The sequence below is a fragment of the Streptomyces sp. NPDC002935 genome, assembly GCF_040611295.1.
Taxonomy (GTDB): Bacteria; Actinomycetota; Actinomycetes; order Streptomycetales; family Streptomycetaceae; genus Streptomyces.
Window position 1 is genome coordinate 401887 of sequence record NZ_JBEXNW010000001.1, and the last position, 57671, is coordinate 459557.

Annotated in this window: 48 protein-coding genes and 1 pseudogene (2 of these 49 only partly in view); 29 read left to right on the top strand and 20 right to left on the bottom strand. The window is 71.3% G+C overall.

The features are described 5' to 3' along the window. The 4 genes from ABZX90_RS01710 to ABZX90_RS01725 all read left to right on the top strand — a co-directional run. On the top strand, window positions 1-241 hold the 3' end of the coding sequence (locus ABZX90_RS01710; protein WP_355200768.1) for a DUF2264 domain-containing protein. It extends 1496 nt beyond the left edge of the window; the window shows 241 of its 1737 coding nt (coding positions 1497-1737); its start codon lies beyond the left edge, outside the window; its stop codon occupies window positions 239-241. A gap of 102 nt (window positions 242-343) precedes the next feature. After that, window positions 344-1078: a rhomboid family intramembrane serine protease gene (locus tag ABZX90_RS01715; protein ID WP_355200770.1), complete on the top strand. Its 735-nt coding sequence runs from the start codon at window positions 344-346 to the stop codon at window positions 1076-1078. 393 nt (window positions 1079-1471) lie between these two features. Continuing rightward, window positions 1472-2671: a glycosyltransferase family 2 protein gene (locus tag ABZX90_RS01720; RefSeq protein ID WP_355200772.1), complete on the top strand. Its 1200-nt coding sequence runs from the start codon at window positions 1472-1474 to the stop codon at window positions 2669-2671. 114 nt (window positions 2672-2785) lie between these two features. Next, a complete protein-coding gene (locus tag ABZX90_RS01725) occupies window positions 2786-2971 on the top strand; it encodes a hypothetical protein (RefSeq protein WP_351126722.1) in 186 nt (61 codons plus the stop codon). Between the two features lie 95 nt (window positions 2972-3066). Here ABZX90_RS01725 and ABZX90_RS01730 read toward each other — a convergent pair whose 3' ends face one another. Then, a complete protein-coding gene (locus tag ABZX90_RS01730; protein ID WP_355200774.1) occupies window positions 3067-3492 on the bottom strand; it encodes an ankyrin repeat domain-containing protein in 426 nt (141 codons plus the stop codon). 135 nt (window positions 3493-3627) lie between these two features. On the opposite strand from ABZX90_RS01730, the gene ABZX90_RS01735 reads away from it, so the two are divergent. From ABZX90_RS01735 to ABZX90_RS01750, 4 genes are all read left to right on the top strand, one after another. After that, window positions 3628-4236, top strand: coding sequence for a DJ-1/PfpI family protein (locus ABZX90_RS01735; protein ID WP_351126726.1), 609 nt, complete (start codon window positions 3628-3630; stop codon window positions 4234-4236). 164 nt (window positions 4237-4400) lie between these two features. Then, a complete protein-coding gene (locus ABZX90_RS01740) occupies window positions 4401-5240 on the top strand; it encodes an enoyl-CoA hydratase/isomerase family protein (protein WP_355200777.1) in 840 nt (279 codons plus the stop codon). A 77-nt stretch (window positions 5241-5317) separates the two neighbouring features. Beyond that, window positions 5318-6085, top strand: coding sequence for an isocitrate lyase/phosphoenolpyruvate mutase family protein (locus ABZX90_RS01745; RefSeq protein ID WP_355200779.1), 768 nt, complete (start codon window positions 5318-5320; stop codon window positions 6083-6085). Between the two features lie 164 nt (window positions 6086-6249). Further along, window positions 6250-6720, top strand: coding sequence for an Lrp/AsnC family transcriptional regulator (locus ABZX90_RS01750; RefSeq protein WP_351126732.1), 471 nt, complete (start codon window positions 6250-6252; stop codon window positions 6718-6720). A 10-nt stretch (window positions 6721-6730) separates the two neighbouring features. Here the strand turns inward: ABZX90_RS01750 and ABZX90_RS01755 are convergent, their stop codons facing one another. Beyond that, entirely contained in the window at window positions 6731-7318 is a 588-nt protein-coding gene (locus tag ABZX90_RS01755; RefSeq protein WP_351126734.1) for a WHG domain-containing protein, read from the bottom strand. A gap of 247 nt (window positions 7319-7565) precedes the next feature. Here ABZX90_RS01755 and ABZX90_RS01760 point away from each other — a divergent pair, with 247 nt between their 5' ends. Beyond that, window positions 7566-9275 carry a PHP domain-containing protein gene (locus ABZX90_RS01760; protein ID WP_351126736.1) on the top strand — a complete coding sequence of 570 codons (1710 nt, stop codon included), beginning with the start codon at window positions 7566-7568 and terminating at the stop codon, window positions 9273-9275. After that, window positions 9272-9943, top strand: a complete 672-nt coding sequence (locus ABZX90_RS01765) for a hypothetical protein (protein ID WP_355200781.1) — start codon at window positions 9272-9274, stop codon at window positions 9941-9943. Before ABZX90_RS01760 ends, ABZX90_RS01765 begins: the two co-directional genes overlap by 4 nt. 63 nt (window positions 9944-10006) lie before the next feature. Here ABZX90_RS01765 and ABZX90_RS01770 read toward each other — a convergent pair whose 3' ends face one another. From ABZX90_RS01770 to ABZX90_RS01795, 6 genes are all read right to left on the bottom strand, one after another. Beyond that, window positions 10007-12943 (bottom strand): glycoside hydrolase family 2 TIM barrel-domain containing protein, encoded by a 2937-nt coding sequence (locus ABZX90_RS01770; protein ID WP_355200783.1) that lies wholly within the window; start codon window positions 12941-12943, stop codon window positions 10007-10009. A gap of 12 nt (window positions 12944-12955) precedes the next feature. Next, a complete protein-coding gene (locus ABZX90_RS01775; RefSeq protein ID WP_351126883.1) occupies window positions 12956-13834 on the bottom strand; it encodes a carbohydrate ABC transporter permease in 879 nt (292 codons plus the stop codon). An 8-nt stretch (window positions 13835-13842) separates the two neighbouring features. Further along, entirely contained in the window at window positions 13843-14808 is a 966-nt protein-coding gene (locus tag ABZX90_RS01780) for a sugar ABC transporter permease (RefSeq protein ID WP_351126741.1), read from the bottom strand. A 20-nt stretch (window positions 14809-14828) separates the two neighbouring features. Continuing rightward, entirely contained in the window at window positions 14829-16091 is a 1263-nt protein-coding gene (locus ABZX90_RS01785) for a sugar ABC transporter substrate-binding protein (RefSeq protein ID WP_351126743.1), read from the bottom strand. Window positions 16092-16341: 250 nt separating this feature from the next. Continuing rightward, entirely contained in the window at window positions 16342-17589 is a 1248-nt protein-coding gene (locus ABZX90_RS01790) for an ROK family transcriptional regulator (protein WP_355200785.1), read from the bottom strand. Window positions 17590-17777: 188 nt separating this feature from the next. Then, window positions 17778-19028 carry an FAD-binding protein gene (locus ABZX90_RS01795; RefSeq protein ID WP_355200787.1) on the bottom strand — a complete coding sequence of 417 codons (1251 nt, stop codon included), beginning with the start codon at window positions 19026-19028 and terminating at the stop codon, window positions 17778-17780. 176 nt (window positions 19029-19204) lie between these two features. Between ABZX90_RS01795 and ABZX90_RS01800 the strand changes: the two genes are divergently transcribed. Next, window positions 19205-20212, top strand: a complete 1008-nt coding sequence (locus ABZX90_RS01800; RefSeq protein WP_355200788.1) for a hydroxyacid dehydrogenase — start codon at window positions 19205-19207, stop codon at window positions 20210-20212. A gap of 180 nt (window positions 20213-20392) precedes the next feature. On the opposite strand, the gene ABZX90_RS01805 is transcribed toward ABZX90_RS01800, so the two are convergent. Next, window positions 20393-21277, bottom strand: a complete 885-nt coding sequence (locus ABZX90_RS01805) for an alpha/beta hydrolase (protein ID WP_351126750.1) — start codon at window positions 21275-21277, stop codon at window positions 20393-20395. 110 nt (window positions 21278-21387) lie between these two features. Here ABZX90_RS01805 and ABZX90_RS01810 point away from each other — a divergent pair. From ABZX90_RS01810 to ABZX90_RS01835, 6 genes and pseudogenes are all read left to right on the top strand, one after another. Further along, a pseudogene (locus ABZX90_RS01810) lies at window positions 21388-21573 on the top strand (pyridoxamine 5'-phosphate oxidase family protein); the annotation flags it as partial. A gap of 71 nt (window positions 21574-21644) precedes the next feature. Next, the gene (locus ABZX90_RS01815; protein ID WP_355200791.1) at window positions 21645-22967 is read left to right on the top strand and encodes a radical SAM protein; all 1323 of its coding nucleotides are present in this window, start codon (window positions 21645-21647) and stop codon (window positions 22965-22967) included. A gap of 10 nt (window positions 22968-22977) precedes the next feature. Continuing rightward, window positions 22978-23121 carry a hypothetical protein gene (locus tag ABZX90_RS01820; protein ID WP_351126753.1) on the top strand — a complete coding sequence of 48 codons (144 nt, stop codon included), beginning with the start codon at window positions 22978-22980 and terminating at the stop codon, window positions 23119-23121. Between the two features lie 241 nt (window positions 23122-23362). Beyond that, complete coding sequence (locus ABZX90_RS01825; RefSeq protein ID WP_355200793.1) at window positions 23363-24871, top strand: cellulose-binding domain-containing protein; 1509 nt, start codon at window positions 23363-23365, stop codon at window positions 24869-24871. 233 nt (window positions 24872-25104) lie between these two features. Next, window positions 25105-26217 carry a ribosome small subunit-dependent GTPase A gene (gene rsgA / locus ABZX90_RS01830; RefSeq protein ID WP_351126757.1) on the top strand — a complete coding sequence of 371 codons (1113 nt, stop codon included), beginning with the start codon at window positions 25105-25107 and terminating at the stop codon, window positions 26215-26217. Window positions 26218-26403: 186 nt separating this feature from the next. Then, on the top strand, window positions 26404-27864 hold the full coding sequence (locus ABZX90_RS01835) for an AlkA N-terminal domain-containing protein (protein WP_351126759.1): 1461 nt from the start codon (window positions 26404-26406) through the stop codon (window positions 27862-27864). Window positions 27865-27989: 125 nt separating this feature from the next. On the opposite strand, the gene ABZX90_RS01840 is transcribed toward ABZX90_RS01835, so the two are convergent. Together ABZX90_RS01840 and ABZX90_RS01845 are read right to left on the bottom strand one after the other, a co-directional pair. Next, window positions 27990-28754: a peptidase E gene (locus ABZX90_RS01840; RefSeq protein ID WP_355200795.1), complete on the bottom strand. Its 765-nt coding sequence runs from the start codon at window positions 28752-28754 to the stop codon at window positions 27990-27992. Window positions 28755-28860: 106 nt separating this feature from the next. Beyond that, a complete protein-coding gene (locus ABZX90_RS01845; RefSeq protein WP_351126762.1) occupies window positions 28861-29229 on the bottom strand; it encodes a PPOX class F420-dependent oxidoreductase in 369 nt (122 codons plus the stop codon). Window positions 29230-29423: 194 nt separating this feature from the next. On the opposite strand from ABZX90_RS01845, the gene ABZX90_RS01850 reads away from it, so the two are divergent. Beyond that, a complete protein-coding gene (locus ABZX90_RS01850) occupies window positions 29424-30671 on the top strand; it encodes an SGNH/GDSL hydrolase family protein (RefSeq protein WP_351126764.1) in 1248 nt (415 codons plus the stop codon). Window positions 30672-30895: 224 nt separating this feature from the next. On the opposite strand, the gene ABZX90_RS01855 is transcribed toward ABZX90_RS01850, so the two are convergent. Continuing rightward, the gene (locus tag ABZX90_RS01855; protein ID WP_351126765.1) at window positions 30896-31378 is read right to left on the bottom strand and encodes a DUF456 domain-containing protein; all 483 of its coding nucleotides are present in this window, start codon (window positions 31376-31378) and stop codon (window positions 30896-30898) included. Between the two features lie 36 nt (window positions 31379-31414). Next, on the bottom strand, window positions 31415-32395 hold the full coding sequence (locus ABZX90_RS01860; RefSeq protein WP_351126767.1) for a winged helix-turn-helix transcriptional regulator: 981 nt from the start codon (window positions 32393-32395) through the stop codon (window positions 31415-31417). 420 nt (window positions 32396-32815) lie between these two features. On the opposite strand from ABZX90_RS01860, the gene ABZX90_RS01865 reads away from it, so the two are divergent. Both ABZX90_RS01865 and ABZX90_RS01870 read left to right on the top strand, forming a co-directional pair. Continuing rightward, entirely contained in the window at window positions 32816-34744 is a 1929-nt protein-coding gene (locus ABZX90_RS01865) for a protein phosphatase 2C domain-containing protein (protein ID WP_351126769.1), read from the top strand. Between the two features lie 111 nt (window positions 34745-34855). Then, on the top strand, window positions 34856-36598 hold the full coding sequence (locus ABZX90_RS01870) for a pyruvate dehydrogenase (protein WP_351126771.1): 1743 nt from the start codon (window positions 34856-34858) through the stop codon (window positions 36596-36598). Window positions 36599-36636: 38 nt separating this feature from the next. Here ABZX90_RS01870 and ABZX90_RS01875 read toward each other — a convergent pair whose 3' ends face one another. Continuing rightward, window positions 36637-37308: a DUF4097 family beta strand repeat-containing protein gene (locus ABZX90_RS01875; protein WP_351126773.1), complete on the bottom strand. Its 672-nt coding sequence runs from the start codon at window positions 37306-37308 to the stop codon at window positions 36637-36639. A gap of 73 nt (window positions 37309-37381) precedes the next feature. Here ABZX90_RS01875 and ABZX90_RS01880 point away from each other — a divergent pair, with 73 nt between their 5' ends. Beyond that, window positions 37382-37504, top strand: coding sequence for a hypothetical protein (locus ABZX90_RS01880; protein WP_355200798.1), 123 nt, complete (start codon window positions 37382-37384; stop codon window positions 37502-37504). A 71-nt stretch (window positions 37505-37575) separates the two neighbouring features. On the opposite strand, the gene ABZX90_RS01885 is transcribed toward ABZX90_RS01880, so the two are convergent. Continuing rightward, complete coding sequence (locus ABZX90_RS01885) at window positions 37576-39129, bottom strand: helix-turn-helix transcriptional regulator (RefSeq protein WP_351126775.1); 1554 nt, start codon at window positions 39127-39129, stop codon at window positions 37576-37578. Between the two features lie 137 nt (window positions 39130-39266). Beyond that, entirely contained in the window at window positions 39267-42281 is a 3015-nt protein-coding gene (locus tag ABZX90_RS01890; protein ID WP_351126777.1) for a glycoside hydrolase family 38 C-terminal domain-containing protein, read from the bottom strand. Between the two features lie 244 nt (window positions 42282-42525). Here ABZX90_RS01890 and ABZX90_RS01895 point away from each other — a divergent pair, with 244 nt between their 5' ends. Then, window positions 42526-42948 carry an ATP-binding protein gene (locus ABZX90_RS01895; RefSeq protein ID WP_351126885.1) on the top strand — a complete coding sequence of 141 codons (423 nt, stop codon included), beginning with the start codon at window positions 42526-42528 and terminating at the stop codon, window positions 42946-42948. A gap of 91 nt (window positions 42949-43039) precedes the next feature. On the opposite strand, the gene ABZX90_RS01900 is transcribed toward ABZX90_RS01895, so the two are convergent. Next, entirely contained in the window at window positions 43040-44080 is a 1041-nt protein-coding gene (locus ABZX90_RS01900) for a DUF2637 domain-containing protein (RefSeq protein WP_351126779.1), read from the bottom strand. Between the two features lie 313 nt (window positions 44081-44393). Next, entirely contained in the window at window positions 44394-45287 is an 894-nt protein-coding gene (locus tag ABZX90_RS01905) for a (2Fe-2S)-binding protein (RefSeq protein ID WP_355200879.1), read from the bottom strand. Window positions 45288-45627: 340 nt separating this feature from the next. Between ABZX90_RS01905 and ABZX90_RS01910 the strand changes: the two genes are divergently transcribed. Beyond that, window positions 45628-46530 carry a GntR family transcriptional regulator gene (locus tag ABZX90_RS01910; RefSeq protein WP_355200882.1) on the top strand — a complete coding sequence of 301 codons (903 nt, stop codon included), beginning with the start codon at window positions 45628-45630 and terminating at the stop codon, window positions 46528-46530. Between the two features lie 52 nt (window positions 46531-46582). Here ABZX90_RS01910 and ABZX90_RS01915 read toward each other — a convergent pair whose 3' ends face one another. After that, window positions 46583-47356, bottom strand: coding sequence for a hypothetical protein (locus tag ABZX90_RS01915; RefSeq protein WP_351126781.1), 774 nt, complete (start codon window positions 47354-47356; stop codon window positions 46583-46585). 134 nt (window positions 47357-47490) lie between these two features. Next, window positions 47491-49164 (bottom strand): PucR family transcriptional regulator ligand-binding domain-containing protein, encoded by a 1674-nt coding sequence (locus ABZX90_RS01920; RefSeq protein WP_355200801.1) that lies wholly within the window; start codon window positions 49162-49164, stop codon window positions 47491-47493. A 453-nt stretch (window positions 49165-49617) separates the two neighbouring features. On the opposite strand from ABZX90_RS01920, the gene ABZX90_RS01925 reads away from it, so the two are divergent. The 6 genes from ABZX90_RS01925 to ABZX90_RS01950 form a co-directional block, all read left to right on the top strand. After that, a complete protein-coding gene (locus ABZX90_RS01925; RefSeq protein WP_351126785.1) occupies window positions 49618-50517 on the top strand; it encodes a xanthine dehydrogenase family protein subunit M in 900 nt (299 codons plus the stop codon). Further along, window positions 50517-51119, top strand: coding sequence for a (2Fe-2S)-binding protein (locus ABZX90_RS01930; RefSeq protein ID WP_355200803.1), 603 nt, complete (start codon window positions 50517-50519; stop codon window positions 51117-51119). Before ABZX90_RS01925 ends, ABZX90_RS01930 begins: the two co-directional genes overlap by 1 nt. 2 nt (window positions 51120-51121) lie before the next feature. Beyond that, entirely contained in the window at window positions 51122-53509 is a 2388-nt protein-coding gene (locus tag ABZX90_RS01935) for a molybdopterin cofactor-binding domain-containing protein (RefSeq protein WP_351126789.1), read from the top strand. Window positions 53510-53809: 300 nt separating this feature from the next. Next, window positions 53810-55267 carry an NCS2 family permease gene (locus tag ABZX90_RS01940; protein WP_351126791.1) on the top strand — a complete coding sequence of 486 codons (1458 nt, stop codon included), beginning with the start codon at window positions 53810-53812 and terminating at the stop codon, window positions 55265-55267. Window positions 55268-55311: 44 nt separating this feature from the next. Next, a complete protein-coding gene (locus tag ABZX90_RS01945; protein ID WP_355200805.1) occupies window positions 55312-56466 on the top strand; it encodes an XdhC/CoxI family protein in 1155 nt (384 codons plus the stop codon). Between the two features lie 243 nt (window positions 56467-56709). Next, window positions 56710-57671 carry the 5' portion of a glycoside hydrolase family 6 protein gene (locus ABZX90_RS01950; RefSeq protein ID WP_355200807.1) on the top strand. Its footprint extends 232 nt past the window's final position, so the window shows 962 of its 1194 coding nt (coding positions 1-962); the start codon lies at window positions 56710-56712; its stop codon lies off the right edge, out of view.

The window sequence follows — 57671 nt, forward strand, 5'->3', positions numbered from 1 at the left end:
CACCGGAGACCACGCCTCCCTCTTCGTCGCCCTGGTCCGCCTCACCGCCGAGCCGGAACCCCTCCCGCTCGCGGAGCTGGTGTCCGTACGAGTGGCGGCGGCCGAGGACGGCGCCCGGGGAGCTTACGACGTGACGGTGAGCTGGTCCGAGGGGGACAAGGCGAGCTTCCGGTTCGACGGTTCCGCCGGCTCGGCCGACCGGGAAGGTACGTCTTCGGGGCCGTCGGTGGTGGCCCGGTAGCCGCTCGTGGGAGAGGGGCCCTGAGCGCCGCCGACGCCACCGGCATTCCCTAGAGTTCGAGGTGAGGCGGAAACGGATCCGCCGGGGGAGGGGGAGCGTGTCATGGGTGGGGCGGAACAGGACCGGGCCGGCAGGGGCCCGGTCGATGCGGAGCGGATGATCGCGGAGGCGCGGAAGGCGTTCTTCGTGATGTTCGGATTCCTCGTGATGGTCTGGCTGGTGCAACTGGCCAACTACGCCGACCACTACGCCCTCTCGCGGGACTACGGGGTGGTGTCCGGCGACTTCGGCACATTGCCCGACATCCTCAGCGCGCCCTTCCTGCACTGGAGTTGGGCACACATCGAGAGCAACTCGGGACCGCTGTTCGTCTTCGGATTCCTTGCCGCCTACCGAGGCGTGGTCCGCTTCCTCGGGCTGAGTCTCCTCGTGGCGGTGACCAGCGGACTCATGGTGTGGTTCTTCGAACGAGGCAGCGTGGAGACGGTCGGCGCCAGTGGTCTGATCTTCGGGTACTTCGGCTATGTCGTCGTCCGCGGGATCTTCGACCGCCACCTGATCGACACGCTGATCGGTGTCGTCATGGCGGCCTCCTTCGCCTATCTGCTCACCGTCGCCGTGCCCGGGACGCCGGGGGTGAGCTGGCTCGGACACCTCGGAGGGCTGATCGGCGGCCTGATCGGCGCCTGGCTCTTCCGGGACCGCCGCTCACGGACCCTCCCGGCGGCTCGCTCCGACGCCGGCACGGGGGTCACCCCTCCCCGCGCCCCGGGAGCGGCCGCCGACAACCCGCGCGCGGACCTGCACAAGGAACTGGGCGATCTGGGGCTCCTCTAGCCCTCCGCGGTTCGAACCGCCTGCCGATGCGTGTCCTCGGGATGCCAGGGCCAAGGACGTGCGCGGGGGCGTGTGCCGGGGCGTGCGAAATAGCTCCGCTCCTCACCTTCACCCCCCGATCTCCCGTGCGCCATCTGGCTCCCCACCAGGCTTCTTCACGCCCTTCTGTCACTCTTCCGAACCCGTGACCGGCCCCGCGACAATGGCTGTTCATGCCGTCGCTGCACGCAGCGGTGGCTGCGTTCGCTCCGCGCCGGGGGAAGGCGGCGGGCAGGCGCACGGCAAGAGGGCGGCCCGACGGCCGTCGAGGCAAGAAGCGGCAGTGAGCCGCCGGGGGGCAACAAGACCATGTCCGATCACGGGAGTGCCGCCACCGATTTTCCGATCTCAGGGGTGAGGGCCTCGACAGGCTCCGCCCGCAGCGACGGAAGCCGCCGCCGGGGCAGACCCGACAACGCTGGGCGACGTGCGCGCGGCGTCCACCGACGACGCCTGGTCTCGCAGGGAGCGGCCCCGCTTCTGGAGACAGCCGTCATTCTGCCCGCTCGCAACGAGGAGGCCGGCGTACTGCCGGCACTGGAATCACTGGCCGCGCAAAGCACACCACCGGACCTGATCATCGTCGTGGTCAACAACTCGTCCGACCGGACCGAGGAAATCGCCCGCGAGTTCGCCGAGCGCCCCGGAGTGCCGCGCACCGTCGTCTTCGATCTGCCGGACAACCCGCACAAGAAGGCGGGCGCCCTCAACCACGGCATCAGCTGGCTGCACCGTGCGTCGGGCGGACTCGCCGCGGCGGCGAAGTACCTGATGGTCATGGACGCGGACACCAGCCTGCACCCGAAGTTCCTGGAGCGGGCACGCAACGTCATGAATTCCGACCGGCGCGTGGGCGGACTCAGCGCCACCTGCCTGGGCCGCACCGGGCTGTGGAAGAACCTCTGGCAGCGCTACCTGCTGGGAATGCAGATCATGGAGTACGGCCGCTACGCACGAGGCCGCTACCGCTTCGGGATCCACAGCATGTCGGGCGCCGGCTCCTTCTACCGCACCGAAGCGCTGTTGAGCATTCTGCGCTGGCGCGGCGAGGTGTTCTGGGAGGACCACGCCAACCTCGTGGAGGACTACGAGACGACGCTCGCGCTGAAGGAGGCGGGCTGGAAGGTGACAGCCAACCAGCACTGCATCGCCTACACCGACCTCATGCCCACCCTGCGCGAGTTGATCGGCCAGCGGGAGCGCTGGGGGCGTGGCACGGTCGACACCCTGCGCCGCCGCGGCTGGACCAAGTACACATGGTTCTCCATCACCAACATGGTGCTCGGTTTCGCCGGATTCCTTTACACACTGTGTTGGCTGGCCACTTGGACCGGCGTGGTCGCGAGCACGGGCTTCGCCCTGGATCCGGTCTGGCTGTGCCTGGTCGCCTTCTGGATCGTCTACGCCGCCTTCCGCACCCGGCACCTCGGCTGGAAGGGAGTCCTGGTCGACGTACTGATGCTGCCGGGCCTCGTGTTCTCCATCGTGCGCGCCTACTGGTTCCTCTCCTCGGTCGTGAAGTCGTACGCAACGCGCGTCTCCGCCTGGAAGTGACCTCGGTCGTCACTCAGCACGAACTCAACAATCCACCCGACCCACTTGACCCATCCGAACGGCCTGAACCACCAGATCCGATGTGGCCGGAAGGCCACCGAGAGGAAATTGATCGTGAACTACCTCAGCGGTACCGGAGTCGGAATCGTCGCCGGGAGCGCGTCCCTCGCGGCCACCGGGGCCTCCTCCACCGCTCACCTGATCATCGCAGCGAGTCTGACCCTGGTCCTGGGCGGATTGACGACCTACGGTGCAGCGGCCCGCCGTCGACGGCGCGATGCCAGCGCGGCCGGCAACTGAGCAACTCATCCGTGCTACTGGTGGAGGGGCGGACCATCAGCGCTCCACCCCTCCACCCCACCATCCCTGTCGTGGGGAACGGCGGTGCCGCGCGGCTACCTCGTGAGGGTTGCTCCCGCTGTGACGAGGAGAGCGGCGGTTTCGGGGTGGGGGCCGTTGTTCGCCCAGTCCAAAGGGGACCAGCCCGTGCCGTGGTCTTCACGAAGATTCGGATCGGCGCCGTGCGCCAGCAGTTCGCGCACCGCTTCGGTGTGCCCCCAGCACGCGGCTGCGCACAACGGCGTGCCCTCCGCCCCGATGCCGCTGCTCTCGGTGTCAGGGGAGGCTCCGGCCGCCAGGAGCAGGCGGGCGATCTCGGCCCTCCCGTTCACGGATGCCTCGTAGAGAGGGGTGGTCCCTTCGCTGTTCCCTCGCTCCGGGTCGGTTCCCGCGCGCAGCAGCGCAGTCACGCGGGCGGTGTCACCCCGCAGAATCGCGCTGAAGAGATTCCGGGAGAGCTTCTTCCGCCGCCGCTGGTTCATGGCTGCCGAGGTTAGCGACCGGGTGCGCGACGGGGCCATTCATATCCGGACGAGCCACCGATCGCCCATTGGCCTGGGATCCGGGCGCGGCGTCCTGGGAGACTGCACTCCAGTGCCGTGCTTCGAGGAGATGTCATGCAGGTAGCAGTGGTCACCTTCGACGGGTTCAACGAGCTCGACAGCTTCATCGCCTCCGCCCTGATCAACCGGTGCCGAAAGGACGGCTTGGAGGCCTTCATCACGACACCGACGCCGGTGGTCACATCCATGAACGGTGTCGAGGTCACCGGGCAGCGCCCGATGGAGTTCGTGACCGAGGCCGATGTCGTGCTGATCGGCAGCGGGGTGAAGGCGCGAGAGGTGGTCGCCGACGACCGGCTGATCTCCAGGCTGCCGCTCGACCCTTCGCGACAGCTGATCGGTGCGCAGTGCTCCGGCGCGCTGGTGCTCGCCCGGCTCGGGTTGCTGGATGGCATGCCCGCCTGCACGGACATCAAGAGCCGGCCCTTCGTGGAAGCCCGCAACGTCACCGTGCTGGACGCGCCGTTCCACGCCGAGGGGAACATCGCCACGGCGGGCGGCTGCCTGGCCTCGCAGTATCTCGCCACGTGGGTGATCACCCGAACGCTCGGGGAGGACGCCGCGCGTGACGTCATCGGCTACGTGGCTCCGGTCGGCGAGAACCAGGAGACCGTCGAGCGTGCCCTGGGAGCCGTCCGCGCGGGCGACGTCGTACGGCGCTGACGCCCCGCGACAGACAGCGGTCGCACGGCGAAGCCTTGCCGACCTGTCGGGCATCCGCCGGGCAGGTTCGCTTCCAGCTCGCTCCTGACCACTCAGGGCGCCCACCGGCGCGGCTCGGCATAGCATGGCAAACCCGGGCGAAAGGCTCGGACAGGAAGGCCGAGATGACCGCCTCGTACGAAACCATCAGGACCAGGCTGGACGGCGCCGTCCTGTGCGCCACGTTCGACGCGCCACCGATGAACCTCATCGGTCCCGAGGTCGTGCGGGACCTGGTCGCACTGATCGAGGAACTGTCGCGACCGACCGCCCCCCGCGTGGTCATCTTCGACAGCGCGGACGCCGACTTCTTCTTCCCGCACGTCGACATGACGAGAGTCGCCGAGTACACCGCTGAGGCCGCGAAGGCCGGAGGCCCCGGCGACGCCTCCCTGGGCATGCTGTTTCGCAGGCTGAGCCGGCTCCCGGCCGTCACCGTCGCCAAGCTGCGCGGCCGTGCCCGGGGAGCGGGCAGTGAGTTCCTCCTCGCCTGCGACATGCGCTTCGCCTCCCGGGAGAACGCCATCCTGGGCCAGCCCGAAGTGGGCATCGGAGCACCCCCCGGCGCGGGCGCGATCCAGCACCTCACCCGGCTGATGGGGAGGGGCCGCGCACTCGAAGCCGTCCTGACGTCGTCGGACTTCGACGCCGACCTCGCCGAACGCTATGGATGGATCAACCGTGCGGTCCCCGACGCCGAACTGGACGATTTCGTGGCAGGTGTCGCCGCGCGTGTGAGCGGTTTCCCCCGCGATGCGCTGATCGCGGCCAAGTCGGCCGTCAACGCCGTGAGCCTGCCGACTCCCGCCGAAGTACGCGCCGACGCCGCGCTGTTCCAGCAACTCGTCCGGGGCGAGAAGGTACAGCAGCGCACCGCCGAGCTGTTCGAGCAGGGCTTCCAGACCCGTGGTGCCACCGAACTCGACCTCGGAGACGCCCTGGGCCATTTGAAGGCCGTCGACTGATGAAGCCCGGCTGAGCGGGGTAGCGCGTCGCGACGGTTCGGCCGGCGCCGAACTGTCGCGCCGTTAGCGTTTCCCGTATGACCGATGCTCCGTTCGCCGCGCTACATCACGGCGACGCCCCGCTCCTCCTGCCCAACGCCTGGGACAACGCCTCCGCGCTGGCCCTCGCGCGGCAGGGCTTCGAGGCCGTCGGCACCACGAGCCTCGGCGTCGCCGCTGCCGCCGGACTGCCCGACGGCGCGGCGGCGACCCGCGACCTGACGCTCCGGCTCACCCGGCAACTCGGCGGCAGGGGCCTCCTGTTGTCGGTGGACGCCGAGGACGGCTTCGGCCAGGACCCGGACGATGTCGCCGGGTTGGCGCGCGAGCTGGCCGACGCCGGGGCGGTCGGCATCAACCTGGAGGACGGCCTCGGGCCCGTGAGCCTGCACGCGGCGAAGATCGCGGCCGTCAAGGCCGCGGTGCCCGAGCTCTTCGTCAACGCGCGGACCGACACGTACTGGCTCGGCGACGGCGGCCACGCCGAGACCTGCCGCCGCCTCGACGCCTACCGGCAGGCGGGAGCGGACGGTGTGTTCGTCCCCGGGCTGAGCGACCCGGACCGTATCACCGACCTGGTGAACACGTTCGACGCGCCGCTCAACATCCTCTACTCATCCCTGGGCCCCACGCTCCCCCAACTCGGCGATCTCGGCGTACGCCGGGTCAGCCTCGGGTCCCTGCTGTACCGGCGAGCGCTCGGCGCGGCCCTGGAAACGGCCCTGGACATCAGGGCCGGACAGACCCCGCGGGGCGCCGCCCCGGACTACGCGGAAGTGCAGGCGCTCAGCGCTCAGCGCGGCTAGGACGTGGGCTTGGCGAGCCGCTCCGGCACGAGCACCAGAGGCCATTGCACCCAGCCGGCAGACCCTCGCTCACCGTTCGGCATCCTGAGTCGAATGGAGACAGAAGGTGTGATGGTCGGGTGGTCTGCCGAATTCAATTCGGCGGAATGGGAAGAGTGGCGGTCATGGATGAACTTGATTCGTCGATCGTCGAGCACCTTCAGCGCGATGCGCGACAGACCAACCGGGAACTGGCCCGCAAGCTCGGCATCGCCCCGTCGACCTGCCTGGAACGCGTACGGGCGCTGCGCCATCGCGGCGTGATCACCGGCTATCACGCGGCCGTCGACCTGCGCGCTCTCAACCGCCCTGTCCAGGCCCTGTTGTCCGTGCAGGTGCGGCCGCTGAGCCGCGAGGTCATCGAGGACTTCAAGCAGTACGCGGCCGGTCTCCCCGAGGTCCTGTCGGTCTTCGTCGTCGCGGGCAGCGAGGACTTCCTCGTCCACGTCGCCGTCCCGGACGTCGACCAGCTGCACTCCTTCCTGCTGGACCGCTTCAGCAAGAGACGCGAGATCGTCAACTTCCGCAGCTCGGTGATCTATCAGCATCTGAGCAATCCGGTGACGAGTCCGCTGAGACCCACCGGCACCGAGTGAAGGGCGCGGGTCAGCCCAGGTCCTCGTCCTCGGCGCGGGGCCAGTTCTCCAGGGCCACGTGCAGCGCGTCCAGCGCGTGCCGCCACGATGTCCGTACGTCGCGGGGGGCGCCGAATCCGCCGATGGCCTCAAGATTGCAGTAGCCGTGGAAGGTGCTGCGCAACAGGCGTACGGCGTCGGTCAAGTCGGGCTCGGACAGCCCGTAGGCGCGGAGCATGCCGTACGTGACCTCGGCGGTGCGGCGGTAGGTCGCCGTCCCGGCGACGAGGGCCGGATCGAGCTGTGTGTGGGTGGCCCGGTAGCGTCCGGGCCGCTCCAGCGCGTACGCGCGGTAGGCATCGGCGAAGGCGACGAGCGCGTCCTTGCCGGCCCGTCCGGCCACGGCGGTGGCGATCCGGTCGATCATCTCGCCGGACGCGAGCAGCGCGACGCGCTCGCGCAGGTCCCGCACGTTCTTCACGTGCGCGTACATGCTCGCGTCCTTCACCCCGAACTGCCGGGCCAGTGCCGCCACGGTGACGTTCTCGAAGCCGATCTCGTCCGCGAGATCGGCCGCGGCCCGCACGACCCGCTCGGTCGTGAGCCCGGCACGAGCCATGGGGACCACCTTTGCGCCACAGAGTTTTTCCTAGGAAACCTAGACGGAAGCCTAGTCCCGATGCCACGCGAACTCCATGGAAGTCCTGACGCAACGGACATCGGGTGGTTCAACAGCCGTATGTGTAAGGCCAGTTGACCGGTCCAGGTCGTCCCGCGATCACGAGAACGCCGCACGCCGTTCATGCTCCGCGCCGAATCTCCTCATGACGCGCCCGAAGGGGCGCGGCGGGACTCAGGAGGCGGTCATGGGGCACACGCACGGACACGAGCACGGGGATCACCATCACCACCATCACGGCCACGAGGACACGGGCACCCCGCTGCCCGCCGCCTTCGACACCTCCGTGCCCGACGAGGCGCTCACCCCCGAGCAGCAGTCGCGCCGCTCACTGTTGCGCCGCGCGGGACTGCTCGGCGCGGGCCTGGCCGCCGGCGGGGTCCTCGCGCAGGGAGCCGCCACCCCCGCGTACGCCTCCACGAGCGGCCGGAGGAAGAACGGCTTCCTGTGGCTGTCCGGCGACCACCACATCCACACCCAGTACAGCAGTGACGGCAAGTACCGCGTCGGCGACCAGGTCCGGCAGGGCGCCGCACACGGCCTGGACTGGATGGTCATCACCGACCACGGCAGCGAGACGCACGCCAAGATCGGTGTGGAGAAGGTCAACCCGGACATCAAGGAGGCCCGGGAGGCCTACGAGGACACGCTCGTCTTCCAGGGCCTCGAATGGAACATCCCGGCCGCCGAGCACGGCACCGTCTTCGTCCACCCGGGCCGCAACGAGGTCGCGGTCCTCAAGCAGTTCGAGACCGACTACGACGGCAGCGTGAAGGGCGCCTCCGACTCGACGCCCGCCAACGAGGCGCTGGCCATCGCGGGTCTCAACTTCCTTGCGGAGCAGGTGGAACGGCGCAAGGTGAAGGACGCCCTGATGCTCGCCAACCACCCGGCGCGGCGCGGTGTCGACTCGCCGCACGAGATCCGCGGCTGGCGCGACGCCACCGCCCCGGGGCGTCAGATCGCCGTCGGCTTCGAAGGCGCCCCGGGCCACCAGGCCGCCGGTATCGCCACGCCGCTCGGCATGGGCCGGGCCCGTGGCATCTACGACAACAGCCCGAGCGCCGCCTCCTTCGCCGGGTACCCGCTGGAGAGCTACCGCACCTGGGGCGGCTTCGACTGGATGACCGCCACCGTCGGCGGCCTGTGGGACAGCCTCCTCGCCGAGGGCAAGCCCTGGTGGATCACCGCCAACTCCGACTCCCACCAGGTCTACACGGACACCGCCGTGCGCGGCGGACCGGACAGCGACTTCACCGCCAACGGCAGGCACACCGACCCGGTGTACGGCGGCAAGGTCGACCTCACGCAGGGCGACTACTGGCCCGGCCAGTACAGCCGCACGCACGTCGGCGCCGACGGATTCTCGTACGCCGCCGTGATGGACGGAATCCGCGCCGGCCGTGTGTGGGTCGACCACGGGCAGCTCATCAGCGGACTCGACGCGCGGGTCGCGGGCGGCGGCCGCTGGGCCACCCTCGGCGGCGCGCTGCACGTACGCAAGGGCACGCGGGTCACGCTCACCGTCGACATCGGACTGGCCGGCGGCCCCAACTGGGCAGGCTTCCTGCCGAAGCTGGCGCGCGTCGACGTCATCCAGGGCGATGTGACGGGCGCCGCCGCGGACCGGGACACGATCACCGCTCCCACCGCGCGGGTCACCAAGTCCTACGAGGTGAACAAGTCGGCCGGCACGGTCCGCCTCACCTACGACCTCGGCGCCGTCGACCGCCCCGTGTACGTCCGTCTGCGGGGCACCGACGGCAACCGTTCCGGCGTCGGCCTCATGGGCGCCGCTGTCGACCCGGCGGGCCCGGCCGTGGACGTCGTCGGCGACGCGGACCCGTGGAAGGACCTGTGGTTCTACTCCAACCCGGTGTGGGTCCTCCCGTCGTGACCGAGTGGTACGTCGTCGGAGTCGACACCGGTCACACGGGAGCCCTGCGGGAGGCCGACCACCTGCTGCGTGCGCTGGCTGTCGAACTCGGGCTGCATGACGACGTGTTGGGCTGCACGCACCACGTGCGGGACGGGCGGCGGCCGCACACGGCGCTGTCCTTCGCCCTGCCGTCGGAGCGTGCGGCCCGCACGGCCTGGCTGCGGCTGACGACGAGGATCGAGTCCGGCGAGTCCGGCACGGTCCTCGGCGCCGGTGCCGGTGAGGACGGCAGGGTGGGGGCCGGTGCTGTCACCGGTCCCGGAGCCCTCCTGGGTGTCGCCTTCGACGGCGAGCGGCACGGACCCGATGAGTTCGCGGCCGGTGCCGCCCACGCCGCCGCCGAGCACACCGCGCGCACGGGGGGCCGCGCCGTCCTGTACCCGGGGGCCGACGCCGTCACCGGCGTCATGACCGTCGGACGGCTGCTGGACATCTCCGCGGTGGACCGGATCGCCGTACTCGGATCGCCCGAAGGAGCCTCTCCAGAACGGCAGTTGGTCACGCGCGACCACGTACGTCCGGAATGGCGCGACGGTCACCTGGTCCTCACGGCGATGCCGGCCGCGGGCGGAACCCTGGTCCCCTTCGAGGTACCGGACCCGACCCCCTGCTGCGCCGACCACTGACTCCGAAGGACAGCGCGGCCGGACGGCTGAAGAGCCGTCCGGCCGCGGTCGGTAATGCCGGTGTCAGTCCTGGATCTCCGAGAAGACGAACGAGAACTCCGCGGGTGCGGGCCGCAGTTGGTACCGGGGAAGGGCGCCGGGACCGCACGACTGCGAGCCGATGCCCTGCTGGCCGTGGTCGAGGTTGACCCAGACCGTGTCACCCGGGCGCAGATCCGGCAGATGGTCCGCGGCGTCCAGTTGCTCGGTCGTCCAGCGGCGCGCGGTGAACCAGAAGGACGGATCGCCCTCGATCCTGAGGCCCCCGATCCGCGCCCAGCGGACGTCGGGCCGGGCGCCGTTCTCCTGCGGGCGCACGTACGGCGTCTGCATCGCGTCGACCGTCGACTCCCAACGGCCGATCATGGAAGCCGACTTGGTGTCCGGGTATCCCTCGCCGGGTCCGCCGCCGAACCAGGTCACCCGGTCCGCGGAGCCCGGGAGCCCGAGCCGGACGCCGAGCCGCGGCAACGGCAGCTTCCAGTGGCCCTCCGGTGCCACGGACACGGTCAGCCGCAGCCGCGTGCCGTCGGACGTCCACCGGTACACCGTGCGCAGGCCCGCCTCGCGGGCCGCGGGCGCCACCCGGGTACGTACGGTCAGGGCGTCCTCGCCCAGCTCCACCCCGTCCAGCCGGTGCCGCATCCGGTGCAGGCCCAGCGTGCGCCAGAGCGGGCCGTAGCGGGCGTCCGGCTGCCAGCTCGCGCCGTTGTCGTTGTCGGTCGGGGCGCGCCACACGTCGAGGCGCGGGCCGGTGACCTCGACCCCGCCGACGGTCAGCAGCGCGCCGGTACGGGCGTCGAAGGTGCCCGGCCCGAGGGTGATCACCCGCTCGCCGGGCAGCGGAGCGCCGGACGGCGCGCAGCGTGCCGACACCGCCTCCGCGACGGGTAGTTGGGTCCAGGCGACGACATGGCCGCGCGGCCCCCACGCCGTCTCCTCGGCCAGTACCGCCCGGACCGTCCACTGTGCCTCGGCGCCCCGGGGGTCCGCGGGCGGGGTCGGCAGTTTGAGGTCGGCCGACTCGCCCGGTGCCAGCGCGGGCACCGGTAGCGGGCCCGTCTCGACGGTCTCGCCGTCCACTTGGTACGACCACTCGAAGGCGAGGGCGGAGAGGTCCGCGAAGTCGTACCCGTTGGTGACGCGCACGGTGCCGAACGAGCCCCGTTCCCGGCCCTGTTCGGACGGGGATGAGGCCGAGGAGGAAGCCCCGCCGTCGATACGGACGGGCTCGATCACCTTCTTGTACTCGACGAGCCCGGGCGACGGCGTCCGGTCCGGGAAGAGAAGTCCGTCGCAGACGAAGTTCCCGTCGTGCAGTTCCTCGCCGAAGTCCCCGCCGTACGCGAACCCGTACCGCTCGTCCTTGATCCCGTGGTCGATCCACTCCCAGATGAAGCCGCCCTGGAGGCGGTCGTACGAGGAGAAGAGGCGCTGGTAGTCCGCGATGCCGCCGGGGCCGTTGCCCATGGCGTGTCCGTATTCGCAGAGGATGAGGGGCAGTTGGCGGCGCTTCAGGCCGCCGCCGTCCTGGTGCCGGCCGATCCGCTCGACCTCGGCGTGGTCGGCGTACATGCGTGAATAGACGTCCGTGTCACGGCAGTCGATGTCGCCCTCGTAGTGGATGAGCCGCGCGCCGTCGCGGCCCCGGATCCACTCGGCCATGGCGGTGAGACCGCGCCCGGTACCGGCCTCGTTGCCGAGGGACCAGATGACGACGGACGGGTGGTTCTTGTCGCGTTCGACCATGCGCGCGGCCCGGTCGAGCAGCGCGGGTGTCCAGCGGGTGTCGTCGGCGGGGTTGTCGCGCCAGGCCTGTTCGGTGAAACCGTGGGTCTCCAGGTCGCATTCGTCGATGACCCACAGGCCGTACTCGTCGCACAGGTCGAGGAAGGCGGGGTGCGGCGGGTAGTGCGAGGTGCGCACGGCGTTGATGTTGTGCCGCTTCATCAGCAGCACGTCCGCGAGCATGGTCTCCGGGTCGAGGGCGCGCCCCTTCTCGGGATGCCATTCGTGCCGGTTGACGCCCTTGAAGAGGACCGCCCTGCCGTTGACCTTGATCAGACCGTCCTCCAGCGCGACGCTCCGGAAGCCGACGCGCAGCGGGACGCGCTCGCCCTCCGTGACGAGTTCGCCGTCGTACAGCCGGGGTGTCTCGGCCGTCCACGGCAGCACCGGCACCGTGACCGGCGTGCCCGTCTCGACATCGATGTCCAGGGCGGGCACGAGGACCCGCCCGTCGACGTCGGTGTCGACGCGCAGGGTCCCCAGGCCTGCGCGGTGGTCGTAGGAGGCGTGCACGAAGAAGTCGAGCGCGCTGCCCGCCGGGCGGTGCAGCAGGGTGACGTCACGGAAGATGCCCGGCAGCCACCACTGGTCCTGGTCCTCCAGGTAGGAGCCCGCCGACCACTGGTGCACCCGGACCGCGAGCACATTGCCGCCCGGCCGCAGGAGATGGCCCACGGCGAACTCGTGCGGCAGCCGCGAGCCCTTGAACTCGCCGAGGTCCGTTCCGTTCAGCCAGACCCGGGCACAGGACTCGACGCCGTCGAAGCGCAGGACAGTACCGCCGTCGGCCGGCCAGTCCGACGGAAGGTCGAAGCGGCGCAGATGGTCACCGGTCGGGTTCTCGGTGGGTACGCGCGGCGGGTCGACGGGGAACGGGTAGAGGTGGTTGGTGTAGATCGGCGCGCCATGGCCCTGCAGCACCCAGTGGCCGGGGACCTGGACCTCGGCCCAGCCCCCGGCCTCGTACCCCTCGGCCGCGAAGGAGTCGTCCTGGGCGTCGGCGGTGGGCGAGAGCCGGAAGCTCCAACTGCCGTTCAGTGACAAGCACATGGCGTCCGAGGTCGCGTACCAGGCGCGCGGCGGGAGGGCGCCGTTGCCGGGGGAGACGTCCTCGACGTAGTCGGTGGCGGACGGGGGAGAGGCCGGTAGTCCGGGGGAGGTGCGGAAAGACATGCGTCTCCTAGTTCAGCCCTTGATGCCGGTCTGCGCGATTCCCTGGACCAGCCAGCGCTGGAGGAACAGGAACACGAACACCAGGGGCAGGATGGAAATGGCCGTGGCCATGAAGATCAGGTGGAAGTTGACGGTCTGGTTCGTCATGTACGAGGAGAGCGCGACCTGGACCGTCCACGCCTCGGGGTTCTGGCCGATGACCAGCGGCCACAGGAAGGCGTTCCAGCCGCTGATGAACGTGATGGTCGCGATTGCGGCGAAGAAGTTCAGGGAGTTGGGCACGACGATGCGCCAGTACGCGCCCCAGTAGCCGAGCCCGTCCATGCGTGCCGCCTCCTCCAGCTCCTTCGGGAACCCCAAGAAGTACTGCCGGAAGAGGAAGCACGTGAAACCGCTGAAAAGCCCCGGAATGATGAGACCGCGAAGACTGTCCACCCAGCCCAGTGACGAGACGAGCACGAAGCTCGGTACGAAGGTCACGGCGGAGGGGACCATCAGGGTCACCAGCACCCCGTAGAAGACCTTGTTGGCGTGCTTGTACGGGATCCGCGCGAGGCCGTAGCCGGCGAGCGAGCAGACCAGCAGGGTGCCCAGGGTGTGCAGCACCCCGACGACGGCGGAGTTCCACAGCGAGCGGGCGAAGGGGACGGTCGGGTCGTCGAACAGCTCCCCGATGTTGGCCCACTTGAGGTCGGTGGGGAAGAACTGCCAGTTCTCGCCGGTGATCTCGGCGTCGGTCGACAGCGCGTTGCGGACGAGGAGGTAGAAGGGGACGAGGAACAGCAGGCCGGCGACGCCGGTGGCGACGTACAGGCCGGTGCTGCCGAGGACACCGCGCCGGTTCCGCCCGCGCTTTCTCGGCGGCGCGGCATGGGCCTTCCGGCCCTCCATGACGGCGGTCACTCGGCTTCCTCCCCGCGTCCGAATCCCATGAACTTGCCCTGGAGCAGTGTCACCATGCAGATCAGCAGGGTGAGGATGACCGCGCCCGCGCTGCCCGCGCCGTAGTCCTGGGCCTGGCCGAGCGCCGTGTAGTACAGCTCGACGAGCGGCGGGCGGCCCCAGGTGGTCTTCGAGAGCAGGTTGAAGAACTCGTCGAAGGCCTGGTAGGCGGCCACGAGGAGCAGCAGGATCACGGCCGTCGAGGTCGCGCGCAGCTGCGGCAGGGTGATGTGACGGAAGGTCTGCCAGCCGGGCCCCGCGCCGTCGATCGCGGCGGCCTCGTACAGCTCCGGCGGGATGTTCTGCAGGGCGGCCAGGAAGAGGATCATGTAGAACCCGGCCTGGAGCCACAGCCGGGCGGTCACGATGACCAGCCAGTACCAGGGCGGATCGGGGTTGGCCAGCCAGGCGATGTTCTCGACCCCGAACCAACCGAGGACGGTGTTCATCAGACCGAAGCGGACCCCGCTGAAGATGGACATCTTCCAGATCAGCGAGGCGGCGACATAGCTGCACGCGGTCGGCAGGAAGAACACCGACCGGAAGAACGCCCGCATGAACCGCAGCCGGTTCACCAGCAGCGCGAGGCCGAGGGAGAGCGCCCACGTCAGCGGCACGATGAACGCGGCGAAGACGGTGAAGGTGACCAGCGCGCCGGTGAAGTTGCCGTTCTGCAGCATCTGCCGGTAGTTGTCGAAGCCGACGAACTTGTCGGGGGTGACCGTGAAGCGCGCCTCGAAGAAGCTCAGCCACAGGCTCCAGCCGATCGGCACGTACACGAACACGAGCAGGCCGAGGAGGAAGGGGCCGGTGAAGAGCCAGAAGTTGAGGGTGCTGCCGCCCCGCAGCCCCCGCCGCGGCCGGGCCGTGGTGGCCTTGGCCGGGGCGGGGCGCGAGACTTCGGGTGAGGTGGTGGTCGACATGTCGCAGCCCGTCCGTCGGTCTATCCGAAGAGCTTCTTGAGCTCGCGGTTGACGGTCACGTCGGCCTTGTCGAGCGCGGCCTCCGGGTCCCCGCCCTTGCGGACGGAGTTGGCGAAGACGTCCTCAAGGGCGGTGATCATGGACTGGGTCCAGCCGATGTTGTCGAAGTGCCCGTACTCACTGAAGAGCTTGACCCCCTCGGCGGGCAGGCCCGACTTGAGCTTGGCGGCGGAAGCGGCGAGCGAGGAGCGCGGCGGGATGTGGAAGCCGTACGACAGCGACCAGTCCTCCTGGTACTTCTTCTGCTCGATCCAGAGCCACTTGACGTACTCCTTGGCCAGGTCGACGTTCTTGCCCTTGGCGTTGACGAACATCGACCAGCCGCCGTTGTAGACGGAGGGCTTGCCGTCGTCGGTGACCTTCGGGAAGGCGAAGACCCCGATGTCGTCGCCGAGCGCCTGCTGCATCTGCGGCATCGCCCACATCCCGCAGAACTGGATGGCGCACAGGCCCTGGTTGAGCGCCGACGGGTCCCAGTAGTCGGCCGGGGCGTCCAGGAGCAGATGGCCGCTGGTGAAGAGCCCCCGCATCTTCTTCAGGCCCTCCTTGACCCCCTCGGTGTGGTAGGCGATCTGGTTCTTGTCGTCGAGGGTGTCGGCGCCCGCCGACCAGATCATCGGGTTGATCACCGCGTGCAGGTCGTTGCCGATGAACAGGCCCTTGACCTTGCCGGTCGTCAACTTCGCGGCGGCCTCGACGAGTTCGTCGAGGGTGGTCGGCACCTTGACGCCCGCCTTCTCCAGCAGGGAGGGCCGGTAGAAGAAGAACTGCGGGTCGTCGATCATCCGGACGCCGTATATCTTCCCGTCGACCGTGTGCGAGGCGATGTCGGCCGGGTTGAAGTCGTCCTTGACCGGACCGATGATGTCGCTCAGGTCCGCCACCTGGCCGCTCTTGACGAGCTGGATCTGCGGGTGGAACTCGAAGATGTCCGGCGCGTTCTTGGTGAGCAGCGAGGCGAACAGCTTGCTCTCGAAGTCGCTGCCGGTGATCCACTGCGTGGTCACCTGGGCCTTGTCGTAGGCCTTCGCGTACTTCTTGATGGCCTGCTCGGTGCCCGCCTCCCCGTAGGCGTGGAAGTACTGGACCAGTTCCTTGCCCGAACTCCCTCCCCCCGAGCGCCCGTTGTTGCTGCCACACGCGGCCAGTGGCCCGAGGGCGGCGAGGCCGGCGGCGGCCCGCAGTACGGATCGACGGTCCCAGTTGCTGCTCATTGCCGACATGCTGACGTCCTTGTCCTGGATGCGGTCTGAGTGCGGCTACGGCTCGAATTCGCGGTGCGGTGCGGGACGTTAACCTTCTGCTAAGGCTTCGGCAAGGGGTTGGACGAAGTCGGTGCGAAGCGTTGCCGGAGGTTCGGGATACCGGACGCGGCGGAGTCACGGTCCACCGCCGAGGCGGACCGTGCCTGCTCAACTCACTTCAACGCGGCACCACTTGGAGCAGAGCGCGCCGATGCTGTCGATTCCGTCCTCATACGGGCGGTGCTGTACGGCTCTTCGCGGGGCCGGTCCGCTTGGCCGGGCGCTGGCCGACCGACTGGAGCGCCCCTTCGAGGGCGAACGTCGCCGCGCCGAGGCAGACCGGGTCGGTCGGAATGGGGGAGAGGACGATCTCGGTTGCCGCGAGAGGGCGCCGCAGCGCGTGCCGGGCGACGGCCTCGCGCACCTCGCGCAGCAGCGGTTCCCCGAGCGTGGCCGCGACCCAGCTACTCAGCACGACCACTTCGGGGTTGAGCAGGTTCACCAGGTCGGAGATCCCGGCGCCGAGGTAACGGGCGGTGTCGCGCACGACCTTGAGGGCCACCGGGTCCTGCGCGGCGACGCCCGCCGCGAGCGCGTCGATGGTGGCGGTCTGGTCCTCCGGGTGCAGCAGGGCGCTCCCGGGGCTCAACTCCCGCAGATTCAGCATGATTCCGGGCGCGCCGACATACGTCTCCACGCAGCCGTGGTTGCCGCAGTGGCACAGCCGGCCGTCCAGGACGAGGGTGGTGTGGCCCCACTCGCCGGCGCTGTTGCTGACACCGCGGTGCAGGCCGCCGCCGAGCGCGAGGCCGGCGCCCACGCCCGTGCCCAGATTGACCACGACGGCGTCACCGCGGCCGCGGGCCGCGCCGAACCACAACTCGGCGACGGCGCAGGCCCGTAGCGGGTTGTCGAGGTGGAGGGGGTAGGCGATGTGCTCCGCGAGCAGATCGAGCAACGGCACGTCGTGCCAGTCCCAGTTGGGCGCGTACTCCGAGACCCCGGTGTCGCGGTCGACCTGGCCCGGGACGCTGACGCCCACGCCCAGGACCCGCGCGCCCTCCACCCCGGCCTGCGAGACCACCGCCCCGACGGCCGCGGCGACATGCCCGACGACCTGCTCCGGGCGGTTCTCGCCGGGGCGCATGTCCTCGTCGGCGCGGGCGAGCACGTTCAGGGCCAGGTCGAACAGTTCGACGCGGACGTACGTCTCCGCGATGTCGACGCCGATCAGGGCGCCCCCTGCCGCGTTGACCGCCACCAGACCTCGGGGGCGGCCACCCGCGGAGTCCTCGAACCCGACCTCGGTCAGCATCCGCAGGTCGAGCAGTTCACCGACGAGCGTGGCGACGGTGGCCAGGCTGAGCCCGGTCGCCGCCGCCAGTTCCTGCCGCGAGGTGGGAGACTCGGCGATGATCTGGCGGAGCACCTCGTAACGGTTCGCGGTGCGGATGTCGCGTGATGTGCCGCGCTTCATGGGGCTCCCCTCGCTTCCGCGCACCGGATACCGGGCACGTCGGCCAACCAGATCTTCGGGCCGGGGTCCGGGGGCGCGCCCCGGGCGGCACGGCACCGATCGCTCCCTCGGTGCCTCCGTGCCGTCACGAGGCCCGTCGGCCCCGGCGCTGCGCAAGGCTATGGCCTGGTGGGGCTTTCGACAAGGGGTTAGGAAAGGGGGTGGAGAAAGTCCCCCACGAAGGCGTTGGTGAACGTGCCCGCCGGGTCGAGCTCGTCGACCAGCGCCCTGAACTCGGCCAGCCGCGGAGAGCGTTCGCGGAGCACCGCCGGCGGCACGGTGAACACCTTGCCCCAGTGCGGGCGCGGCTCGAACGGCTCCAGCGCCTGCTCGACCCGCCGCACCACCGGCAGGACGGCCTCCGTGTCCTCCACCCAGGTGAAGTGCAGAGCCACCGTGTCCCGGCCGTACGCCGGACTCAGCCACTGACGGTCGGCGGCCACGGTCCGCACCTCGCAGATCTGCAGCAGCGGCGCGATCGTTCCACGGATCGCGTCCAGGGCGTGCAGCGCGGCCAGGGCGTCCGAGCGCGCCAGCAGATACTCGGACTGCAGCTCGGCCCCGCTGCTGGGAGTGAACTCGGCCCGGAAATGCGGCAGCCGCTCGTGCCAGGGGCCCGGCACCCCGAGCTGTTCGGTGCAGTTGCGCGCGGGCATGCCCGGCACCGGGTGCAGCGCCTCGGTCGCGGGCGCCGCCCACGGGAAGTCGGTCGTCGGCCGGTCGGTGCGCCGCTTGAGCCACACCTGCCGGAAGCCGGGCCGCGCCCAGTCCGTGAACAGGCTCACGCTGTACGCCGACGCCGCGATCGTCTCGAAGTCCAGCCCCTCCAGGGGGAGTTCGGTGAACACCTGCTGGCTCACCTCGAAGTCCGGCTCCAGGTCGAGGGTGAGCGCGGTGACCACACCGAGCGCCCCCAGCGAGGTGACGGCGCCGTCGAAGCGTTCGTCTCCCCGGCCGATCGTCAGGGACGAACCGTCCGCGGTGATCAGCTCGACCTCGCGCACGGCGGAGGCGAGCGACCCGTTCGTGACCCCGGACCCATGGGTGCCGGTCGCGACCGAACCCGCCACGGAGATGTGCGGGAGTGAGGCCATGTTGTGCAGCGCGAACCCCTGCTCGTGCACCCGGCGGGCCAGCTCGGCGTACCGGACGCCGCCCGAGACCCGTACCGTACGGGCCGTCGTGTCGACATCCACCGCGGGTGGCAGCGCGGTCAGCGACAGCAGGACGCCGTCGGCGCCCGGCTCGGCGATCTCGTTGAACGAGTGCCCGCTGCCCAGCACGCGCACGCGGGAGCTGTCCGCGACCAGCGCGCGGAGCGCGTCGAGCGAGGAGGGCCGGTGCAGTTCCTTGGCCGCGTACGTGATGTTGCCGGCCCAGTTGGTCAGGGTCCGAGTCATCCCTGTCGTCCCTCCCCGGGAAGTCGCCGTCCGTGGCCCGTGCGATGACCACCCGGGGAACGTACCTCGCCGGTCCGCCGAGCCGGCAGACCTGTCCGTTGACCCTCTCACGTGGCGCGACCTACCGTAGAGAGCGGTTGCTGTCGTCGACGTCGCCGAACCGGAAGGCCACCTCCTTGCCCGAGCGTCCTGTGGCGATGTTCGCCATGACCGCCGAGAACGTGACGCGGATCTTCCCTCCGGACGCACGCGACCGGCTGCGCGACCTGGTGGACATCGATCTCTCCCTGGTGGCACGGGACTTCACCGATCCGGGGGTGCGCGCCCGCCTCGCCGACACCGAGATCCTGATCACCGGCTGGGGGTGCCCCGTACTCGACGCGGACACGCTCGACGCGGCCCCGAAGCTGCGTGCCGTGCTGCACGCCGCCGGGTCCGTCAAGAGCTTCGCCACGCCGGCGGTGTGGGAGCGCGGGATCGTCGTGTCGTCGGCAGCCGCCGCGAACGCGCTGCCCGTCGCCGAGTACACGCTCGCCATGATCCTGCTAGCGGGCAAGGACGTCTTCGCGTACCGGGACCGCCTGCGCACCGAGCGGACCTTCCCCTACGGCGAGATCCTGCCCGGCATCGGCAACTACGGCCGCCGGGTCGGCATCGTGGGCGCCTCCCGCATCGGCAGGCGCCTCATCGAACTGCTCCGGCCCTTCGACCTCGATGTGAGCCTCGCCGACCCCTACGTCGACGAGACCGGGGCGGCCGCCCTCGGCGTCCCCCTGCTGCCGCTCGACGCCCTGCTCGCCGGCAGTGACATCGTCACCGTCCACGCCCCGCAGACCCCGGAGACCCGGCATCTGATCGGCCGCCGCGAACTCGCCCTGATGCCCACCGGATCGGTGCTCGTCAACACCTCACGCGGCGCCCTGCTCGACCACGACGCCCTCGTCGAGGCGCTGCGCGCCGAGTGGATCAGCGCGATCCTCGACGTCACGGACCCCGAGCCGCTTCCGGTCGACTCCCCGCTGTACGACCTGCCGAACGCGTTCGTCACGCCCCATCTGGCCGGTTCGCAGGGCAACGAGGTCGCCCGGCTCGGCCTGACCGTGCTCGACGAGATCGAGCGCCTGCTGTCGGGACGGGAGCCCGCGTTCCGGATCGACGCGGAGGAGCTGGGCCGGGCTGCCTGATCGGGGCGGCTGATCAGGTCGCTCGATGGGGACAACCCCGCGGGGCGCTGGACGGGGGCACCTGGCCGGGGCGCTCGCGGGCGGAGGCGCGCGGCCGATCGCCGTACGGCTCACCCCGTAGGGCTCACCCGGCACGGTTCGGCCCGCACGTCTCACCCGGCGCGGCTCAGCCCGCACGTCTCACCCTGCGGGTCGTACGGTGGCGGCGCGAGGCTGCTGGAAGGCAGGCCGTTCCAGGAACGCCGCCGTCGTCGTCACGAACGGGTCCGGGTCGTCGAGCCACGGGAAGTGCCCCGCCCCGGACTGAACGACCAGCTCGGCGTGCGGGAACAGGGCGGCGACCTCGGCCATCGCGGGAGGCGGGGAGTTCAGGTCGACCTCCCCGGCGAGCACCAGCACCGAGGACGCCAGGCGGGCGAGCGCCGCCCGGGTGACGTCCGGGGCGAACGCGCCGTCGGCGTAGCGGGCCGCGCCCTCGTGGTTCTTGTGCGCGTCCTCCGCGTCCCGGTGCGCCCGCGCGGCCTCGTCCCAACGGCCGTACCAGAAGGGGGCGATGGCCCGGAACGCGTCGGCGTCCCCTTCTCCGGCGACGATCGCCTCCAGTGCCGCGGACGCCTCCGGGAACCACGGTTCGTCCTGGCGCAGCAGCGCCGTCGCCCGCCGGACCTCCGGGGTGATCTCGATCCCGACGGCGTGGACGCTCGGCGTGATCAGCGCGAGCCGCGCCACGCGATCGGGATGGCGCTGCGCGTAGAGCATCGCCAGATTCGTCCCCGCGGAGTGTGCGAGCAGGTCCATCCGGTCGAGGCCGAGGTGCTCGCGCAGGGCCTCGACGTCGTCGACGAGCCGGTCGCAGCGGTACGAGGCGGGGTCCTCCGGGGTCGCGGACCCGCCGCTTCCGCGCGGGTCCAACATGATCAGCCGCCGGTGCGCGGACAGCCCGCCCAGATCCCCGAGATACACACAGTCCTGCATCGGGCCGCCGGGCAGACACACCACGGGTGAACCGTCCCCGAAGGTGTCGAACGTCAGCTCGGTCCCGTCGTACGCGGTGAAGGCATGCATGGTCACGACTCTCGCAGCGCCGCTCGGACGGAGCAAACGAGTTCCCGGAACGAACTCCCGGTGGGGCGGTGGCCCGGATCGGCAGCGGGGACGGGGGCATGCACATCGGTGCCTCGGTGAAGATCCGCACCGGTGCCCCGGACGACGGGGACGGACCCGACGCCGCACTCGGTCGGTGGGCCGGAACGCTGCCGCCGGCCTCGGTCCGGGGCGCACCCGAGCCGGACCCGCTGCCGCCGCCCGGACCGGGCGCTCCGGCTCACATCGCGCGGCGCGAGGGGACCCGGCACGGCTGATGTCCGAGCGGGGGCATACCGTGAGGAGTCGAACACGACAGACGAAGCAGGTCGGGAGCGAGGAGATCGGGATGGGCAGCCGCACCGCGCTGGTCGAGGATCTGATGGAGCGGTTCCCGCACGTGCCACGGGAAGCCGTCATCAAGGAGGACCTGCTCCGCGGGGGCGTGGCCTTCGACGCGTCCGCCCTCAGCGACAACGAGAGCGGCGAGGTCAAGCCGAAGTCCTACTTCATCTTCTCCTTCGACCACGGCACCCTGCCCGAGCTGGGCGAGGCAGCGCTCCGGCGCCCGCCCGAGGAGATCATCCTCACCGGTGGCCCCTACGACCTGCGGCGCACCGTCGTGTCCGTGCGCGTCAATCCCGCCTCGCCGTATCGCGTCGCCGCCGACGAGGAGGGCGTCCTCGGGCTGTACCTCGACGGGAAGCGGATCTCCGACGTCGGGGTGCCGCCGATGCCTGAGTACTACCGGCACACCCTCTCCAACGGGAAGTCCGTGATGGAGGTGGCCCCGACGATCCAGTGGGGGTACCTCATCTACCTCACCGTCTTCCGCGTCTGCCAGTACTTCGGCGCCAAGGAGGAGTGCCAGTACTGCGACATCAACCACAACTGGCGCCAGCACAAGGCCGCCGGCCGTCCGTACACCGGCGTGAAGGACGTCGAGGAGGTCCTCGAAGCGCTGGAGATCATCGACCGCTACGACACCGCGAAGGCGTCGACGGCCTACACCCTCACGGGTGGCGCGATCACCAAGACGGTCGCCGGGCGCGACGAGGCCGACTTCTACGGCCACTACGCCAAGGCCATCGAGGAGCGGTTCCCCGGGCGGTGGATCGGCAAGGTGGTGGCGCAGGCGCTGCCGCGCGACGACGTGCAGCGGTTCAAGGACTACGGCGTGCAGATCTACCACCCCAACTACGAGGTGTGGGACCGCCGGTTGTTCGAGCTGTACTGCCCCGGCAAGGAGCGCTACGTCGGCAGGGACGAGTGGCACAAGCGCATCCTCGACTCCGCCGAGATCTTCGGCGCGCGCAATGTGATCCCCAACTTCGTCGCGGGCGTGGAGATGGCCGAGCCCTTCGGCTTCACCACCGTCGACGAGGCCATCGCCTCGACGACCGAGGGGCTGCGCTTCTTCATGTCGCACGGCATCACGCCCCGCTTCACCACCTGGTGCCCGGAGCCGACGACCCCGCTCGGCAAGGCCAACCCGCAGGGCGCGCCGCTGGAGTACCACATCCGCCTGCTGGAGGCCTACCGCGCCACGATGGACGACTTCGGGCTCAAGTCGCCGCCCGGATACGGAGAGCCCGGTCCGGGCCGTGCGGTCTTCTCCGTCAGCTCCTTCATGGACAGCCTTCCCGCGCAGGAGGCGGCCTCCCAGGCGTGACCTGTTTCCCGTGACCCGCGCCCCGAGGCGCACGTCGTACGGCCCGGACGTCATCCGCACGTCCGGGCCGTACGCGTTCCCCCGTGCCCGTGCCCGTACCGCGTTCCGGGGTGTCGTGACGGACGCGAGGATCGGGGAGTGGCGGGTCCTGTGAAAGTTGAGGCGATCGGTGCTTCCCGGCCTGGGTTCCGTACGACACTCGGGGCGCCGGGAGTCGGACGGCCCACCGTGTGATGGCGCCACCGTGCAATGTGAATACGTCGCTTGTCAGTTGTGTCGAAACCGTGAAAGGCTCTGGCCCGTTGTCGAGACGGCCCAACTCCCCTGCGAAATAAGGCGAGTTGGGTGTTGTGTGACGTCGTTGCACATGGAAGCAGTGGATGCAGGAGCCCCCCATGCCAGACCTGCCGATCCCCCAGGATGCCGCCGAGGCCGCGCTGTTCTCGGAATGCTGGGACGCGGTCCTGTCGTACGCCGATCTGTGCACATCCGGTTCGGCCGCGGCCACTCAGCTGGCCACCGAGGCGTTCACCCACGGTATCCATGAGGCGCGCGCGGTCATGGCCCGCACGAAGAATACCGGCCGCAGAACCCCCCGGCTGCCCCGGATCGCCTTGCTGCTGAGCTCGGTTCGGACCACCGCCGCCGGCTGGGAGGCGCACGGCCAGGGCCACCGTCTGGACCCCGACCTCAGGCTGTGGCTCAACTCCGAGAAGGCCGACCGCTACACCGGGCCTCCTCTGCACCGCCCGATCGCGCTGCGCGGCCTGAGGGATCTTCAGGAACCCGACGCGGCCCTGTTGTGGCTGGTCGAGGTGGAGGCGCTCCCGCTGCCCGCGGTGTCCCGGCGGCTCGGCCTCGACCCGGTGGCGGCGGCCGAGGAACTCGGCCAGGTGCGCGCGCTGTTCAGGGACCGGTGCCATCGCAACCACCTCGACACGCCGATGGACGCCAACTGCCGCAGCTACGCCCGGCTCCTCGACGCGGTCACCCGCTCGCCGGGCGCCGAGACGCCCGAGGACCTCTCGCAGCATCTCGCCCGCTGTGTGGAGTGCGCGGAAGCCGCGGCCTGCCTGCGGCTGCACGGCGGCGGGCTGCCCGCGGCGCTCGCTGGCGGGGTGATCGGCTGGGGAGGCCTCGCGTATCTGGAACGCAGGCGCCGCGCCGCCGAGGCGGGGCTCGTGGGCGGGCGTACGGACGCTGCCGTCGACACCGGCATCGCCGAGGTCAAGCAGGCCGCGCCCCGGATCGGCCGCACCGGGCTGCTGGTCTCCGCCGTCCTCGTCTCCGGCCTCGCGCTCACCGTCTCCCTGATGCCCTTCGGCGCCGGAAACGACGGCGGCGCCTCCGCGCGCGGCGACTCGGCCGACCGTCAACCGGTGGCCGACCCCGGTGTGGCGTCCCCGTCGGCGACCACCCGCGGCGCCGGCACGCTCGTCTCGCCCGAGCCCGCGAACCCGAGCGCCGACGCGGGCTCGAAGTCCGACCCCGAACCCCAGGGCACGTCCTCGTCGCCGGCCCACGAAACCGACAGGAACCCGGGCTCCACGGCTTCCACGAAGCCCGGGGAGTCCACGCAGAGCGCCGCGTCCTGCGAGGTGACCTACACCATCGACAGCGAGTGGCCGGACGGCTTCCAGGCCACCGTCAAGGTGACGTCCGTCGAGGCCCTCGACTCCTGGCAGATCGACTGGACCTTCGACGACGGCCAGCGGGTCACGCAGATGTGGGACGGCACGTACGCCCAGCACGGCTCCCGGGTGACCGCGACCGCCGCCGACTACAACAAGTCGGTCGCCGCGGGTGGTTCCTTCGCCGTCGGTTTCGTCGGCGCCCGGCAGGACGGGAACACGGCACCCGACGCCTTCACCGTCAACGGCGAACGCTGCACGACCGCTCACTGAACCGCCGGTTCGCCGATCCCTTAATTCGATTGACGGGCCCGAGGGAGCCCCGGATACAGTTCACGCGTTGTCTTCGAGCGAGTTCCAGGAGGTGTGACCGATGGCTGTCGTTGCGATGGGCGCTGCCCGCATCCAGAAGTTCATCAAGTCCACCTCCGTGGCCGCCGGCTGACCTTCCTCTTCCTTCGCGCCGCTGTGCGCGTCGCCGGGGCCGCCCTTGTGAAGGGTCTCCCTTGACTTCCAGCTCCACCTTCCCGACGTCCGCTTCCCTGGGTCTCTCCCCGCTCGTTCCCTACGGCTGGGACGACGCCTGGGCGGACGAGTTCGCTCCCTACGACTCCGAAGGGCTCGTCGCCGGACGGGTGATCCGGGTCGACCGCGGCCAGTGCGACGTGGCCACCGCCGACGGGATCATCCGCGCCGACACCGCCTTCGTGACACCGCACGATCCGATGCGGGTCGTGTGCACCGGCGACTGGGTCGCCGTGGAACCGTCCGGCAGCCCGCGCTACGTACGGGCGTATCTGCCGCGCCGTACGGCCTTCGTGCGCTCCACCTCCTCCAAGCGGTCCGAGGGGCAGATCCTCGCCGCCAACGTCGACCACGCGGTGATCGCCGTGTCGCTCGCCGTGGAACTCGACCTCGGCCGCATCGAACGCTTCCTCGCACTGGCCTGGGAGTCCGGCGCACAGCCCGTGGTCGTCCTCACCAAGGCCGACCTGGTTCCGGAGGCGGCGACCCTCGGGCACCTCGTCCAGGACGTGGAGACCGCCGCGCCGGGGGTTCCCGTGCTCACCGTCAGCTCCTCGACAGGGGCCGGGCTCGACATCCTCGAAGCGGTGCTCGCCGGCGGTACGGCGGTCCTGCTCGGGCAGTCCGGCGCGGGCAAGTCGACCCTGGCCAACGCCTTGCTGGGCGAGAACGTCATGGACGTCCGGGCCACCCGCGACATGGACGGCAAGGGGCGGCACACCACGACCACCCGCAACCTCCTCGCGCTGCCGAGCGGCGGTGTCCTCATCGACACCCCGGGGCTGCGCGGAGTCGGGCTCTGGGACGCCGAGAGCGGCGTCGGACAGGTGTTCTCCGAGATCGAGGAGTTCGCCGCGGACTGCCGCTTCCAGGACTGCGCCCATGAGGCCGAGCCCGGGTGCGCGGTGCTGGCAGCCGTCGACTCGGGCGAGCTGCCGGAGCGGCGGCTCGACAGCTACCGCAAACTGCTCCGCGAGAACCAGCGGATCGTCGCCAAGACGGACGCACGCGTGCGTGCCGAGATCCGCCGGGACTGGAAGCGCAAGGGGGCGGAGGGCCGCGCCGCCATGGAGGCCAAGCGCGGACGCTGGTAGCCGGGCCGAGGTGGAGGACGCGGATTTCCCGCGTCCTCCACCCGGATCGCCGGATCGCCGGATCGCCGGATCGCCGGATCGCCGGATCGCCGGGCCGTCGGGCCGACGCGCCCCGGACCGCCCGGGCCGTAGCGCCGTGTCCGATTTCCGCCAGCTCCGTGGTGCGGGCCGGGCCACACTGGAAGGGTGGACGATCAGGACACCAGGTACGAGGAAACCAGGTACGAGGCCGTGCGGAGCCGGGACGCCCGGTTCGACGGGGAGTTCTTCTTCGCCGTGCGGACGACGGGGATCTACTGCAGGCCCAGCTGCCCCGCGGTGACGCCGAAGCGGCGGAACGTGCGGTTCTACGCGACGGCCGCCGCCGCGCAGGGCTCGGGCTTCCGCGCCTGCCGCCGATGCCGCCCGGACGCGGTGCCGGGCTCCGCGGCCTGGAACGTACGGGCCGACGTCGTCGGCCGGGCCATGCGCCTGATCGGTGACGGCGTGGTGGACCGCGAGGGCGTCGCAGGCCTCGCCACGCGCCTCGGCTACAGCGCCCGCCAGGTCCAGCGGCAGCTCACGGCGGAGGTCGGCGCGGGCCCGGTCGCGCTGGCCAGGGCCCAGCGGGCACACACCGCGCGGATCCTGCTCCAGACCACCGAACTCCCCATCACCCAGATCGCGTTCGCGGCAGGGTTCGCCAGCGTGCGCCAGTTCAACGACACGATCCGCACGGTCTACGCGTTGACACCGAGCGAACTGCGCGCCGCGGCGCCGCGCACCGGACCGGCCGCCCGGCGCGCGGCCACCCCCACCGCGGGCGTCCCGCTCCGGCTCGCCTTCCGGGGCCCCTACCAGTCCACCGCCGTCTTCGACCTGCTGGCCGCCGAGGCCGTCCCGGGCATCGAGACCGTCGGCGGATGCCGTGGCCGCCGTACGTACCGGCGCACGCTCAGGCTGCCGTACGGCACGGGAATCGTGGCCGTCGACGAGCGGCCGGGCACAGGCACGGGCCGCACCGGTGCCCGCGGGACGGGCCGCCCCGCGGGAGCACCGGGCCCCACCGACGCCGCCCACCCCGGCGGCTGGCTCGACGCCCGGCTGCACCTCACCGATCTCCGGGACCTCACCACCGGCGTACAGCGGCTGCGGCGGCTGTTCGACCTCGACGCCGATCCGTACGCCGTCGACGAGCGGCTGGGAGCCGACCCACGGCTGGGTCCCCTGGTCGCCGCGCGCCCCGGCCTGCGGTCGCCGGGCGCCGCCGATCCGCACGAGCTGGCGGTGCGCGCGCTGGTGGGGGAGGCGGAGGCCGAGCGGCTGGTTCTGCGGTACGGGAAGGCGCTGGACGCCCCGTGCGACACGCTCACGCATCTCTTCCCCGAGGCCGCCGTGCTCGCTGAGGCGGAGCCGGACGGTCCCCTCGGTACCCTGACCGCCGCCCTCGCCGACGGCGCCCTGCGTCTCGACCCGGGCGCCGACCGCGACGAGGCGCAGGAGGCGCTGCTCGCGCTGCCCGGCATGGACGAGGGCACCGCCGCCGTCATCCGCAACCGGGCCCTCGGCGACCCGGACGTGGCACCGCCCGGCGCGGACATCCCGGGCGGCTGGCGCCCGTGGCGCTCGTACGCCGTCCGACATCTGAGAGTGGCGGGGGAGTTGTAGCCAAACGGCCCGAGCCGGGCGGCGGTTTCACCGGGTGTCGGGCAGCCGCAGCCGGTACGGCCCGAGGTCGGCATCGTGGCACTGGCGTTCGGCGGGGCGACAGCCGATTTCGAGGCCGGACCCGCTCAGTTCTGGGGCTGCGGCTGCGGCTGCGGCTGCGGCGACGGGAGCAGGCGGGGCTCGATCCGTTCCTCCACCGCCGTGCTCCCTTCGCGCCGGACGACGTACGCGCCCTTGCCCGGTATCTCCGTGACCGCCTCGACGAGTTCGGTGCCGCGGTAGACCAGGCCCACGCCGTCGTCGGTGCAGTGGGTGACGGGCAGGGTGCCGTCGGCCACGAGGCGGTGCACGAGGGGGCGGCGGCCCGGGTCGCTGTCGTAGTGGACGCCGTTGCCGAACGGCAGATAGCCGAGCCCGTCGGTGAGCGGGCGCAGTTCGGGGCCGAAGGAGTCCGTCGTGCCGCCCCGGAACCAGCAGAGCGAACCGGCGCTCACCCCGCTGAGCACGACCCCGGCCTCCCACGCCCGGCGGAAGACCGTGTCGAGCCCGTGGACCCGCCAGACAGCGAGCAGGTTCGCCGCCGAGCCGCCCATCACCCAGACGACGTCCTGCGCGAGCACCGCGCCCTCGATGTCCTGGAGGTTCGGCATCGGGAAGAGGTGAAGGGGAGTCAGATCGAATCCCGCCACGCGCGCCGCCTCGCTCATGCGCGTGGTGAAGTGCTCGGCGTCGCCGATCGCCGTTCCGACGTACATGACGCGCGGGCGGCGCCCCTGGACACCGGCCAGGTCCACGGCGTGGTGGACGAGGGCGTCGAACGTCACCCTCGTGCGGTCTCCGACACGGTGACCACCCGAGGTGGCCAGAATGGTGGGTTCCGAGGCGGTCATGGAGCGCGACCCTACCAAGGCCGGCACGCCACACGATCTTCAACCGTCCTCTCCGTGAACCGCGTCGGGCGACCCACCCGCCAACCGGCCCGATCGGCGGGGCCATTCAGTCCTCAAGGCCCCAACTGTGGATCCGCCTCGGATGGATCCGGATCAGTTCCTCGCTGAAGTGCGGCCCCAGGTCGTGCGCACCGGTGAGGAGTTCGGCCTCTCCGCGGATGTCGATGCCTCTGACCTTCCACGGCTTGAGGCTGACGATGTCGTCGACGACCAGGGCGACCTTCGGGTTCTTCCGCAGGTTGCGCCACTTCTTCGTGGTGCCCATCGCGTAGCCGCCGATCAGGATCGTCCCGTCCTCCTGAGGGAAGAAGCCGACGGGGTTGGCCTGGGGCTGCCCGAGGGGATCGACGGTGGCCAGCCGTCCCAGCCGCTGCGACCTCAGGTACGCGCGCTCGGCTTCGCTGAATTCGGTCATGACAGCAGCCAAACACCTCGCCGCCCGCGGCGCATCGGGTTCCGGACCTAGGACCAGGGGAGGAGGGGACCTGCGACGGAACCGCGCTCGGGTCGGCACAGGGACCTCGCGCGGACTGCCGGCCGGTCGCGTCCGATGGTGTGACGGTGGTTGCGGGGTCCCACGCTCGGGGAAGCGATGGCCCCATGACTCGCGTGAGCACACTCCGGCGCTTACTCGTCACCCTGGTGACCGCACTGCTCCTCACCTCGCCGAGCATGGTCGCCGAGGCGTGGTCCGCGCCCGGCCGGACCGCCCCGAAACCGGTCCGTACGTGGACGGGGACCTGGGAGGCCGCGGCCTCCGGTACCGTGCCCGCGCTGCCCGGCGCCTCGATCCGCAACGTCGTGCACACCAGTGTCGGCGGCCGGGCCGCTCGCGTCCGGCTCTCCAACCGGCTCGGCACGAGACCGCTCCAACTCGGTTCCGTGACACTGGCGTTGCAGCCGCCGGGCGAGCCGGAGACTCCCCGGGCCGTCGCGGGCTCCGTGCGCGCGGTCACCTTCGCCGGCGCCAGGTCGGTCACCGTCCCCGTCGGCCGGGACCTGGTCAGCGACCCCGTCGTCCTGCCGGTCCCCGCCGACGCCAACCTCCTGGTCTCGGTGCACACCCCGGCGGACTCCGGCCCGGCGACGTACCACCGCTCCGCGCTCCAGGCCAACTTCATCGCCCCCCAGGGCGATCGGACCGCCGAGGAGAGCGGCGCCGCCTACACCACCGCCATCGGCAACTGGTACTACGTGACCGGCGTCGACGTACTCGGCTCCTCCGCGGCGGGCAGTGTGGTCGCGCTCGGCGACTCCATCACCGACGGCACCGGCTCCTCGTTCAGCGCCAACCACCGCTGGCCCGACCGGCTCGCCGCCCGGCTGCGCGGGCTTCCCGCCGACCGCAGGCCCGGCGTCCTCAACGCGGGGATCTCCGGGAACCGTGTCCTGCTCGACGGCCGGGGCCCGAGCGCTCTGGCCCGCCTGGACGCCGACGTCTTCTCCCGCGCCGGTGTCCGCACGCTGATCGTGCTGGAGGGCATCAACGACATCAAGGGGTCACCGGAGCAGACGGACCCCGGCGCTCTGGAGAACGCCTACCGGCTGGTCGTCCGCCGCGCGCACGCCCGCGGCATCCGGGTCGTCGGCGCCACGATCACCCCGTACGGCGGTCACGGCGCGTACACCGCGGCCCGGGAAGCCGTGCGGAAGGCGGTCAACACCGCCATCCGCACGCACCGGATCTTCGACAGGGTCGCCGACTTCGACGCCACCGTCCGCGACCCGGCCCGCCCGAGCCGCATCCTCCCCGCCTACGACCCCGGCGACCACCTGCACTTCAACGACGCCGGCATGCGGGCACTGGCGGACACGATCGACCTGAACTCCCTCGTCCCGACGACGGCCGCGCGCTAGCTCTGGGCGGTGGCGAGGAGGCGGAGGCCGAGGCGGAGGACGAGGCGGAGGACGCAGAGAATGCGGCTGAGGACGCGGAGACTGAAGCGGAGGCCGAGGACAGGACGGCGAGGGGCCGGGTGTGCTCCCGCCCGGCACGCGCCCGCTGCCGCCGAGGGCACACCCTCAGACATGCAGCCAATGACACGCGTCGCTCGCCCCCCTCCTCCCCCTCCTCCTCCGGCTCAGCCCCAGATCACCGCGCCCAGCCAGGCGCCCATGATCAACAGGCAGGCGAAGAGTTCCGTCAGCACGCTCCAGCCGCCCGCCCGCATCGCGGTCCGCACCGAGGCCTTCGCCTGCCCCTGCCCGCCGAGGCGCAGCCGCTCGCTGAGGTAGATCCCGCCGATGAAACCGGGTATGGCTCCGACCACCGGCACCAGGAAGAAGCCGAGGAACGCCCCGGCACCGGCGTACACCGCCATTCGGGTGGTCGCGCCGCTCTCGCGCAGCCGTCGCGGCGGCAGCATCCAGCGGACGGCCTGGGCGAGCAGCAGGACCCCGGTCGCACCGACGAGGACGGCCCAGGAGAGGGCCTGGGGGTCGCTCAGCGCCCACCACAGGATCGCGGCCCAGACGAGCCACGACCCCGGCAAACCGGGCACCAGTACTCCGGCCAGGCCGAGCAGAATCACCACGCCGACCAGCAGGAGCTCCCACACTCCCATCTGCCCAGCCTGCCCGAGTGGGCGGGAAACCGCAGGTCAGTCCCGCGCCACCCAGCCGCGCTCGTACGCGTGCCAGCCCAGTTGCAGCCTGGTCGTCACGCCGGTGAGCTCCATCAGCCGCTTGACCCGGCGCTGCACCGTCCTGAGGCCCAGGTCGAGCTGTTTGGCGACGCTCGCGTCGGTCAGCCCCGCGAGGAGGAGGGAGAGGATCTCCAGGTCGGTGCCGTCCGGGCCGTCCGGTTCCTGCTCCAGCACGCCCCGGCTGCCCAGCCGCAGCGGCAGCGCGTCCCGCCACACCGACTGGAACAGCCCCGACAGCAGCTCCAGGAGTCCGCTCGCGTGCACGACCAGCGCGGCCGGCTCCGCGGTGTGCGAGGTGAGCGGCACCATCGCGAGCGTCCGGTCGGCGATCACCAGCTTGGTCGGCACCTGGTCCACGACCCGCACCTGCTCGTCGCGGCCGAGTGCGGCGGACAGCTCGGTGATGCCGTTGGGCAGGTCGAGAACGGACCGCTCGACGACCACGCGGTAACCGACACCCCGGTCCGCGGCCTGCGCCTCGGCGTCGTTGTCCGCGCCGGAGACCACCATCGGGTTCCCCGTGACCAGCGCGCACACCTCCTCGGTCGCGCCGAGCTGAAGCTGGAGGAACCGCTGGGAGACCGCCGCCGCGCCGATCACCACCTCGACCAGGTCGTGCACGGCCGGCTCGGCGGCCGAGGCCCGGTACTCCTCGGCCAGCAGCGCGGCCGCCAGCTCCGCCTTCTCCAGCTCGTGCCGCTGCTGGGTGAGCAGCGCGCCGAGGGCGACCCCCGGCGGCGCGGCGACCCAGCGCCCTGGCCGCGCCGACGACTGCGCGGCCAGGCCGTGCCGCTCCAGCCGGCGCAGGGCGCGCTCCGTGTCGTACTCGCCGAGCGTGAGTCGACGCGCGAGATCGGGCACGTCGGCGGCGCCCACGGACACCAGCGCCCGGTACGCCGACTCGTGGGTCTCGTCCAGACCTATCGCTCCCAGCATGCGGCGATGTCCCTCCCGAAGATGCGTTCCGGCCGGTCGGACGCGCCGTGGCGGAAAGCGGCCACGGCGCAAACCCGCCTCGGCACATCATCGCCGTACCCCCCGCCCCTCTGACAAGCTCACGCCACCGCAGCATCAACCACCGTCCGTAATGCCCTGCTTGGGCCGACCGACGCCAACGGCGATTCGGTCATCCAGACCGTGATTCGGGCCTACGACGTGCGCCAGGCCCCGGTCACCCAGACGCCGCCGGGCGGTCTTCCCGTGGGGGGTGGGACCGCCCGGCGGTCATGCGTTCGTACTTTGTTGTGCGTATTTCTGTTCGACAGTTCGCTCGACACGCCGTTCGACGGCCTGCGGCGTGGCCGGTTTTCCGGATGCCCCGTTTTCAACCGCCGGTCTCGGTGGACAATTGGGGGCATGAGCCAGCAGGGGGAGAAGCCCACCGGTCACGAGGACGACTGGTGGGGCCAGTTGTACGACGACTCCACCGAGGACACGGGGCCCGCGGCCGTGGCCGATTCCCTGGACGACCGGTTCGCGTCGGCGGCCGGGACGGTGAGAGGTGGGCTCGATCCGGGCCCGGAGTCCGGATCGGAACCGGGGTCCGTGCCGGATGCGCGCTCCGCGCCGGGACCGACGTCCGCGCCGGATCCGAGGTCCGTGCCGCGCCCCGGGTCGGAACCGGGACCCGGTTCCGACCCGCGCCCCGGTTCCGACCCGGGGTGCGGGGCCGTCCGGCGGTCCGACGCGCTCGGGTTCGACGGTCCGACGCACCCGCAGCGGCCTCCCGCCGCGCCGGAACCGCCTTCCCCCGAGGCGGGGAAGCAGCCTCCCCTCCTGCCGAGGCAGCCTCCCGCCGTATCGGGACAGCGCGGTGACACCTCGGCGTCCGTGGCCTGGCCCGGTGCGACCCCGCGCGGTGAGGCGGCGGCGCGGCCCGGCCGGTGGGAGCGTGGCCCGGCGCAGGCTCCCGGTTCCGACGAGGGCCCGCCGAGGCGCGACGGACCCGTACGGCAGCCCGCCCCCTGGGAACCCGCTCCCCCCGAGCAGGCCCCGGACCCGGCCGCTCCCGCGCCCTTCCCGCCCGGCCCGAAACCGCCGGGGTTCACCGCGCAGGAACCCGGCCCGGGTGCGTCCCGGGACACCCCGAGCGATACGTCCTCGGAGCCGCGCGCTGCCCAGGTACCCGCGTCGAGGGCGCCCTCGGACGTGCCGCCGAAACCCGCTTCGGCTCCCGTCGTGCCCCCGGGCACGGCGCCCCCCGGCCCCGCGCTGCCCAGCACCACCGGCGGCTTCCGGCCACCGCCCCCCGACTCGGACCCCGAGGACCCGCCTCCCGGAACGCCCCGGGAGACCGTCCTCTCCGTCGTCGAGCAGCCGCCCCCCGTCGGCCATGTCGGCTCCGGCCCGCCCACCTACGACCCCGAACCCACCGCGCTGCCGCCCGCCGAGCCGGACGAACTCGACGACCTGGTCCCCGACACCGTGCTGGACGGCGCGCGGTACGGGACGAGCACCCTGCGGGCCGTGTCCGTGCGCGGGGACTCCGCGCGGTTCCGGGGCGAGCCGCGCCGGGACGCGCTGCTCACCGCGCGGTTCGGGACGGGCGAGCAGGCGCTCGTGCTGGTGGCGATGGCGACCGGTGCCCGGGCCACACCGGGCGCGCACCGGGCCGCGGCGGAGGCGTGCCAGTGGATCGGGCGAGCCGTCGGGCGCAGCCACGCGCGGCTGGCCGACGACATCCGGGCCGCCCGGCGCGGCGAACTCAAGTCGGGCCTGCACCGGCTCACCGACCGCAGCCTCGGCAAACTCCGGGCGAGCGCGGCGGAGCAGGGCGTCGAGCCCGAGGAGTACACCGCCGGCCTGCGCTGTCTGCTGCTGCCCGCCGATCCGGAGTGCCGTACCCGGGTCTTCTTCGGCGTCGGCGCGGGCGGTCTGTTCCGGCTGCGGGACGGCGAGTGGCAGGACATCGAACCGCGGGTCGCCGACACGACGGGCGAGCCCGTGGTCGGCTTCGGATCGCTGCCCCACGAGACCCCCGAGGGTGACCGGCTCACCATGGACCTGGGCATCACGACGCCCCCGAGCCCGTACGAACCCGCCGCCCGCCCGCCGCACGCCCCCTTCCGTTTCCGGGCCTCCGTCGCCCGCCCGGGTGACACGCTCCTGCTGTGTACGGGCGGCCTGGCGGAGCCGCTGCGCGGTGAACCCGAGCTGGCCGAGTACCTGACGACACGGTGGTCGACGGCGGAGCCGCCCGGCCTCGCAGCGTTCCTCGCGGACAGTCTGGTACGGGTCAAGGGGTACGCGGACGACAGGACGGCCGCCGCCGTTTGGGAGGCGTAACAGCGCCCGGTGTGAATTCATGGAACCCAGGGATGGACCAGCGGAACCGGGGGAACGAGGGGGACCCGAGACACCCGAGGGCTTCGAGGATCACGAAGAGGTGCGTGCGCCATGGCCAAGCAGAACGTCGCCGAGCAGTTCGTCGACATCCTCGTCCGCGCGGGCGTCAAGCGGCTGTACGGAGTCGTGGGCGACAGCCTCAACCCGGTCGTGGACGCGATCCGGCGCAACGCGGCCATCGACTGGATCCACGTCCGTCACGAGGAGACCGCCGCCTTCGCCGCGGGCGCCGAGGCCCAGATCACCGGGAGACTCGCGGCCTGCGCCGGTTCCTGCGGTCCGGGCAACCTCCACCTCATCAACGGCCTGTACGACGCGCACCGCTCCATGGCCCCGGTGCTGGCCCTCGCCTCGCAGATCCCCTCCAGCGAGATCGGCCTCGGCTACTTCCAGGAGACCCATCCCGACCAGCTCTTCCGCGAGTGCAGTCACTACAGCGAACTCATCTCCAACCCCAAGCAGATGCCGCGGCTGCTCCAGACCGCCATCCAGCACGCGGTGGGCCAGTCCGGTGTCAGCGTGGTCTCGCTGCCCGGCGACATCGCCTCCGAGCCCGCCCCGGACAAGACGATCGAGACCGCCCTCGTCACCTCCCGGCCCAGCGTCCGGCCCGGCGACACCGAGATCGACCAGCTCGTCGCGATGATCGACGAGGCGGAGAAGGTCACGCTGTTCTGCGGCGCCGGCACGGCGGGCGCGCACGCGGAGGTCATGCAGTTCGCCGAGAAGATCAAGTCCCCGGTCGGGCACGCGCTGCGCGGCAAGGAATGGATTCAGTACGACAATCCATTCGATGTTGGGATGAGCGGGCTCCTCGGGTACGGCGCGGCCTACGAGGCGACCCATGAGTGCGATCTCCTCATCCTGCTGGGCACCGACTTCCCGTACAACGCCTTCCTCCCCGACGACGTCAAGATCGTCCAGGTCGATGTGCGGCCCGAGCACCTGGGGCGGCGGTCGAAGCTGGACCTGGCGGTGTGGGGCGATGTGAAGGAGACCCTGCGCTGTCTGATCCCGCGGGTGCGGCCCAAGGGCAACAGGCGCTTCCTCGACAAGATGCTGAAGAAGCACGCGGACGCCCTCGAAGGTGTCGTCAAGGCCTACACCCGCAAGGTCGACAGGCACGTCCCGATCCATCCCGAGTACGTCGCCTCCGTGCTCGACGAACTCGCCGACGAGGACGCGGTGTTCACGGTCGACACCGGGATGTGCAATGTCTGGGCGGCCCGCTACATCTCGCCCAACGGCAGTCGCCGCGTGATCGGTTCGTTCTCGCACGGGTCGATGGCGAACGCGCTGCCGATGGCGATCGGCGCCCAGTTCACAGACCGGAGGCGGCAGGTCGTGTCGATGTCCGGCGACGGTGGATTCTCCATGCTGATGGGCGACTTCCTCACCCTCGTTCAGCACGACCTGCCGGTGAAGGTCGTTCTCTTCAACAACTCCTCCCTCGGTATGGTCGAGTTGGAGATGCTCGTCGCCGGGCTGCCCTCCTACGGCACCGCCAACAAGAATCCGGACTTCGCGGCGGTGGCCCGTGCGTGCGGGGCGTACGGCGTCCGGGTCGAGAAGCCCAAGGAGCTCGCCGGCGCCCTCAAGGACGCCTTCCGCCACAAGGGCCCGGCTCTCGTCGACATCGTCACCGACCCGAACGCGCTCTCCATCCCGCCGAAGATCAGCGCGGAGATGGTGACGGGTTTCGCGCTCTCGGCGTCGAAGATCGTGCTGGACGGCGGCGTCGGCCGGATGCTGCAGATGGCCCGCTCCAACCTGCGCAACGTGCCCCGTCCCTGAGGGGCCCCCGATCCCTGAGAGCCTCGCCGGGCCCGTGGCTACAGGCTGCGGGCTGTGATGTCGCCGTAGGCGGTGGAGGCGTGGATGTTCAGGCCGGCGGCGGCGCCTTCGGTGTTCTTGAGCGTGTTGCTGATCCGGCCGTAGGTGGTGCCGGCGTCCAGGGAGGCGGAGACTCCACGGGCGGCGCCGATCGAGAGCTCTCCGTGCTCGGTGCGCAGCACGACCGTGCCGCGCACGGCCTCGGCGATCCGGATGTCGCCCTTCTGGGTGCTGATCTGCGCGGGGCCGCCCAGACGGCCGACCGAGATGTCGCCGGCGAGGAGGGTGAGGCGGGCGCTGTCGGCCTCGTCGAGCTTGACCGAGCCCTGCGCGCCCTCGAAGGCGACGTCGCCGAGCCGTCCGACGCCCCGGAGGTCGGCGGCGGCCGCCTTCGCCTCGATGCGGGAGCCGGCGGGAAGCTGGACCGTCACCTCGAGCGACCCGGAAGCGCCGAGGATCCGGTTCTTCGCCTCCGGGGCCTCGATACTCAGGACGCCGTCGCGGTAGGCGACCGTGGTCTGCTCCGCCGCCTTCACGTCGCGGCTCTTCGAGGCGTCCGCGGGCAGGACCTCGACGGTGGTGTCGGCCCGGTCGGCGGCGATGAACCGGATGCGTCCCGCGGGGATGTCGAGGACGGCCGAGACGGTGGTGGGAGTGTCGAACTTCTGCATCGAGATCTCCTTCATCGGCAGGGGCGCTCCGTCGGCCCGCTGTTTCTGATGATGGAAAAGCTACGTTGCATTCATGGATCTGGCAACGGACTCGTTGCGCATGACGGCTGTCATTGCAGGTGAATGCCGGGAAATTGTTGCAATGGTCCTGCGTCTAACGCAACAGGCTCGAAGTCTGATCGTTGCAATGAGTTGAGGGTGAATGCTCTCCCGTGAGTCTGCTCGACGGCTCCTGCGTGGAATGAGCCGCCGCTGCCGGTGGACCCCTCAGTCCGGGAGGAGGGTCCAGCCGCGGTCCGCGTACCAGTAGTGCGGCAGGCCCTTGGTGCCGCTGGTGCGGAACGGGACGCCGTGGTCGTCGATGCGCTCGGTGCCGGTGCGGCCCTGCGAGGACCATTCGAGCTCCAGATACCAACGGCAGTCGCAGCCGCCGGTCCGGGCGTCGATCATCAGCACCTCGGGATCCTTCACGGAGACCCGGTAGGGCATCTGCAGCGGCGGAGTGATCGTTCCGCCGTCATTGCCCGGGACGGCGCGGGCGATGGGCCGGTCCATGTCGAGATCGACGGCGAACGAGTGGGGGGCCATGTCGGCGCCGCAGCCCTGACCCGTGGAGTACACCCTGCCCTTCACCGGGTCCGAGTGTCCGACGACGCGGACCCGCAGCGCCTCCAGGACGACAGCCGCGTCCGTCCGCCCCTGCACGGTGATGTCCACAAGAGTCTGGCCGCCGTGCACCGCGTTCTGTGTCCTCGCCCATGGGGATGCGTCCTGCGGGGCCGGGGGCGGTGGCACCTCCTCGGGTGCTTTGTCGATGACGTAGTCGTGAAAGCAGCCGGTCGCCCAGCGATGCGAGTTCGCGGTCCAGGTGAGGGGGGTGACGGCGGAGCCGGCCATGGGGGAGGGGCTCGCGGAAGAGCCCGGCGAGGCGTCTCGCTTGTCGGATGCCTTCGGGGACGGCGTGCCGGACGGCCGGCCGCGCGTGGTGGAGGGGGGCGCCGACGGCGCCGCGGAGCCGCTCCGCGACCCTGCCGTCCTCGTGGTCTTCGTGCCGGACGCCCGGTCGTCGCCGGTGGCCGAGGAGTGCCCGGACGGCAGGGCGGACAGGCTGCCCAGGGTGGCGATCAGCGCGGTCACGACAGCTGCGGTGACCGTGATGCGGCGCCTGTACCAGGGCTTTCGCGGCGTGGGGCACGCCGCCGCGTCAAGCTCGGGTGACGAGTCGGGGAGGCTTTCCGCAGGGGTCGCCCGGCGGCCGGGCGAGAGGTCGGACGCTACCGCGGGCACGAAGCCTGTGGCCATCTCCGAGGCGGAGTCGGCGGCTGTGGCCGAAGCTGAATCGGCGGCCACTTCCAGCACCGGGTCGGTGGCCGTCACGGAGACGGAGCCTGTGGCCATCTCCGGCGCGGAGTCGGCAGCCGTCGCCGAGTCGCAGCCGACAGCCGTCGCCGAGGCGGCCGCCGCCTCGGACGCCGGTTCGGCCGCTCCATCGGTCGTGGGGTCCGCCCCCGCCGACGGGGTTTCGGTGACTCCCGGTACGGACCCGGCCTCCGTCGTCGTCCGGGACCGCTGTCGTGCCGCCACCGCCAGGATCCACCGCCGGTGCAGCTCGACCCGTTCGGCGGGACTCGCCCCGCACATCGCGGCGAACCGCTCCACGGGCGCGAAGTCGAGCGGCACCGCCTCCCCCGCGCAATACCGGTGCAGCGTCGAGGCGTTCATGTTCAGCCGGCGCGCGAGTGCGGCGTAACTGCGGTCCGTGCGTGCCTTCAGACGCCGCAGCAGCGCCGCGAACTCCTCCACGTCGTCCTGGGATGACACCGATTCTCCCCACCTCGCGTCCCAGGACGGCACCCCAGGCACTTCCCGTAAAGAGAGGTCGGAAAGACGTGAGACGGTTCCACCGTTGCGCACGGGACGCTGTCCGTCGCGCCCGGCCCTCGGGGCCCCCGGCCGCCCTAGCGGGCAGGCCGCAGTCGCAGGGTGAGGATCTGGAACGGCCGCAGTTCGATCTCCGACGGGGCTTCGCGGAGCGGCCGTTCCAGCAGATCGGTCACCTCGGCCCGGGAGACCGGGAAGCCGGCGGTCACCTTCGCGCGGGCCCGCCCGCCCCTGGACTCGTACAACCGCACCACCACATCGCCGCTGCGGTCCTCCGCGAGCTTGACCGACTCGACGGTGACGGCTGGGTCGTCGACGCTCACCAGTGGTTCGAGCGCCGGTACCGCGGTCTGCCGCAGCGGCAGATTGAGCGCGAGCCCCTCCGCCACGGCGTCCCCGACGCCCGCCCCCGGCAGCAGCGCGTACGTGAACCGGTGCGTACCGAGATCGGTCTCCGGGTCCGGGCTGTGCGGGGCGCGCAGCAGGGTCAGCCGTACGGTGGTGCCGAGGCCCTCGGCGTGCGGTGTGCGGGTCACATCATGTCCGTACGTCGAGTCGTTGAGGACCGCGACGCCGTACGACTCCTCCGCGACCCGCAGCCAGCGGTGGGCGCAGATCTCGAAACGTGCCGCGTCCCAGCCGGTGTTGACATGGGTGGGACGGTGGACGTGCCCGAACTGGATCTCGGCGGCGGACCGTTCGGCCTGGACGTCGAGCGGGAAGGCCGCCTTGAGGACCTTCTCCGACTCCCGCCAGTCGACCTCGGTCACGATGTCCAGCCGGCTGCTCACGGCCGTCAGCCGGATCTCCTGGACGATCCGGGAGGAGCCGAAGACCCGGGTGACGCGTACGGTCGACCGCAGCGGCCCGCTCTCCACCAGCTCCACCGACTCCGCGGCCGTCAGGTCCGTGTGCGTGCGCCGGTAGTGCCGGTCGATGTCCCAGGCGTCCCAGGCGTTGGGGTGGTCGGGATGCAGCTGGAGCAGATTGCCGGGACCGCAGAGCACCTCCCGTCCGTGCGTGAGATCCCGTACGGAGGTGAGCAGCCCGTCGCGGTCGATCCGCACCCGGAGCCGGTCGTTCTCCAGCACGACGGTGCCGTCGGCCTGTTCGGCCCGCACGGTGGGTCCGGCCCCGGCCCGTACGGCCGCGCCGCCCAGCCCCGGCACCGTCACCAGCCCGTCCCCGACCACTTCGGTCCGCTCGTACGGGGAGGCGTTCAGCACCGCGGGCGAGGTGCCGGGCCCCAGGGCGCGTACCGCGTCCGCGGTGATCTCCTCCAGCTCCGCGAGCACCCGCGCGTATGTCTCCCGTGCCTCCCGGTGCACCCAGGCGATCGACGAGCCGGGCAGGATGTCGTGGAACTGGTGCAGCAGCACCGTCTTCCAGAGCCGGTCGAGGGCGTCGTGGGGATAGGCGTACGACGGATCGCGCACGGCGGCCGTGGAGCACCACAACTCGGCCTCGCGCAGGGCGTGTTCCGAGCGCCGGTTGCCCTGCTTGGTCTTGGCCTGCGTGGTGTACGTGGCCCGGTGCAGCTCCAGGTACAGCTCGCCCGACCACACCGGCGCGTGGACTCCGTACTCCTCCTCGGCGGCGGCGAAGAACGCCGACGGATTCTCGATCTCGACACGCGGTGAGCCCTCCAGGGACCGCAACCGCCGGGCCCTCTCCAGCATTTCGCGGGTCGGGCCGCCCCCGCCGTCGCCCCAGCCGAACGGGACGAGTGAGCGGGTGGCCCGGCCCTTCTCCGCGAAGTTGCGTTCCGCGTGGGCGAGTTCGCGCCCGTGGAACTGGGAGTTGTAGGTGTCCACGGGCGGGAAGTGGGTGAAGACCCGGGTGCCGTCGATGCCCTCCCACCAGAAGGTGTGGTGGGGCATCTTGTTGGACTGGTTCCAGCTCAGCTTCTGGGTGAGGAACCAGCGGACGCCGGCGAGCTTCGCCAACTGCGGGAAGGCGGCCGTGTAGCCGAAGGAGTCCGGCAGCCAGATCTCCTCGGTCTCGACGCCCAGCTCCTCCTGGAAGAACCGCTTGCCGTGCACGATCTGCCGGGCCAGCGCCTCACCGCCGGGCATATTGGCGTCGGACTCCACCCACATCGAACCCACCGGAGCCCAATTGCCCTCCTCCACCGCCTTCTTGATGCGCTCCCAGATGTGCGGCTGGTGCTCCTTGACCCAGGCGTACTGCTGGGCCTGCGAGCAGGCGAAGACCAGTTCCGGGTAGTCGAGGGCCAGCGCCGTGACGTTGGCGAAGGTCCGGGAGGCCTTGCGGACCGTCTCGCGCAGCGGCCACAGCCACGCCGAGTCGATGTGCGCGTGCCCGGCCGCCGAGACGCGGTGCGCGCTCGCCGACGCGGGCCGCGACAGGACCTCGGCCAGCTCGGAGCGGGCCGCCGCCGCCGTGCCGGAGACGTCGTGCAGATCGAGGGCGTCGAGCATGTTCTCCAGCGCGCGCAGGATCTCGTGCCGCCGCGGCCGCTCCGGATCCAGTTCGTACATCAGCTCCGAGAGAACCTCGACGTCGAGGACGAGATGCCACACGTCCTCGTCGAGTACGGCGAGATCGGCAGCCGCGAATCGGTAGATCGGCCGATCGCCCGCGGTCAGTACGTCTCCCAGACGCGTGGGCTCGAAGCCGTGCAGGACGGCGGGGTTGGCCGCCGCCTCCAGCAGCAGACGCACCTCCTCGCCTCCTCGCGCCGGTGCCCCGACGGTCAGGTGGCGGTTGCGCGGGTGGATGCCCTTGAGAGGGATGCCGGCAGCGTCGTAGAGCAGCCCCTCCGCCTGGAAACCGGGTCCGTCCCCCGTGAACCCGGGGTCGATCACGACCTCGACGGGGCGGCCCGCCCACTCCTCGGGCACCCGGCCCTCGATGCGGAACCAACTCGTCGACCAGGGCTTTCCCCAGACCGTGCCGGTCGTGAACGGCTCGTAGAAGGCCTGGAGCGCCTGGTCGACGGGCACCGGCTCGCCCGGCACATGCCACACGGACAGCGCCAGCGGCACCCGTTCCGTGTACTGCGCCGGGCGCAGGCACTGCCCCAGCGCGCGCTCCAGGCGCGCCTCCACCAGCGAACGGTCGTCGTGCACGGCGGCTCCTCGGTGCTCGGACGGCTCTGTCCCATCCTTCACTTCCCCGTGCGAGCGTCGCGCACCCGCGGCCGTACGGCGGGTGGTTGACCATTCGACATGACTGTCACGTTCCCGATGGGGCATGGATCCCGTGAACGTGTTCGAGCAGGGGGGAACCGACATCGGCACGCAGGCGGGGGTCATGAAGAGGCAGGCACGAGGAGGTGGTCCCATGACCAGAGGGGCCTCCTCCACCGATCCCATGGACGAGGCGTCCGACGGGGCGATGGACCAGCCGGACGGCGCGCAGCTCCGGCGCCGGCTGGGCAAGGCGGATCTGCGGGCGGTGCCCGAGGTGCGCAAGGCGCTGAGGGAGCTGTTACGGCACTGGGGGAAGCCGGAAAGTTCCGAGATAGCCGAGCTGCTGACCAGCGAGCTCGTCACGAACGCACTGATCCACACCGACGACGACGCCCTGCTGACGGCGACCGTCGGACCGCGCGGACTGCGCGTGGAGGTCCGGGACTTCGTGGCCCGCAGGCCCAGACTGTGCGTACCGAACGCCGACGACGGTACGCACGGCAGAGGTCTCGTCCTCGTCCAGTCCCTGGCGGACGCGTGGGGCGTACGGGCGCACGGCGTGGGCAAGGCGGTGTGGTTCGAACTGAACGGCGGCGCGGTGTAGGAACACCGCGCCGCCATTGTCCTGTCCGGGCCCGGCCGGAGATTCCGGCCGGGCCACCCGGTGTTCGCCCGGGCTCGGAGCCGTGTCCGACTCAGCCGAACTGCTGCTCCAGGTCCTTGAGCTTGCGCTCCAGGGAGTCGAGCCGCGGCAGGGCCATCGTGTCGTCCTCCGTGGTGAGGTCGACGGTGATCGGTTCAGTGCTCTTTCGGACGGGGGTGAGGGAGGGCCGCGAGCGCACGGGCAGCTGCTCCGCGGTGGATATGGCAGGCTCCGCGGAGGCCTGGGCGGGCGCCCGTTCCACGGTCGTGGTCTCCAGTTCCCGGGCGCCACCGCGCCCGGGGAAGCCACGGTGACCACGGCTGAGCGCCTTGAGGTGCGCTCGCTCGACCCGCTCCTCGTTCCGGCGGCGCAGTCGGGTCTGCTCCTTCTGGCGCCGGTCCTCGCGCACCTCGTCCACGGCCTCGTCCAGGGAGCGCACGTTCTCCAGGAGCATCAGCGACCAGGCGCTGTACGTCTCACGGGGCGCGCGCAGCCAGCGGACTATACGGATCTGCGGCAGCGGACGCGGCACCAGACCCTGCTCACGCAGGGCGGCACGGCGGGTCTGCTTCAGTGCCCGGTCGAACAGCACCGCGGCCGACAGGGACATGCCCGCGAAGAACTGCGGAGCGCCGGCGTGGGCCATGCCCCGGGGTGCGTGCACCCAGTTGAACCAGGCCGCGGCACCGGCGAAGGTCCACACGAGTATGCGGGAGCCGAGCGCCGCGTCACCGTGGCTGGCCTCGCGCACGGCGAGGACGGAGCAGAACATGGCCGCGCCGTCCAGGCCGAACGGGACGAGGTACTCCCAGCCTCCGGAGAGGCCGAGGTTCTGCTCGCCGAAGCCCACCAGGCCGTGGAAGGAGAGTGCCGCCGCGACCGCGGCACAGCAGAACAACAGAACATAGGAGGCCGTGCCGTAGACGGCCTCCTTACGCCTGCGGCGCTCCTCGGTGCGCTCCCACGAGTCGTCGCTGCTCGTGCTGTCCCCGGACCGCTTGCCGCGCGCGAGCACCGCCACCGCCGCCAGCAGGCCCAGGAGCAGAACGGCGCCCGGAAGCAGCCAGTTCAGCGATATGTCGGTAAGTCTCATCTGGGGTCCCTTGCATTGGGATAGGGCGTAACGCCCGCCATAGTGGCCCAATCACGTCGGCCCTCAGGGGGTTTCGGGGCAAGAGGCCGCCAAGGGAGTGCCAGGGGATGCGCAGGGCGACTTTCTGCTCGAACTGCCGCGCGAGGGACGGGAGTTGAGTACGAATAAGACTACCCATACGGATGGTTCCACGGAAAGTTCCCGCGACAAGTGAGGAAGTTGTGAATCACCTGTAACCCGTGAGAGGCCCCCGAGGGTCCCGAGCGGTGTCGATCCTAGGGGGCGTGCGGACCGGCGCTCGCCCGCGGACGCCTCAACTCGCGGTGGTGGCCGTCAACTTGGTGATCCGGTCCGCGTCGCAGGTGCGCGGGCAGGTGACGCAGGTGTCCTCGGGGCGCAGGGTGTAGAAGAGGCAGCAGCTCACCCGGTCGCGGGTGGGCAGCGGCTCCCCGCCGGGACCGGTCAGTTCGCGGAAGGCGGCCGAGCCGACGTAGGGCCGGGTCGAGCCGGGCAGCAGCAGCTCCAGCTCGCGCAGCGCGCGCCCGTTCTCGCCGAGCAGCTCGGCGACGTACCAGAGGCCCTCGACGATCTCGTCGGTCGCCATGCCCCACAGCGCCCTGCCGCGCCGCCGCATCCGCGGCCCGAATCCGCCGAGGACCGGTTCCAGGTGTTCGGCCACCGCCGCCCGTACCTCGGCGCGCAGCGCCTCCTCGTCCGGTACGACCCTGGCGCCCGGCAGGCCGGCGGCCGGGTCGTCCGGCAGACAGGCGAACGTGGTGACCCGGACGGCCATCCGGCCGAGCTCGCGCTGGTATGTGACGTGCTCCACAGGCAGGCGGGGCACCCGGCGCAGCAGGAACCACGGCACGGTGATCAGCAGGCAGGCCGGCCAGGCGTACCGGTGCAGTCCGAAGCCGGCCACGACATCGGGCCGCGCGGGCCGGCCGTAGTCCCGGACCACCTGGGCGTCGTCCCAGGCGAGAAACGCGTCGAGGTCGGGCCCGCCCTCCGCGAGCCGGGCCGCAGAGGCCCAGCCCCCGCCCCGCGGGGCCTCTTGTCCCGCACCCAGTTCCATGACGCTCAGCCCGGGGAAGACCTCGCTCAGCCGCGCGTACGCGGCCGCCACGGGCGACGCGGCGGCGGCCGCCGTGCCGGGGCCGGTCGGGTCGGCCGGGGCGGCGTCGGCGGGCAGGGCGGGAGCGGACATGCGGAACCATCGCTTCACGATCGTTAGCAGGTTAGCCTTACCTTACCCCGCTTTCCGGGTGTTTGAACTGAGGCCGTGTGCGCCTATCGTGCTTGACGGACGAGTAACAACCCGACCCATGACCCCGAGTACCACAGAGCCGGAGGAGGACCCCGTGGAGCAGGCCGGTCCGCGCAGCGCGCACCCCTCCGCCGAGGCGTGGGACCCGGAGATCCGCAGGGGCGCCTTCCGGGTTCCACCGCAGGCGGGCGCCGCGGACGTGGGCCGGGCGAGGGGAGTGCCCGCGGGCGTCGCGGGAGACGGCCCCGGTGCCGGGCCGGGCGCAGAGTCAGCCGGCGGACTGGGTGGCGGTCCCGTCGTGGCCTCGGCCCGCGGTGAGCACACGCACAGCGAGGTGCCGATCCCGCGCCCGCGCACCGAGGGCACCCGTTCCGCCGTACGCACCGAGGAGACCCGTTCCGCCGTACGCGCGGACGATGTCCGTTCCGCCGTACGCGAGGACGCCGCCCGTTCCGCTGTACGCCCGGACGATGTCCGCTCCGCCGTGCGCACCGGGAGTGCCCGTCCCGTCCATGCCGAAGACGGCCGCCCGGCCGTCCGTGCCGAGGCCGCCCGGCCCGTCGTGCAGCGTGCCTCCGTGCGCGGGCAGATCCTCGACGCGCTGCGCACCGCGCTCGTCACGGGTGAACTCGCCCCCGGCGAGGTGTACTCGGCCCCCGCGCTCGGCGAGCGCTTCGGGGTGTCCGCGACGCCCGTCCGGGAGGCGATGCAGCAGCTCGCCCTCGAAGGAGCCGTCGAGGTCGTCCCCAACCGGGGCTTCCGCGTCATCGAGCGCGGCACCCGCGAACTTGCCGAACTCGCCGAGATCCGGGGCCTGATCGAGGTCCCCGTCATGCTCCGGCTCGCGCGCACCGTGCCCGCCGCGCGCTGGGCCGAGCTGCGCCCGCTCGCCGAGGCCACCGTGCGGGCCGCGTCCTCCGGCTGTCGCGCGACCTACGCGGAGTCCGACCGCACCTTCCACCGCGCGGTCCTCGCCCTGGCGGGCAACGCCCAGTTGGTGCGCATCGCCGACGATCTGCACCGCCGCGCCCAGTGGCCGCTCGTCGGCGGACCCGTCTCGCGGGGCCGCGCCGACCTGGTCGCCGACGCGGCCGAACACACCGCGCTGCTGGAAGCGTTGATCGCCGACGACCTCACGGTCGTCCAGGCCCTGGTACGGGAACACTTCACCGGCGCGCCCTGAAGGCGCCCCGTCCCGCCCATGGCGGGCGGGGCTTCCGCCCGCCCGTGAGTGATCAGGCCGTCGCCGCCGGGGGGGCCAACTGGTCGGCCAGCCAGGTGGGTACGCCCCCGAGCAGCCGGAACAGCCGTCCCGCCTCCGCCCGCAGCCGCGTCGCCTCCGGCTCGACCTCGGCGTCGGCCAGCGACGCCAACGCCGGGGCCGTACCGACGAGATAACCCAACTCCTCCCGAATCCGGAGGGATTCGGCGAATCCGTGCCGGGCCTCCGCCAACTCCCCTTCGCGCAGCGCGAGTCCGGCGAGGTGGCGCCAGGTGAAGGACAGCAGGAGCGGATCGTTCTGGGCGGTCGCGCCGGCGTGCGCCCTCCGGTAAGCGGCGCGGGCGGCCTGCGGGGAGTGGGCGAGATTCTCGGCGAGCAGCCCGCGCCGGAAGTCCAGCAGGGCCCGCCCGGGCGCGCCCGGCGCGAGCAGCGCCGCCGCCCGGCCGAGCGCGGCACGGGCCTCGTCGGCCCGGTCGCGCACCCTCAGCAGGGTGGCGGCGTAGGCGAGTTGACCCCGCTCACAGGCCGCCGCGCCACGCTCGTCGTCGGTCTGCGCGAGGGCCTCCGCGGTGCGCAGCGCGTCCTCCGCCTCGGCCCAGCCCTGCTCGGTGTAGAGGCAGCGCTCGACGAGCAGGGACGCTCTCTGCAGCGCGGGCCCCGCCGTGCGCGGCTGGAGCAACGCCGCCGCGTCGGCCCAGCAGGCGCGCGAGCGCAACCGCCATACCGCGGTCTGGAGTGGATCGTCCCCTGCAGTCGTTCCGGAACCAGACATGGCGGTATGCGCCACGTTGCCCTCCCCGAGCACACCATTGAGCTGTTGAGTGGCTGCATCTCAGCACGGATCACCGGGCCCGGCCAAGAGGGTGGGTGAAGGATTTCACAAAGTCGTCGGTTGCGTACCGCTCACCGGGGGTTCGGGAGTCAGCTCATCCGCAGTGCCAGGAAGAAGTCCAACTTGTCCTCCAGGCGGGACAGATCACGACTCGTCAACTGTTCGATACGGCCGACGCGGTAGCGCAGCGTGTTGACATGGAGGTGCAGACGGGCGGCACAGCGCGTCCAGGAGCCGTCGCAGTCGAGGAACGCCTCCAGGGTCGGGATCAGCTCCGCGCGGTGGCGGCTGTCGTACTCGCGCAGGGGGTCCAGGAGGCGGGCGGTGAAGGCGCGGCGCACGTCGTCAGGGACGAAGGGCAGCAGCAGGACGTGCGAGGCCAGCTCGTGGTGTCCGGCCGCGCAGACCCGCCCGGGACGCGCCGCGGCGACCCGGCGGGCGTGCCGGGCCTCCTCCAGGGCGCCGCGCAGCCCCTCGGCCGAGTGGACGGCGGCGCTGACGCCGAGCGTGAGGCGCCCGTCGTCGTTCAGGCCGGCCGACAGCGGATCCCGTACGGCCGCCAGCAGCCTGTCGGCGAGCAGGCCGGGCTCGGGTCCGTCCTCGTCGGCCGGGACGGCCGGGAGGGGGACGAGCGCGACCGCCTCGTCACCCGTGTGCGCGACGGCTATCCGGTCGGAGTGCTCCGGCCCCGGCGACAGCGGGTCCACGAGGATCTCCTCAAGGAGCGCCTGGGCGACCGGGCCACCCTCGATCTCGCCGCCGTCCCACTCGACGCGCGCCACCACGACCTGCCAGTGCGGGGCCGCGCCCAGGCCGGGCAGCAGTACCGGCGCAGCGACCCGCAGCCGCGCCGCGATCTCGGCGGGCGCCGCTCCCGCCTGGACCAGCTCCAGCACCTCCTGCGCGAGCCGTCGCCGCACCGTGCGCGACGCGTCCCGCCGGTCCCGCTCCACCGCGATCAGCTGGGTGACGCCCTGGAGCAGGTCGAGCCGCTCCTCGGGCCAGTCCCCGGCGTCGGCCTCGACCGCGAGCAGCCAGTCGGAGAGCACCGTCTCGCGCACGTCCCGGGAAGCGCCCGCGGCACGGCCCGACGAGCGGATGGGGAAGAGCGAGTACGTCGCCGGGCCCAGCGTCACCCGGTGCGGTGCCCGGCGTCCGGTGCGAGCCGCCGCCAGATGCTCGGCGGCCAGCCTGGCGCAGATGTCCGCGGGCAGCGCGGCGCCCGCGACCTTGGAGCCCGCGATGGGCCGTCCGGCGGGCGACAGGACCCAGGCGCGCAGGTCGAGGTCGGTGCCGAGCAGGTCGAGGACCACGTCGGGGCCGCCGCCCGCCGGGCCCGACGTCATCATCCGCCGGTGCCGGTCGACCACGGCGGCCAGATCCCCGGCGCGCTCGCCCGACACCTGGCGTACGACGTGCTCGGTGATCGTGGCGAAGGCCACCGACTCGTTCACGGCGAACAGTGGCAGCCGGTGCCGGGCGCACGCGACGACCAGGTCGTCGGGGATGTCGCCGAGCTCCGCCTCGCCCGCGGCGAGGGCCGCGACCCCGGCGCTCGCGAGGATGCGGACGAAGGGCTCGGAGTCGTCGGCGTCGTGCCGCCAGGCGAGGCCGGTGAGCACCAGTTCGCCGCCCGAGAGATAGCGGCTCGGGTCCTTGAGGTCGGTGGTCATCACACCGCGTACGGTGCGGTCGAGCTCGTCCTCGCCGCCGAGCAGCCGCAGGCCCAGCGCGTCGGTGTCCAGCAGTGCGCGCAGCCGCATTCTCGTCGCCGCCGTTCTTTGTCTCGAAATCTACGATGGATCTGGGGTGGGGCCCGCGAGCGGGTCCCCGGGCCTCGCGGAGCCGGTTCGTGGGTTCCGCGGAGCCGGCCCGCGGGTTCCGAGAATCGGTGGTCCCGGCCCCCTGGGCCTGTGTCCTGGGCTTTCGAGAGCTGTGCTCACCGGTTCAGTGGCTGTGCTCACTGTTCCGGAGGGCTGTTCTCGATGTTTCCAGGGAAGAGCGAAGAGGTTACTGATGACCTCAGTTCATATGAATCTACAAGATGTACGCGCTGGCCAGCCAACTCCTTCATGGTTTCGGTGACTGACCCAGGCAGGGGACGCCGCTGTGTACTGACCCCACTCCGCTGTTAACACCTCATGAACGAGCCGAGGCCGCCGCACCCGATCTGGCTTGATCAGAACGACCCACGATACGAATGAAGAGAGCCACTCATGGACTTCCTTCGCCCCGCAAGCTGGGAGGAGGCGCTCGCCGCCAAGGCTGAGCACCCCACCGCTGTGCCGATTGCGGGTGGCACCGATGTGATGGTCGAGATCAACTTCGACCACCGCCGGCCCGAGTACCTCCTCGACCTGAACCGCATCGGCGAGCTGAGCGAGTGGGAGGTCGGCGAGGAGAGCGTGCGCCTGGGCGCCTCCGTCCCGTACACCCAGATCATGGAGAACCTCCGCGCTGAGCTCCCGGGGCTGGCCCTCGCCTCCCACACGGTGGCCTCCCCGCAGATCCGCAACCGCGGCGGCGTCGGCGGCAACCTCGGCACCGCCTCCCCGGCCGGCGACGCCCACCCCGCCCTCCTCGCCGCGGGCGCCGAGGTCGAGGCCGAGTCCGTCCGCGGCTCCCGGCTGATCCCGATCGACGCGTTCTACACCGGCGTGAAGCGCAACGCGCTCGCGCCCGACGAGCTGATCCGCGCCGTCCACATCAAGAAGGCGGACGGACCGCAGCAGTACTCGAAGGTCGGCACCCGCAACGCGATGGTGATCGCGGTGTGCGCCTTCGGTCTGGCCCTGCACCCCGAGACCCGTACGGTCCGCACCGGCATCGGCTCGGCCGCGCCGACCCCGGTCCGCGCGAAGACCGCCGAGGAGTTCCTGAACGCTGCGCTCGACGAGGGCGGCTTCTGGGACAACGGGAAGATCATCACCCCGTCGCTCGCCAAGCAGTTCGCGGACCTGTGCGCCGCCGCCTGCAACCCGATCGACGACGTCCGGGGCACGGCGAGCTACCGCCGCCACGCCGTCGGCATCATGGCCCGCCGCACGCTGACCTGGACCTGGGAGTCCTACCGCGGCACCGACGGCCGGACACATCAGAAGGGGAGCGTCGCGTAATGCGTGTCAATTTCACGGTCAACGGCCGCCGGCAAGAGGCCGACGACGTCTGGGAGGGCGAGAGCCTCCTGTACGTCCTGCGCGAGCGCCTCGGTCTGCCCGGTTCCAAGAACGCCTGCGAGCAGGGCGAGTGCGGTTCCTGCACCGTCCGCCTGGACGGTGTTCCGGTGTGTTCGTGTCTGGTCGCCGCGGGTCAGGTGGAGGGCCGCGAGGTCGTCACCGTCGAAGGCCTCGCCGACTTCGCCAAGCAGCGCGCGGAGCACGGAGGGTGCGCCACCGACGCCTGCGGAACCGCGGAGAAGCAGGGGGTCTCGCTCGACGAGGCCAAGCACTGGGCGGCCAAGGGCCACGACTCACAGACCGGCGAGGGCACCCGACTCGCCCCGATCCAGCAGGCGTTCATCGACGCCGGAGCCGTCCAGTGCGGCTTCTGCACCCCGGGTCTGCTGGTCGCGGCCGACGAGATGCTGGAGCGCACCCCGAACCCGACCGACGCGGACATCCGCGAGGCGCTCTCGGGCAACCTGTGCCGCTGCACCGGCTACGAGAAGATCATGGACGCGGTCCGTCTGGCGGCCGCCCGGCAGTCCGAGGCGGTCTGACCATGGGTACTACCGGTACGCCCACGAACATCACGCAGGGCTCCCAGACCAAGGGCGGCATCGGCGAGTCGACACTCCGCCCGGACGGCACCCTCAAGGTCACCGGCGAGTTCGCGTACTCCTCCGACATGTGGCACGAGGACATGCTGTGGGGGCAGATCCTGCGCTCCACGGTCGCCCACGCCGAGATCGTGTCCATCGACACCTCCGAGGCCCTCGCGCAGCCCGGCGTCTACGCCGTCATGACGTACGACGACCTGCCCACCGACGTGAAGAACTACGGCCTGGAGATCCAGGACACCCCGGTCCTCGCGCACGGCAAGGTACGCCACCACGGCGAGCCCGTCGCCATCGTCGCCGCCGACCACCCGGAGACCGCGCGCCGCGCCGCCGCCAAGATCAAGGTGGAGTACAGGGAGCTGCCGGTCATCACGGACGAGGCCTCCGCGACCGCGCCCGACGCGATCCTCGTCCACGAGAACCGCGACGACCACCACATCGGCCACGTCCCGCACCCGAACATCGTGCACCGCCAGCCGATCGTCCGCGGCGACGTCCAAGAGGCCGCGAAGAAGGCCGACTTCGTCGTCAAGGGCGAGTACACCTTCGGCATGCAGGACCAGGCCTTCCTCGGCCCCGAGTCCGGCCTCGCGGTGCCCTGTGAGGACGGCGGCGTCGAGCTCTACATCGCCACCCAGTGGCTGCACTCCGACCTGCGCCAGATCGCCCCGGTGCTCGGCCTGCCCGAGGACAAGGTCCGGATGACGCTCTCCGGCGTCGGCGGCGCGTTCGGCGGTCGCGAGGACCTGTCGATGCAGATCCACGCCTGCCTGCTGGCCCTGCGCACCGGCAAGCCCGTGAAGATCGTCTACAACCGCTTCGAGTCCTTCTTCGGACACGTCCACCGCCACCCCGCCAAGCTCTACTACGAGCACGGGGCGACCAAGGACGGCAAGCTCACGCACATGAAGGCGCGGATCGTGCTGGACGGCGGCGCCTACGCTTCGGCCTCCCCGGCGGTCGTCGGCAACGCGTCCTCGCTGAGCGTCGGCCCGTACGTGGTCGAGGACGTCGACATCGAGGCGATCGCGCTCTACACCAACAACCCGCCCTGCGGCGCCATGCGCGGATTCGGCGCGGTCCAGGCGTGCTTCGCCTACGAGGCCCAGATGGACCGGCTCGCCGACCAGGTGGGCATGGACCGGGTCGCGTTCCGCCAGCTCAACGCGATGGAGCAGGGCTCGCTCCTGCCGACCGGGCAGCGCGTCGACTCACCGGCCCCGGTCGCCGAACTCCTGCGCCGCGTCAAGGCGATGCCGATGCCGCCCGAGCAGCAGTGGCTCGCCGCGGGCGAGGAGGCCGACGTACGGCAGCTGCCCGGCGGCCTGTCCAACACCACGCACGGCGAAGGCGTCGTCCGCGGGATCGGGTACGCCGTCGGCATCAAGAACGTCGGCTTCTCCGAGGGCTTCGACGACTACTCGACCGCCAGGGTCCGCATGGAGGTCGTCGGCGGCGAGCCGGTCGCCACCGTGCACACCGCGATGGCGGAGGTCGGCCAGGGCGGCGTCACCGTCCACGCGCAGATCGCCCGCACCGAACTGGGCGTCGCACAGGTGACCATCCAGCCGGCCGACACCCAGGTGGGCAGCGCCGGTTCGACGTCCGCCTCGCGTCAGACGTACGTCACCGGTGGCGCCGTCAAGAACTCCTGCGAGCTGGTCCGCGAGAAGGTCCTGGACCTCGGCCGGGCGAAGTTCGGCACGTACCACCCCGCGTGGGCCACCGCCGAACTCCTCCTGGAGGGCGGCAAGGTCGTCACCGACGGCGGCGAGGTCCTCGCCGATCTCGTCGACGTGCTCGAAGACGAGGCCGTCGAGATCGAGGCCGAGTGGCGGCACCGTCCGACCGAGGCCTTCGACCTGCGCACCGGCCAGGGCGACGGCCACGTCCAGTACTCCTTCGCCGCGCACCGCGCCGTCGTCGAGGTGGACACCGAACTCGGCCTGGTCAAGGTCATCGAACTGGCCTGCGCCCAGGACGTCGGCAAGGCGCTCAACCCGCTGTCCGTCATCGGCCAGATCCAGGGTGGTACCACCCAGGGCCTGGGCGTCGCGGTCATGGAGGAGATCATCGTCGACCCGAAGACCGCGAAGGTGCGCAACCCCTCCTTCACGGACTACCTGATCCCCACCATCCTCGACACGCCGACCATCCCCGTCGACGTGCTCGAACTCGCCGACGACCACGCCCCGTACGGGCTCCGTGGCGTCGGCGAGGCCCCGACCCTGTCGTCCACCCCGGCCGTCCTCGCGGCGATCCGGAACGCGACGGGTCTGGAGCTCAACCGGACGCCGGTACGCCCCGAACACCTCACGGGAACCGCGTAGGCGCCGGGCACATCTCTCCGGGCGGCACCGGGAACGTCACACTTCGCCGCGCCGCCCGGAGCACCCGGTCACCGCACCGCTCGCGGAACCGGGACCCCAGCAGACCCAGCAGGGAGCAGCAAGCAACAGACGTACCGCAGCAGAGTTCTCTCGTTCAACTCGTTCAACTCGTTCGTCTCGGGCCGTCCCCCGGGTCGTGCGGCCGAAGCACCTTCCCAAATCCCGCAACCGCGTTCGCGGTTCACCAGCCGTCAGGACGGCTGTCGCGGGTGCCCCTTTGAACCTTGGGAGTAGGCCCACATGACCCAGCAGTCACTGGAGCCGAAGACCACCGCGCAGGACGCGGGCGCGGGCAGCCGCGTTCCGGCCGGACGGTCTTGGCTCGACCGGTACTTTCACATATCCCAGCGGGGAAGCTCGATCGCGCGTGAGGTGCGCGGCGGCGTCACCACCTTCATGGCGATGGCGTACATCCTGCTGCTCAACCCCCTCATCCTGTCCGGCAAGGACGTGGCGGGGGACATGCTCGGACAGAAGGCACTGATCACCGCTACCGCGTTCGCGGCGGCCTTCACCACGCTGCTCATGGGCTTCGTCGGCAAGGTTCCGCTCGCCCTCGCCGCCGGACTCTCCGTGTCCGGTGTGCTCTCCTCGCAGGTAGCCCCGCAGATGACCTGGCCGCAGGCCATGGGCATGTGCGTGATGTACGGCGCGGTCATCATGCTCCTGGTCGTCACCGGGCTACGCGAGATGATCATGAACGCGATCCCGCTGGCGCTCAAGCACGCCATCACCATGGGCATCGGCCTGTTCATCGCGCTGATCGGCCTGGTCAAGGCCGGCTTCGTTCAGCAGGGCAAGGCGACCCCGCTCAGCCTCGGCCCGACCGGTGAACTCGCCGGCTGGCCGGTGCTGCTCTTCGCCGCCACCCTGCTGCTGATCTTCATGCTCCAGGCGCGCGGCATTCCCGGCGCGATCCTCATCGGCATCGTCGCCGGCACGGTCGTCTCCGTCGCCCTCAACGCCGCCGGCGTCATCGACCCGAAGCAGTGGGCCAGTGGCGCCCCCGAACTGCACGGCAGCGCGGTCTCGATGCCGGACTTCTCGCTCTTCGGCAAGGTCGAGTTCGGCGGCTGGGGCCAGGTCGGCGCGATGACGGTCGGCATGATCGTCTTCACACTCGTGCTCGCCGGGTTCTTCGACGCGATGGCCACCATCATCGGCGTCGGCACGGAGGCCGAACTGGCCGACGCCCACGGCCGGATGCCGGGCCTGTCGAAGGCGCTGTTCATCGACGGCGCGGGCGGAGCGGTCGGCGGTGTGGCCGGCGCCTCGGGCCAGACGGTCTTCGTCGAGTCCGCGACCGGCGTCGGCGAGGGTGCCCGCACGGGCCTCTCCTCCGTCGTCACCGGCCTCTTCTTCGCGGCCTGCCTCTTCTTCACCCCGCTCACGGCGATCGTCCCCGGCGAGGTCGCGGCGGCGGCGCTGGTGGTCATCGGCGCCATGATGATGATGAACGCCCGCCATGTCGACTGGGCCGACCGGGCCACCGCCATCCCGGTCTTCCTGACCGTCGTGATCATGCCGTTCACCTATTCGATCACCGCGGGCGTGGCGGCCGGCGTGATCAGTTATGTCGCCATCAAGATCGCCCAGGGCAAGGCCCGGGAGATCGGCGCGTTCATGTGGGGCCTGACGGTCGTCTTCTTCGTCTACTTCGCCCTCAACCCGATCGAGAGCTGGATGGGCGTCCACTGACGCCCGAGTTCCTTCCACGCAACCGAAGTCAAGGAGACCGAGAGATGCTGGACATCGCCGAAGAGCTCCACCGGTGGGTCGGGCAGGGCCGCGACTTCGCCGTCGCCACCGTGGTGGCGGTCGGCGGCAGCGCGCCCCGCCAGCCCGGTGCCGCACTCGCCGTCGACTCCGACGGCACGGCGATCGGCTCGGTCTCGGGCGGTTGCGTGGAAGGAGCGGTCTACGAACTGTGCGTCCAGGCGCTGGAGGACGGCGAGACCGTCCTCGAACGCTTCGGCTACAGCGACGACGACGCCTTCGCGGTCGGCCTGACCTGCGGCGGCGTCATCGACATCCTGATCACCCCGGTCCGCTCGGGGGACACCGCCCGCCGGGCGGTGCTCGCGACCGCGCTGGCCGCCGCGGCGGGCGGGGAGGCGGCGGCGCTCGCCCGTGTCGTGAGCGGTCCCGCCGAACTGATGGGCCGCGCCCTCGTCGTCCGTTCCGACGGCTCCTACGAGGGCGGTTTCGGCGCCCACCCCGAACTCGACCGTACGGTGGTGGGCGAGGCGGCGGCCCAACTGGACGCCGGCCGCACCGGCACCCTGGAGATCGGAGAGCAGGGCTCTCGTTGTGGAGCGCCGCTCACGGTCCTGGTGGAGTCGTCGGTCCCGCCCCCACGCATGATCGTCTTCGGTGCCATCGATTTCGCCTCGGCACTGGTCCGCATGGGCAAGTTCCTCGGCTACCGGGTCACGCTGTGCGACGCCCGCCCGGTCTTCGCGACGGCGGCCCGCTTCCCCGACGCGGACGAGATCGTCGTGGAATGGCCCCACCGCTATCTGGAGCGCACGGGGGTCGACTCCCGCACCGTCCTGTGCGTCCTCACCCACGACGCCAAGTTCGACGTGCCGCTGCTCCGGCTCGCGTTGCGGCTCCCGGTGGCGTACGTCGGCGCCATGGGTTCCCGCCGTACGCACCTGGACCGCAACGAGCGGTTGCGCGAAGTCGGCGTCACCGAGATGGAGCTGGCCCGCCTGAGGTCCCCGATCGGCCTGGACCTCGGAGCACGCACACCCGAGGAGACGGCCCTGTCGATCGCCTCGGAGATCGTGGCCAACCGGCGCGGCGGGAGCGGGGTTTCCCTCACGGGGGCGCACACCCCGATCCATCACGACGCGTCCTCGGTTCCGGCGCGCCGGATCGGGTCGGTGGCGTGAGAGCCCGCGACCGAGGGACGGTCGCTTGAGGGCTTGAGGGCTTGAGGGCTTGAGGGCTGAGGACTCAAGGACTCAGGGGCTTGAGACACTTGAAGGTTTGAGGGCCAGGGCGAGGCTCGCCGCGGACTGCGGTGGGCCTTTCTTCTGCGCCCTGTATTGACGCAGGCACGCCGCTCGGCGAACCTCCTGTGGGAGCGCTCCCGCAAGTCCCTCGTGACCGTTGCGAACCAGGAGTGAACCCGCATGAGACGACGTGCCTCAACTTGGTTGGCCGCTCTGTCCGTCGGGCTGGCCGCCCTCTTCGCCGTACCCCCGGCGCACGCGGCGGACGCCACGGACGCCACGGCCCCCGCGGACCGCGGATCGTCGCTGTACGTCCCGGACCCCAACCCGGCGGCGTACCAGCAGGCCCTCGGTCTCGCCCGGGCCGGCCGGTTCCGCGACGCGGCCGGCCTTCTGACGATGGTGAACACCCCGCAGGCCGTGTGGTTCGGCGACCAGACACCGGCCCAGGTGGAGCGACTGGTCCGCGGGGTGGTGCGCGACGCGGGCCGTGACGACGCGATACCCGTGCTGGCGCTGTACAACATCCCTGGCCGGGACTGCTCCAACTACTCGGCGGGCGGGGCCGCCGACACCGCGGAGTACAAGGCGTGGATCGACGCGGTGGCGCGGGGGATCGGCCGCGGCGACGCGATCGTCACCCTCGAACCCGACGCCCTCGCCCTGCTGCCCTCCGACTGCGGCCAGGACGACGCGCAGGGCACGAAGACCGCCGCACGGTACGCCGAGGTCAACTACGCGGTCGACGCCCTGGAGCCGCCGCGCGGGACGCGGGTCTATCTCGACACCGGGCACCCGGGCTGGCACACCGTCGCCTCCATCGTGCCGCGCCTGATCAAGGGCGGGGTGGCCCGTGCCTCCGGCTTCTACACCAATGCCTCGAACTACAACACCGATGACGCCAACTCCTGGTACGGCAAGCTGATTTCGTCCTGTCTGGCCTATGCGGACGGTGGTGGTGACGTCGCCGAGTGCCCGAACCAGTGGTGGCCGAGGGCCGACGCGCAGGCCTGGCTCGACGGACATGTGCGGACGCCACCGTCACGGATGAAGCACTTCGTCACGGACTCCAGCCGCAACGGTCAGGGCCCCTGGACCCCGCCCGCGGGCAAGTACGCCGACCCGCAGGACTGGTGCAACCC

Excerpts from the sequence above, each read along its gene's own strand:
- ABZX90_RS01920 (WP_355200801.1), bottom strand. The coding sequence starts at position 49,164 with ATGCGGCTGCGCGCACTGCTGGACACCGACGCGCTGGGCCTGCGGCTG.
- ABZX90_RS01840 (WP_355200795.1), bottom strand. The coding sequence starts at position 28,754 with ATGACCGCCTCGGAACCCACCATTCTGGCCACCTCGGGTGGTCACCGT.
- ABZX90_RS01895 (WP_351126885.1), top strand. The coding sequence starts at position 42,526 with ATGGACGAGGCGTCCGACGGGGCGATGGACCAGCCGGACGGCGCGCAG.
- ABZX90_RS01730 (WP_355200774.1), bottom strand. The coding sequence starts at position 3,492 with ATGAACCAGCGGCGGCGGAAGAAGCTCTCCCGGAATCTCTTCAGCGCG.
- ABZX90_RS01905 (WP_355200879.1), bottom strand. The coding sequence starts at position 45,287 with ATGTCCGCTCCCGCCCTGCCCGCCGACGCCGCCCCGGCCGACCCGACC.
- ABZX90_RS01825 (WP_355200793.1), top strand. The coding sequence starts at position 23,363 with ATGCCAGACCTGCCGATCCCCCAGGATGCCGCCGAGGCCGCGCTGTTC.
- ABZX90_RS01945 (WP_355200805.1), top strand. The coding sequence starts at position 55,312 with ATGCTGGACATCGCCGAAGAGCTCCACCGGTGGGTCGGGCAGGGCCGC.
- ABZX90_RS01860 (WP_351126767.1), bottom strand. The coding sequence starts at position 32,395 with ATGCTGGGAGCGATAGGTCTGGACGAGACCCACGAGTCGGCGTACCGG.
- ABZX90_RS01755 (WP_351126734.1), bottom strand. The coding sequence starts at position 7,318 with ATGGCTCGTGCCGGGCTCACGACCGAGCGGGTCGTGCGGGCCGCGGCC.
- ABZX90_RS01880 (WP_355200798.1), top strand. The coding sequence starts at position 37,382 with ATGGATCTGGCAACGGACTCGTTGCGCATGACGGCTGTCATTGCAGGT.
- ABZX90_RS01935 (WP_351126789.1), top strand. The coding sequence starts at position 51,122 with ATGGGTACTACCGGTACGCCCACGAACATCACGCAGGGCTCCCAGACC.
- ABZX90_RS01815 (WP_355200791.1), top strand. The coding sequence starts at position 21,645 with ATGGGCAGCCGCACCGCGCTGGTCGAGGATCTGATGGAGCGGTTCCCG.
- ABZX90_RS01735 (WP_351126726.1), top strand. The coding sequence starts at position 3,628 with ATGCAGGTAGCAGTGGTCACCTTCGACGGGTTCAACGAGCTCGACAGC.
- ABZX90_RS01775 (WP_351126883.1), bottom strand. The coding sequence starts at position 13,834 with ATGGAGGGCCGGAAGGCCCATGCCGCGCCGCCGAGAAAGCGCGGGCGG.
- ABZX90_RS01785 (WP_351126743.1), bottom strand. The coding sequence starts at position 16,091 with ATGTCGGCAATGAGCAGCAACTGGGACCGTCGATCCGTACTGCGGGCC.
- ABZX90_RS01745 (WP_355200779.1), top strand. The coding sequence starts at position 5,318 with ATGACCGATGCTCCGTTCGCCGCGCTACATCACGGCGACGCCCCGCTC.
- ABZX90_RS01940 (WP_351126791.1), top strand. The coding sequence starts at position 53,810 with ATGACCCAGCAGTCACTGGAGCCGAAGACCACCGCGCAGGACGCGGGC.
- ABZX90_RS01870 (WP_351126771.1), top strand. The coding sequence starts at position 34,856 with ATGGCCAAGCAGAACGTCGCCGAGCAGTTCGTCGACATCCTCGTCCGC.
- ABZX90_RS01780 (WP_351126741.1), bottom strand. The coding sequence starts at position 14,808 with ATGTCGACCACCACCTCACCCGAAGTCTCGCGCCCCGCCCCGGCCAAG.
- ABZX90_RS01715 (WP_355200770.1), top strand. The coding sequence starts at position 344 with ATGGGTGGGGCGGAACAGGACCGGGCCGGCAGGGGCCCGGTCGATGCG.
- ABZX90_RS01865 (WP_351126769.1), top strand. The coding sequence starts at position 32,816 with ATGAGCCAGCAGGGGGAGAAGCCCACCGGTCACGAGGACGACTGGTGG.
- ABZX90_RS01875 (WP_351126773.1), bottom strand. The coding sequence starts at position 37,308 with ATGCAGAAGTTCGACACTCCCACCACCGTCTCGGCCGTCCTCGACATC.
- ABZX90_RS01845 (WP_351126762.1), bottom strand. The coding sequence starts at position 29,229 with ATGACCGAATTCAGCGAAGCCGAGCGCGCGTACCTGAGGTCGCAGCGG.
- ABZX90_RS01795 (WP_355200787.1), bottom strand. The coding sequence starts at position 19,028 with ATGACTCGGACCCTGACCAACTGGGCCGGCAACATCACGTACGCGGCC.
- ABZX90_RS01925 (WP_351126785.1), top strand. The coding sequence starts at position 49,618 with ATGGACTTCCTTCGCCCCGCAAGCTGGGAGGAGGCGCTCGCCGCCAAG.
- ABZX90_RS01750 (WP_351126732.1), top strand. The coding sequence starts at position 6,250 with ATGGATGAACTTGATTCGTCGATCGTCGAGCACCTTCAGCGCGATGCG.
- ABZX90_RS01760 (WP_351126736.1), top strand. The coding sequence starts at position 7,566 with ATGGGGCACACGCACGGACACGAGCACGGGGATCACCATCACCACCAT.
- ABZX90_RS01805 (WP_351126750.1), bottom strand. The coding sequence starts at position 21,277 with ATGCATGCCTTCACCGCGTACGACGGGACCGAGCTGACGTTCGACACC.
- ABZX90_RS01930 (WP_355200803.1), top strand. The coding sequence starts at position 50,517 with ATGCGTGTCAATTTCACGGTCAACGGCCGCCGGCAAGAGGCCGACGAC.
- ABZX90_RS01770 (WP_355200783.1), bottom strand. The coding sequence starts at position 12,943 with ATGTCTTTCCGCACCTCCCCCGGACTACCGGCCTCTCCCCCGTCCGCC.
- ABZX90_RS01900 (WP_351126779.1), bottom strand. The coding sequence starts at position 44,080 with ATGAGACTTACCGACATATCGCTGAACTGGCTGCTTCCGGGCGCCGTT.
- ABZX90_RS01790 (WP_355200785.1), bottom strand. The coding sequence starts at position 17,589 with ATGAAGCGCGGCACATCACGCGACATCCGCACCGCGAACCGTTACGAG.
- ABZX90_RS01740 (WP_355200777.1), top strand. The coding sequence starts at position 4,401 with ATGACCGCCTCGTACGAAACCATCAGGACCAGGCTGGACGGCGCCGTC.
- ABZX90_RS01855 (WP_351126765.1), bottom strand. The coding sequence starts at position 31,378 with ATGGGAGTGTGGGAGCTCCTGCTGGTCGGCGTGGTGATTCTGCTCGGC.